51 protein-coding genes (2 of these 51 running past the window's edge) are annotated in these 56,478 nt (G+C 72.1%); 33 read left to right on the top strand and 18 right to left on the bottom strand.

Annotated elements, in window-relative coordinates; genetic code table 11:
- Both AB0D29_RS27500 and AB0D29_RS27495 read left to right on the top strand, forming a co-directional pair.
- Positions 1-226, top strand: partial view of an LLM class flavin-dependent oxidoreductase gene (locus AB0D29_RS27500; protein WP_362857893.1) — the 3' portion only. 821 nt of this gene lie to the left of the window's left edge; only the last 226 of its 1,047 coding nucleotides appear in the window; the start codon falls outside the window, past its left edge; its stop codon occupies positions 224-226.
- An 11-nt stretch (positions 227-237) separates the two neighbouring features.
- Complete coding sequence (locus AB0D29_RS27495) at positions 238-1,350, top strand: LLM class flavin-dependent oxidoreductase (protein ID WP_362857891.1); 1,113 nt, start codon at positions 238-240, stop codon at positions 1,348-1,350.
- A gap of 19 nt (positions 1,351-1,369) precedes the next feature.
- Here the strand turns inward: AB0D29_RS27495 and AB0D29_RS27490 are convergent, their stop codons facing one another.
- The 3 genes from AB0D29_RS27490 to AB0D29_RS27480 all read right to left on the bottom strand — a co-directional run bounded on the left by AB0D29_RS27490 (position 1,370) and on the right by AB0D29_RS27480 (position 5,525).
- Positions 1,370-2,803, bottom strand: a complete 1,434-nt coding sequence (locus AB0D29_RS27490) for a glycoside hydrolase family 16 protein (RefSeq protein WP_362857890.1) — start codon at positions 2,801-2,803, stop codon at positions 1,370-1,372.
- A gap of 258 nt (positions 2,804-3,061) precedes the next feature.
- On the bottom strand, positions 3,062-3,280 hold the full coding sequence (locus tag AB0D29_RS27485; RefSeq protein WP_362857889.1) for a hypothetical protein: 219 nt from the start codon (positions 3,278-3,280) through the stop codon (positions 3,062-3,064).
- 607 nt (positions 3,281-3,887) lie between these two features.
- Positions 3,888-5,525 carry an FAD-dependent monooxygenase gene (locus AB0D29_RS27480; RefSeq protein ID WP_362857887.1) on the bottom strand — a complete coding sequence of 546 codons (1,638 nt, stop codon included), beginning with the start codon at positions 5,523-5,525 and terminating at the stop codon, positions 3,888-3,890.
- Positions 5,526-5,801: 276 nt separating this feature from the next.
- On the opposite strand from AB0D29_RS27480, the gene AB0D29_RS27475 reads away from it, so the two are divergent.
- The 10 genes from AB0D29_RS27475 (at position 5,802) to AB0D29_RS27430 (ending at position 13,609) form a co-directional block, all read left to right on the top strand.
- Complete coding sequence (locus tag AB0D29_RS27475; RefSeq protein ID WP_362857885.1) at positions 5,802-6,899, top strand: SchA/CurD-like domain-containing protein; 1,098 nt, start codon at positions 5,802-5,804, stop codon at positions 6,897-6,899.
- A 118-nt stretch (positions 6,900-7,017) separates the two neighbouring features.
- Positions 7,018-7,461 (top strand): cupin domain-containing protein, encoded by a 444-nt coding sequence (locus AB0D29_RS27470; protein ID WP_362857884.1) that lies wholly within the window; start codon positions 7,018-7,020, stop codon positions 7,459-7,461.
- Complete coding sequence (locus AB0D29_RS27465; RefSeq protein WP_362857883.1) at positions 7,458-8,729, top strand: beta-ketoacyl-[acyl-carrier-protein] synthase family protein; 1,272 nt, start codon at positions 7,458-7,460, stop codon at positions 8,727-8,729. The genes AB0D29_RS27470 and AB0D29_RS27465 overlap by 4 nt, the downstream gene beginning before the upstream one ends.
- Complete coding sequence (locus AB0D29_RS27460; RefSeq protein ID WP_362857882.1) at positions 8,726-9,964, top strand: beta-ketoacyl synthase N-terminal-like domain-containing protein; 1,239 nt, start codon at positions 8,726-8,728, stop codon at positions 9,962-9,964. The genes AB0D29_RS27465 and AB0D29_RS27460 overlap by 4 nt, the downstream gene beginning before the upstream one ends.
- A gap of 26 nt (positions 9,965-9,990) precedes the next feature.
- Positions 9,991-10,245 (top strand): acyl carrier protein, encoded by a 255-nt coding sequence (locus tag AB0D29_RS27455; protein ID WP_362857881.1) that lies wholly within the window; start codon positions 9,991-9,993, stop codon positions 10,243-10,245.
- A gap of 1 nt (position 10,246) precedes the next feature.
- Entirely contained in the window at positions 10,247-10,726 is a 480-nt protein-coding gene (locus AB0D29_RS27450) for an SRPBCC family protein (protein WP_351598855.1), read from the top strand.
- Between the two features lie 20 nt (positions 10,727-10,746).
- On the top strand, positions 10,747-11,088 hold the full coding sequence (locus tag AB0D29_RS27445) for a TcmI family type II polyketide cyclase (protein ID WP_319732405.1): 342 nt from the start codon (positions 10,747-10,749) through the stop codon (positions 11,086-11,088).
- Between the two features lie 109 nt (positions 11,089-11,197).
- Entirely contained in the window at positions 11,198-11,905 is a 708-nt protein-coding gene (locus AB0D29_RS27440; protein ID WP_362857880.1) for an NAD(P)H-dependent oxidoreductase, read from the top strand.
- A 64-nt stretch (positions 11,906-11,969) separates the two neighbouring features.
- Positions 11,970-12,887, top strand: a complete 918-nt coding sequence (locus tag AB0D29_RS27435; RefSeq protein ID WP_327412167.1) for a MurR/RpiR family transcriptional regulator — start codon at positions 11,970-11,972, stop codon at positions 12,885-12,887.
- Positions 12,888-13,222: 335 nt separating this feature from the next.
- Entirely contained in the window at positions 13,223-13,609 is a 387-nt protein-coding gene (locus tag AB0D29_RS27430) for a hypothetical protein (RefSeq protein ID WP_362857914.1), read from the top strand.
- Positions 13,610-13,624: 15 nt separating this feature from the next.
- Here AB0D29_RS27430 and AB0D29_RS27425 read toward each other — a convergent pair whose 3' ends face one another.
- Complete coding sequence (locus AB0D29_RS27425) at positions 13,625-13,999, bottom strand: toxin Doc (RefSeq protein WP_319732409.1); 375 nt, start codon at positions 13,997-13,999, stop codon at positions 13,625-13,627.
- 72 nt (positions 14,000-14,071) lie between these two features.
- Positions 14,072-14,914, bottom strand: a complete 843-nt coding sequence (locus tag AB0D29_RS27420; protein ID WP_362857878.1) for a serine protease — start codon at positions 14,912-14,914, stop codon at positions 14,072-14,074.
- 231 nt (positions 14,915-15,145) lie between these two features.
- Here AB0D29_RS27420 and AB0D29_RS27415 point away from each other — a divergent pair, with 231 nt between their 5' ends.
- Both AB0D29_RS27415 and AB0D29_RS27410 read left to right on the top strand, forming a co-directional pair.
- The gene (locus tag AB0D29_RS27415) at positions 15,146-15,652 is read left to right on the top strand and encodes a hypothetical protein (protein ID WP_362857877.1); all 507 of its coding nucleotides are present in this window, start codon (positions 15,146-15,148) and stop codon (positions 15,650-15,652) included.
- Between the two features lie 98 nt (positions 15,653-15,750).
- Entirely contained in the window at positions 15,751-15,945 is a 195-nt protein-coding gene (locus AB0D29_RS27410) for a hypothetical protein (RefSeq protein ID WP_362857876.1), read from the top strand.
- Between the two features lie 511 nt (positions 15,946-16,456).
- Here the strand turns inward: AB0D29_RS27410 and AB0D29_RS27405 are convergent.
- The gene (locus AB0D29_RS27405) at positions 16,457-17,371 is read right to left on the bottom strand and encodes an aldo/keto reductase (RefSeq protein ID WP_362857875.1); all 915 of its coding nucleotides are present in this window, start codon (positions 17,369-17,371) and stop codon (positions 16,457-16,459) included.
- Positions 17,372-17,447: 76 nt separating this feature from the next.
- Here AB0D29_RS27405 and AB0D29_RS27400 point away from each other — a divergent pair, with 76 nt between their 5' ends.
- Both AB0D29_RS27400 and AB0D29_RS27395 read left to right on the top strand, forming a co-directional pair.
- Complete coding sequence (locus AB0D29_RS27400) at positions 17,448-18,476, top strand: ArsR family transcriptional regulator (RefSeq protein WP_362857874.1); 1,029 nt, start codon at positions 17,448-17,450, stop codon at positions 18,474-18,476.
- A gap of 82 nt (positions 18,477-18,558) precedes the next feature.
- Positions 18,559-19,284, top strand: coding sequence for a hypothetical protein (locus tag AB0D29_RS27395; protein ID WP_362857872.1), 726 nt, complete (start codon positions 18,559-18,561; stop codon positions 19,282-19,284).
- 78 nt (positions 19,285-19,362) lie between these two features.
- On the opposite strand, the gene AB0D29_RS27390 is transcribed toward AB0D29_RS27395, so the two are convergent.
- From AB0D29_RS27390 to AB0D29_RS27380, 3 genes are all read right to left on the bottom strand, one after another.
- Positions 19,363-19,653, bottom strand: a complete 291-nt coding sequence (locus tag AB0D29_RS27390; RefSeq protein WP_362857870.1) for an SHOCT domain-containing protein — start codon at positions 19,651-19,653, stop codon at positions 19,363-19,365.
- A gap of 132 nt (positions 19,654-19,785) precedes the next feature.
- Positions 19,786-20,448 (bottom strand): response regulator transcription factor, encoded by a 663-nt coding sequence (locus AB0D29_RS27385; protein WP_362857868.1) that lies wholly within the window; start codon positions 20,446-20,448, stop codon positions 19,786-19,788.
- A complete protein-coding gene (locus tag AB0D29_RS27380; RefSeq protein ID WP_362857866.1) occupies positions 20,448-21,653 on the bottom strand; it encodes a sensor histidine kinase in 1,206 nt (401 codons plus the stop codon). The genes AB0D29_RS27385 and AB0D29_RS27380 overlap by 1 nt, the downstream gene beginning before the upstream one ends.
- Positions 21,654-21,806: 153 nt before the next feature.
- Between AB0D29_RS27380 and AB0D29_RS27375 the strand changes: the two genes are divergently transcribed.
- A complete protein-coding gene (locus AB0D29_RS27375) occupies positions 21,807-22,334 on the top strand; it encodes a hypothetical protein (RefSeq protein ID WP_362857864.1) in 528 nt (175 codons plus the stop codon).
- A gap of 6 nt (positions 22,335-22,340) precedes the next feature.
- Here the strand turns inward: AB0D29_RS27375 and ligA are convergent, their stop codons facing one another.
- Positions 22,341-24,446, bottom strand: a complete 2,106-nt coding sequence (gene ligA, locus AB0D29_RS27370) for an NAD-dependent DNA ligase LigA (RefSeq protein ID WP_362857862.1) — start codon at positions 24,444-24,446, stop codon at positions 22,341-22,343.
- Positions 24,447-24,721: 275 nt separating this feature from the next.
- Between ligA and AB0D29_RS27365 the strand changes: the two genes are divergently transcribed.
- The 3 genes from AB0D29_RS27365 to AB0D29_RS27355 all read left to right on the top strand — a co-directional run bounded on the left by AB0D29_RS27365 (position 24,722) and on the right by AB0D29_RS27355 (position 31,544).
- Complete coding sequence (locus AB0D29_RS27365) at positions 24,722-25,882, top strand: hypothetical protein (protein ID WP_362857860.1); 1,161 nt, start codon at positions 24,722-24,724, stop codon at positions 25,880-25,882.
- A 357-nt stretch (positions 25,883-26,239) separates the two neighbouring features.
- On the top strand, positions 26,240-30,043 hold the full coding sequence (locus AB0D29_RS27360) for a bifunctional glycosyltransferase family 2 protein/CDP-glycerol:glycerophosphate glycerophosphotransferase (protein WP_362857912.1): 3,804 nt from the start codon (positions 26,240-26,242) through the stop codon (positions 30,041-30,043).
- A complete protein-coding gene (locus AB0D29_RS27355; RefSeq protein ID WP_362857859.1) occupies positions 30,036-31,544 on the top strand; it encodes a hypothetical protein in 1,509 nt (502 codons plus the stop codon). Before AB0D29_RS27360 ends, AB0D29_RS27355 begins: the two co-directional genes overlap by 8 nt.
- Here the strand turns inward: AB0D29_RS27355 and AB0D29_RS27350 are convergent.
- The 3 genes from AB0D29_RS27350 to AB0D29_RS27340 form a co-directional block, all read right to left on the bottom strand.
- Positions 31,528-32,508: an endonuclease/exonuclease/phosphatase family protein gene (locus tag AB0D29_RS27350; RefSeq protein ID WP_362857857.1), complete on the bottom strand. Its 981-nt coding sequence runs from the start codon at positions 32,506-32,508 to the stop codon at positions 31,528-31,530. The two genes, AB0D29_RS27355 and AB0D29_RS27350, sit on opposite strands and share 17 nt — an antisense overlap.
- A 25-nt stretch (positions 32,509-32,533) precedes the next feature.
- Positions 32,534-34,048, bottom strand: coding sequence for a UDP-N-acetylmuramoyl-L-alanyl-D-glutamate--2,6-diaminopimelate ligase (locus tag AB0D29_RS27345; RefSeq protein WP_362857855.1), 1,515 nt, complete (start codon positions 34,046-34,048; stop codon positions 32,534-32,536).
- A 218-nt stretch (positions 34,049-34,266) separates the two neighbouring features.
- Positions 34,267-34,404 (bottom strand): hypothetical protein, encoded by a 138-nt coding sequence (locus AB0D29_RS27340; RefSeq protein ID WP_362857854.1) that lies wholly within the window; start codon positions 34,402-34,404, stop codon positions 34,267-34,269.
- 99 nt (positions 34,405-34,503) lie between these two features.
- Between AB0D29_RS27340 and AB0D29_RS27335 the strand changes: the two genes are divergently transcribed.
- The 4 genes from AB0D29_RS27335 (at position 34,504) to AB0D29_RS27320 (ending at position 38,833) form a co-directional block, all read left to right on the top strand.
- Positions 34,504-35,442 (top strand): aldo/keto reductase, encoded by a 939-nt coding sequence (locus AB0D29_RS27335; RefSeq protein WP_362857852.1) that lies wholly within the window; start codon positions 34,504-34,506, stop codon positions 35,440-35,442.
- A 90-nt stretch (positions 35,443-35,532) separates the two neighbouring features.
- A complete protein-coding gene (locus AB0D29_RS27330; protein WP_362857850.1) occupies positions 35,533-37,053 on the top strand; it encodes an alpha/beta hydrolase in 1,521 nt (506 codons plus the stop codon).
- 102 nt (positions 37,054-37,155) lie between these two features.
- Positions 37,156-37,965, top strand: a complete 810-nt coding sequence (locus AB0D29_RS27325) for an MBL fold metallo-hydrolase (RefSeq protein ID WP_362857848.1) — start codon at positions 37,156-37,158, stop codon at positions 37,963-37,965.
- A 145-nt stretch (positions 37,966-38,110) separates the two neighbouring features.
- A complete protein-coding gene (locus AB0D29_RS27320; protein WP_362857846.1) occupies positions 38,111-38,833 on the top strand; it encodes a helix-turn-helix transcriptional regulator in 723 nt (240 codons plus the stop codon).
- Positions 38,834-38,945: 112 nt separating this feature from the next.
- On the opposite strand, the gene AB0D29_RS27315 is transcribed toward AB0D29_RS27320, so the two are convergent.
- Both AB0D29_RS27315 and AB0D29_RS27310 read right to left on the bottom strand, forming a co-directional pair.
- A complete protein-coding gene (locus AB0D29_RS27315; protein ID WP_362857844.1) occupies positions 38,946-40,388 on the bottom strand; it encodes a nucleobase:cation symporter-2 family protein in 1,443 nt (480 codons plus the stop codon).
- A gap of 279 nt (positions 40,389-40,667) precedes the next feature.
- Positions 40,668-41,453 carry an endonuclease/exonuclease/phosphatase family protein gene (locus tag AB0D29_RS27310; RefSeq protein WP_362857911.1) on the bottom strand — a complete coding sequence of 262 codons (786 nt, stop codon included), beginning with the start codon at positions 41,451-41,453 and terminating at the stop codon, positions 40,668-40,670.
- Between the two features lie 216 nt (positions 41,454-41,669).
- On the opposite strand from AB0D29_RS27310, the gene AB0D29_RS27305 reads away from it, so the two are divergent.
- On the top strand, positions 41,670-43,439 hold the full coding sequence (locus tag AB0D29_RS27305; protein ID WP_362857910.1) for a glycoside hydrolase family 3 N-terminal domain-containing protein: 1,770 nt from the start codon (positions 41,670-41,672) through the stop codon (positions 43,437-43,439).
- A gap of 47 nt (positions 43,440-43,486) precedes the next feature.
- Positions 43,487-43,660: a hypothetical protein gene (locus AB0D29_RS27300; RefSeq protein WP_351291855.1), complete on the top strand. Its 174-nt coding sequence runs from the start codon at positions 43,487-43,489 to the stop codon at positions 43,658-43,660.
- Between the two features lie 13 nt (positions 43,661-43,673).
- On the opposite strand, the gene AB0D29_RS27295 is transcribed toward AB0D29_RS27300, so the two are convergent.
- Complete coding sequence (locus AB0D29_RS27295; RefSeq protein WP_362857842.1) at positions 43,674-44,972, bottom strand: MFS transporter; 1,299 nt, start codon at positions 44,970-44,972, stop codon at positions 43,674-43,676.
- 157 nt (positions 44,973-45,129) lie between these two features.
- Here AB0D29_RS27295 and AB0D29_RS27290 point away from each other — a divergent pair, with 157 nt between their 5' ends.
- On the top strand, positions 45,130-46,191 hold the full coding sequence (locus tag AB0D29_RS27290; RefSeq protein ID WP_362857841.1) for an AI-2E family transporter: 1,062 nt from the start codon (positions 45,130-45,132) through the stop codon (positions 46,189-46,191).
- The gene (locus AB0D29_RS27285; RefSeq protein WP_362857840.1) at positions 46,181-48,202 is read left to right on the top strand and encodes a prolyl oligopeptidase family serine peptidase; all 2,022 of its coding nucleotides are present in this window, start codon (positions 46,181-46,183) and stop codon (positions 48,200-48,202) included. The genes AB0D29_RS27290 and AB0D29_RS27285 overlap by 11 nt, the downstream gene beginning before the upstream one ends.
- 149 nt (positions 48,203-48,351) lie before the next feature.
- Here AB0D29_RS27285 and AB0D29_RS27280 read toward each other — a convergent pair whose 3' ends face one another.
- Together AB0D29_RS27280 and AB0D29_RS27275 are read right to left on the bottom strand one after the other, a co-directional pair.
- On the bottom strand, positions 48,352-49,986 hold the full coding sequence (locus AB0D29_RS27280) for a PKD domain-containing protein (protein WP_362857838.1): 1,635 nt from the start codon (positions 49,984-49,986) through the stop codon (positions 48,352-48,354).
- Between the two features lie 141 nt (positions 49,987-50,127).
- Positions 50,128-50,832, bottom strand: a complete 705-nt coding sequence (locus AB0D29_RS27275) for a helix-turn-helix domain-containing protein (protein ID WP_362857837.1) — start codon at positions 50,830-50,832, stop codon at positions 50,128-50,130.
- A gap of 128 nt (positions 50,833-50,960) precedes the next feature.
- Here AB0D29_RS27275 and AB0D29_RS27270 point away from each other — a divergent pair, with 128 nt between their 5' ends.
- The 5 genes from AB0D29_RS27270 to AB0D29_RS27250 form a co-directional block, all read left to right on the top strand.
- On the top strand, positions 50,961-52,643 hold the full coding sequence (locus AB0D29_RS27270) for an amidohydrolase (RefSeq protein ID WP_362857835.1): 1,683 nt from the start codon (positions 50,961-50,963) through the stop codon (positions 52,641-52,643).
- Positions 52,644-52,753: 110 nt separating this feature from the next.
- Positions 52,754-54,424: an ABC transporter substrate-binding protein gene (locus AB0D29_RS27265; protein ID WP_362857834.1), complete on the top strand. Its 1,671-nt coding sequence runs from the start codon at positions 52,754-52,756 to the stop codon at positions 54,422-54,424.
- Entirely contained in the window at positions 54,421-55,389 is a 969-nt protein-coding gene (locus tag AB0D29_RS27260; protein ID WP_362857832.1) for an ABC transporter permease, read from the top strand. The genes AB0D29_RS27265 and AB0D29_RS27260 overlap by 4 nt, the downstream gene beginning before the upstream one ends.
- Positions 55,386-56,300, top strand: a complete 915-nt coding sequence (locus AB0D29_RS27255) for an ABC transporter permease (RefSeq protein WP_362857830.1) — start codon at positions 55,386-55,388, stop codon at positions 56,298-56,300. Before AB0D29_RS27260 ends, AB0D29_RS27255 begins: the two co-directional genes overlap by 4 nt.
- Positions 56,300-56,478, top strand: partial view of an ABC transporter ATP-binding protein gene (locus AB0D29_RS27250; protein ID WP_362857828.1) — the 5' portion only. Its footprint extends 826 nt past the window's final position; 179 of the gene's 1,005 nt are visible here — the first part of the coding sequence; the start codon lies at positions 56,300-56,302; its stop codon lies off the right edge, out of view. The genes AB0D29_RS27255 and AB0D29_RS27250 overlap by 1 nt, the downstream gene beginning before the upstream one ends.

The following is a 56,478-nucleotide window of genomic DNA, read 5'->3' as shown; positions in this document are numbered from 1 at the left end:
GGAGGACTTCGTCGAACGGAGCTCGGCGCTGATCGGCAGCCCCCAGCAGGTGATCGAGAAGGTCCACCGCTACCACGAGGCCTTCGGCCACACGGCCCTGCACCTCCAGGCGGAGCCGGGCGGGCTCACCCCCGCGCAGCACCGGGCCTCCCTCGAACTCTTCCAGTCGCAGATCGCCCCGGTGCTGCGCCGCGAGATCCCCGACCCTTCCTTTCCCGACCTGTAAGGAGCCCGGCCATGTCCGGCATCCCCCTCGGGGTCCTCGACCTCGTCCCGGTCCCGTCCGGTTCCACGGCGGCCGAGGCCCTGCACCACAGCATCGACCTCGCCCGGCAGACGGAGGCCTTCGGCTACGCCCGCTACTGGTTCGCCGAGCACCACCTCAACCCGGGGGTCGCCGGGACCTCCCCGGCGGTCGTGCTCGCGCTGACCGCCTCCGCGACCTCGACCATCCGGCTCGGCTCCGGCGCCGTCCAGCTCGGTCACCGCACCGCCCTGTCGACGGTCGAGGAGTTCGGCCTGATCGACGCGCTGCATCCCGGGCGCCTCGACCTGGGGCTGGGGCGCTCGGCGGGCCGGCCGCAGTCGGCGGCCTCCCAGGACCCTCCGTTCGAGGGGCACACCCCGAACGGACTGCGCATCCCCGCCCGGTTCTCCTTCGCGCACCTGCTGGGCCACCCCCGCGTCGCACTCCAGCAGAAGCTGTTGAACCTGCCCGGGGCCCAGCCGCAGGACTACGCCGAGCAGATCGACGACGTCCTCGCGCTGCTCCGGGGCGACTACCGCTCCCCGGAGGGGGTGGAGGCACATGCCGTCCCCGGTGAGGGGGCCGACGTACAGGTGTGGATCCTGGGCAGCAGCGGCGGGGTCAGCGCGGAGACCGCGGGCCGGAGCGGGCTGCGGTTCGCGGCCAATTACCACGTGAGCCCCGCTTCGGTGCTGGAGGCGGCCGAGGGCTACCGGGCCGCGTTCAAGCCCTCGGCCGAGCTGGACCGGCCGTACCTGACGGTGTCCGCGGACGTCGTCGTCGCCGAGGACGACGCGACCGCCCGCGAACTGGCCACCGGATACGCGCCCTGGGTGCGCAGCATCCGTACCGCCGAGGGCGCCATCCCCTTCCCCACGCCCGCCGAGGCGCGCGCGCTGCCCTGGACGGAGGCGGACCGGGAACTCGTCGCCGACCGGGTGGAGACCCAGTTCGTCGGCTCGGCGCGGACCGTCGCCGATCACCTGGAGCGGCTCCAGGAGGCCACCGGGGCCGACGAGTTGCTGATCACCACGATCACGCACGACCACGAGGACCGGGTCCGCTCCTACCGCCTGCTGGCCGAGGAGTGGCGGCGTCGCTGACGGGGCCTTCGGGATCGGGTCAGTGCCCGAAGTCGAACCAGTTGACGTTCACGAAGTCGGCGGGCTGGCCGCTGGTGAAGGTCAGGTAGACGTCGTGCGTGCCGGTGACGGCGGTGATGTTCGCCGGGACCGTGCGCCAGCTCTGCCACCCGCCGGTGCCCGCGATCGAGAAGCTGCCGACCGGAGCCGAGGTACGGCTGTCGAGGCGCACCTCGACGAGCCCGCTGACCCCGCCGGCCGCGCCGCTCGCCACGCGCCCGTAGAACTGCCGCGCCGGTGTGGAGCCGAAGTCGACGCCCCGGAACAGGGCCCAGTCGCCGTTGCCGATCGACGCGAGGTCCTCGCCGCCGCCGGAGTCCGTGGTGGTCTCCTTCACCACGCCCGCCTGGCCGTCGTACGACTCGGCCTGGATCGCGGAGTACGCGTCACGGTTGCCGGCCGGCGGGGTGGTCGGGGGCGTCGTGGGCGGGGTGGTCGGGGGAGTGGTGGGCGGGGTCGTGCCGCCGGTCGAGCGGAGGACGGACACGTAGTCGACGACCATGGAGTGGCCGGGCTGGGTGCCCGCGTCGGGACCGCCCCCGAAGGCGTCGGGGAAACCGCCGCCCATGGCGACGTTCAGGATGATGAAGTAGCCGTGGTTCGTGGCGTTGGTCCAGGTGGTCGCGTCCACCTGGTTCGCCCGTACGGTGTGGAAGTTCACGCCGTCGACGTAGAAGCGCATCTCCTCGACCGCGGTGGCGCGGTCCCACTCCACGGCGTAGGTGTGGAAGCCGCCCTGGCAGCTCGTACCCGGGCACACGTGCTGGCCGCCGATGCCGGACGTCTCGTTGCAGGGTCCGCCGGGGCTCGTGCCGCAGTGCACGGTGGCCCAGACGTTGTTGATGCCCTGGACGTTCTCCAGGATGTCGATCTCACCGATGCCGGGCCAGTTCCACCAGTTGCCGCGGTACGGGGCTCCGAGCATCCAGAACGCCGGCCAGTAGCCCTTGGCCGCCGGACCCGTGACGTTCGGCATCTGGATGCGCGCCTCGGTGCGGAGCGTGCCGCCGGCCGGGGGCTGGAAGTCGGACCGCCTGGTCTCGATCCGGCCGGACGTCCAGTTGCCGGCCGCGTCCCGCCTCGGCGTGATGCGCAGGTTGCCCGCGCCGTCGAGGGAGACGTTGGAGGGGTCGGCGGTCATCGTCTCGATCTCGCCGGTACCGAAGTTGGCGGGTCCGCCGGGGTAGCCGGTGCCGGTGGTGTACTGCCAGTCGGCGGTGTTCACCCCGGACCCCGCGGCTCCGTCGAAGTCGTCCAGGAACACCCGGGACCAGCCGGCCGGGGTGGGGGGAGCGGCGGCGCTCGCGGGCAGTGCCACGCCCGCGGCGGCCGCCGCGACCAAGGCGATCGTGCCGAGTGCGGCCAGGACGGCCCGCCGGACCGTCGGTCGGGTCCTGCCGGATATCTCACGCATGGGTGCCCTCTCTGAAGCGCGGTGAGGCGCGGTGCGGGGGGAAGAGCCGGGATCACCGTTTTGAGAGCGCTCTCAGAACGGCGCCGCTGGACACTGTGGCTCCCCGCCCTCGCGGCCGTCAAGAGATTGAACCGGGAAAGCCCTTACGCGCAGGGGGAGTTCAAAGAGTGAACGCACGCATCGTCGACGGCCGCCGCGAGGCCGCCGGCGGCGCCGGCGGCGGAGGGGGGATCACCCGTGCGGCCCAACCCGCCCCGCTCAGAAGGCCGGACCGAGCACCTCCTCCGCTCCCGGCAGGTCGTGGACGTCGACCGCCGTCCCGGTCAGGGGCAACAGCCCGGCCAGCGGGCACTCCCCGGGCATCTCGTGGTCGACCTCCCACTGGCCGGCCGTGTTCCCGCCGGAGTGGTCCGTGATGCAGACGGCGTACAGCCGGCCGGCGCAGCCCCGGCACAACAGGGGCCCGTGGCCGGTCACGACAGGCCCCGGGGCGGCGCCGCCGCGGCCGCACGGGCACCGCGCCCCGGACCGCACGGTCCCCAACGGCACGCCCCCGGCGCGCACGTCCCCGGAGTGCCGGGTCCGCCGCGCGCTTGTAGCGTCGGTCGCGACAGGAGTCCTGGTGACCCGACAGGAATCCGCCGGCCGGTTCGCACACGCGGAACACGTCCCGTCAGCGCACCGAGCCACCCGTGTGCCGCCCGTGTCGGCGCCGATCCGGTCCGCCCCTCGTGCCGCGGCCGGGCGCACGCGCAGCCCCCGTGAGAGAGGCCGTGCCGATGTCGAACGATGTCCCGATAGCGAGCCTGCTGCGTGTGGAGAGGGGCGTTGCCGCCCCGGAGGAACTGGCCGCGCTCGCGGTCGTCGTCGCGTGTTACGCGCACCGGAACTCCCTTGACCGTGAGCGTGACCGGGACGGGCACCGGGCCCGAGCCCGCGGTGGGGCGGGCGGCGGCGTCGGCTACGAAGCGGGCCGCCGCCGTGCCGGCCGGCCCGACCCCGGCTGCTGGGCGGGCTGCTGGGCCTGTCGCTGAACCCCTTCCGCCGGCCGCGTGCACGGCCGGCGGAAGGGGGGACGGGGCGGTCACGCCCGGCGCAGCACCGTCGAGAGGACCTCGTGCAGCGTCGCCCGGGGGTCGGCGACCGCGCCCTCCGAGCGCCAGGCCACGAACCCGTCCGGCCGTACGAGCACGGCGCCCTCGGCGCTCATCGCGTGGACCTCGCTCCAGTCGGAGCCGCCGCCGTCCTGGACCAGGTCGGCGGCCGGCCCGGAGCCGATGGTGTAGGCGTCCAGCCGCACCGGGAGCTGCGCGGCCACCTGCTCCGCGGCCGCCCGCCACGGCGAGCCGACGCCGCTGAGCAGCACGAAGGAGCGCTCGTAGAGGTCCAGGGTGGAGATCCGCTCACCCGCCCGGGTCAGCCACATGTGCGGGGCCCGGGTCCCGGTCTCGCCGACCATGTGCAACCGCTCGGGGATGACGGGCCGGCCGGGCTCGCCGCCGACGAGCGCGCCGCTCGGGTAGCAGTAGCCCATCGCCGTCGTGAGCACCCCGCTGCCCGGTCCGCCGCCCATGGTGGGCGGGGGCGCGTACCCCGGGTGGCTGTGCTCCGCCGAACGGGCCGAGGCCCGCTCGCTGGTGGCCCTGGCCACCGGCAGCCGCTCGGCCTCGTAGGTCTCGAGCAGCCCCATGCCGGCCGAGCCGTCCAGCACCGCGGCGATCTTCCACGCCAGGTTGTGCGCGTCCTGGATGCCCGTGTTGGAGCCGAAGGCTCCGGTGGGGGACATCTCGTGGGCAGCGTCCCCCGCGAGGAACACCCGACCGGAGGAGTACCGCTCGGCCACCCGTTCGGCCGCATGCCACGGCGCCTTGCCGCCGATCTCCACGTCCAGGTCGGGTACGCCGATCGCGTCGCGGATCTGGTCCACGCACCGCTCGTCGGTGAAGTCCTCCAGGGTCTCGCCCTGCTCCGGGTGCCACGGGGCGTGGAAGACCCACTGCGTCTGGTTGTCCACCGGCAGCAGGGCCCCGTCGGCCCCCGGGCGCATCAGGTAGCAGACGATGAACCGCAGGTCGCCCAGCACCTGGACGAGCCGCTCCGAGCGGAAGGTGACGCTGACGTTGTGGAACAGCTCGCCATTACCCGTCTGGGGGATCCGCAGCTGCTCTCTCACGGGACTGCGCGGCCCGTCCGCCGCGATCAGGAAGTCCGCGCGCACCGTGCTGTGCTCGCCCGTCAACCGGTCCTTCACCACGGCGTTCACTCCGGTGGCGTCCTGGTCGAAGCTCATCAGTTCGGTGGAGAACCGCACGTCCGCGCCCTGCGCACGACTCTGTGCGGCCAGTACCGGCTCGATGTTGTTCTGGCTGCACAGGCACCAGCCGGTCGGGCTGAAACGGGCGATCGCCCCCGACGGATCGATCGACTTGATCAGCCAGTTGTGGTCGCTGCGGTCGGTCAGTGACCGGGCCTGCAGAATGCCCTGAATGCCCTCCAGTACGGACGCCGCCTGGCGGATCGCGCGCTCCGCCCCTGCCGTGCGGAACAGCTCCATCGTCCGGGCGTTGATGCCGCGGCCTCGCGGGTGCGGGGACGTACCGGAGTGCTTCTCGACGAGCAGGTGCCTCACTCCGTGGCGGCTCAGGAAAAGCGAGGTGGACAGGCCCACGAGGGAGCCGCCCACGACGAGAACCGGTACGCGAACATCGGCGTTGTCTTCCATCAGCTGCGGGCTCCTGTTTTCTGTGTGGGGGAGTGGAGTCTTTATGCCCCCGATCCGGGATCAGGCCCAGTTGATTCGCCGGTTGTCACCCGCTTGATCCGGACATGTAGCGGTACGTCGCCACCCGGATGACGATGAGCGACAGCGGCTCCCCCTGAGACGCGCCGGCCTGCCCGTTCCCCACGGAGGCGGCCGCCGGCCCGGGCGGACGCCACCGGTGACGGACGAGGGGTCCGTACGCGATGGATCTCCACCCCCTCATGAAGGAGTGAGTAGATGACAACCACCCTGTCCGAACGGGTGTCGCAGTCAGCCTTCGACGGCTCCATGCTCCGGGTCGTCCTGCTGATGGATCTCCACGAGGGGACCCAGCAGCAGTTCTTCGAGGCGTACGAACAGCTCCGCCACGACATCGCGTCGGTCCCGGGCCACATCAGCGACCAGCTGTGCCAATCCTTCGAGGACCCTTCGCAGTGGCTCATCACCAGTGAGTGGGAGAGCGCCCCGCAGTACCTCGCATGGGTCAACAGCGAGCACCACGCCGAACAGGTGAAGCCGCTGGGCGCGTGCGCGCGCAACATGCGCCCGCTCAAGTTCACCGTCCTGCGGGAGACCGGCCGCGGCTACGACCAGGCGGCCCGCCCCACCACGGCGCGCCTGCAGACCACACCCCGGCTGGGCGCCGGAATCGTGCGCCACGCCCTCACCTTCACCGTCAAGCCGGGCAGCGAGAAGGAGGTCGCGGCCATCCTCTCCAGCTACGCCTCCCCGGCCGCCCGCGTCGACGCCCACACCCGCCTGTGCCGCACATCGCTCTTCATGCACGGCAACCGGGTGGTCCGCACGGTGGAGGTCCAGGGCGACCTGGTGACGGCCCTGCGCCACGTATCGGAGCAGCCCGAGGTACGCGCCGTGGAGGAGGCGATCAACCCGTACCTCGAACAGGACCGGAACCTGAACGACCCGGAATCCGCGCGCATGTTCTTCATGCGGGCCGCGCTCCCGGCGGTCCACCACATCGCCGCCACCGAGTCCGACCCCGCCGACGTGCAGCGGCACGCGCTGTTCTACCCGGCCAAGCCCGGCTGCGGCGCGGCGCTCGCCAAGTTCCTCGCCCGGCAGGACGAGGCGGCCGCGCACCGCCCCAAGAGCCCCGTACGGAGCAGCAGCATCTTCCAGCGTGACGACATCGTCGTCCGCCTCATCGACGTGCGCGGCCCGCTGGAGGCCCAGCCCGACATCACCTTCGGCGTCTCGGGCCCGCGCAAGGCGGCCGTGCTCGCCCGGCTGACGGCCGCGCCCGGCGGGCGCGTTCGCCCCGCGCACCACACCATGAACCTGATCACCGACCGCCGGGCGCCCGCGCAGTCCTGATCCCCGCCGGGGAATCCATCCGGAGCCCCCCCTCTCCACCTCCCCACCCCTCGCTCCACCCCCTGTCTCGACCCCCATCCCCGTCCAGGCTCTCCCCACACGCCAGGAGGAACCCGCCATGACCAAACAGCGCCCACGCATCGTGGACCTCAGCGAGACGCCGCCCAACCGCCGGCGCGGCGGCGATCTGAGGGCCGTGCTCACCCCGACGTCGGTGGGCTCCACCAGCGGCTTCATGGGCATGGCGATCATGGCCCCCGGGGAATCCATCGCCGAGCACTACCACCCGTACTCCGAGGAGTTCGTGTACGTGGTCGCCGGCCGGCTGGAGGTCGACCTCGACGGCGAGGCCCACCCGCTGCGCACCGACCAGGGCCTGCTCGTCCCCCTCAACGTGCGCCACCGCTTCCGCAACGTCGGGGACGTCGAGGCCCGCATGGTCTTCCACCTCGGCCCGCTCGCCCCGCGCCCCGAACTGGGCCACGTGGACACCGAGGAGGCCCCGCACCCGGAGAGCACCGCCTGGGAGCAGCCTCCGGACCGAACGGGAGTGGTCTCGTGACCCGCCGGCGGGTGGCCGTCACCGGAGTCGGCGTCGTCGCGCCCGGCGGGATCGGCGTCCGTGACTTCTGGGACCTGCTGTCCAACGGCCGGACGGCGACGCGGGGCATCAGCCTTTTCGACCCGACGGGGTTCCGCTCCCGGATAGCCGCCGAGGTCGACTTCGACCCCGCCGCGCACGGCCTCGGCGAGGGCGAAGCGGCCCGGGCGGACCGGTACATCCAGTTCGCCCTGGTCGCCGCCCGTGAGGCCGTCCGCGACGCGGCACTCGACCTCGACACGGACGAGGCCTGGCGGACCGGCGTCTCCCTCGGCACGGCCGTCGGAGGCACCACCCGTCTGGAGCACGACTACGTCGCCGTGAGCCAGTCCGGCTCCTGGTGGGACGTGGACCACAAACTGGCCGGCCCGTACCTGCACCGCGCGTTCACTCCCGCCACCCTCGCCTCCGCCGTCGCGGAGGAGGTCGGGGCGCGGGGCCCGGTGCAGACGGTCTCCACCGGCTGCACCTCGGGACTCGACGCCATCGGGTACGCCGTCCACTCCATCGCGGAGGGCCGGATGGACGTCTGCATCGCAGGCGCCTCCGACTCACCCATATCGCCCATCACCGTGGCCTGCTTCGACGCCATCAAGGCCACCTCGCCGAACAACGACGACCCGGCCCACGCCTCCCGGCCGTTCGACGCCGACCGGGACGGGTTCGTCCTCGGCGAGGGCGGCGCCGTGCTCGTACTCGAAGAGCTGGAACACGCCCGCGCCCGCGGTGCGACCGTCTACTGCGAGATCGGCGGCTACGCCACCTTCGGCAACGCCCACCACATGACCGGGCTGACCACCGAGGGCCTGGAGATGGCCCGGGCCATCGAAACCGCCCTCGCCCAGGCCGGGGTCGCCGCCGACGAGATCGACTACGTCAACGCGCACGGCTCCGGGACCAAGCAGAACGACCGCCACGAGACCGCGGCGGTCAAGAAGGTCCTGGGCGACCACGCCTACAAGACGCCGATGACCTCCATCAAGTCCATGGTGGGTCACTCCCTCGGCGCCATCGGCGCCATCGAACTCGCGGCCTGCGTCCTCGCCATGGTCCACCAGGTGGTGCCGCCGACCGCCAACTACGAGACGCCCGACCCCGAATGCGACCTGGACTACGTGCCCAAGGTCGCCCGGGACCGGAAACTGCGCAGCGTGCTCTCCGTGGGCAGCGGCTTCGGCGGCTTCCAGTCCGCCGTCGTCATGACCCGGCCGAAGGAGGAGGTCTCGTGACCAGCCGTACGGTCATCACGGGCATCGGGGTCATCGCCCCCAACGGCGTGGGCGCGGGCGCCTTCTGGAAGGCGACCCAGTCCGGACTCAGCGTGCTGGACCGCGTCACCCGCGCCGGGTGCGAGCACCTGCCGCTGCGCGTCGCGGGCGAGGTCCGGGGCTTCGACCCGGGCGCCATGGTCGAGGAACGCTTCCTCGTCCAGACCGACCGCTTCACCCACCACGCCCTGGCCGCCGCCGACCTCGCCCTGGAGGACGCCCGGCTCGGCCGGGCCGACTACGAGGGCGATCCCTTCTCCGTCGGCGTCGTCACCGCCGCCGGCTCCGGCGGCGGCGAGTTCGGCCAGCGCGAGCTCCAGCACCTCTGGGAACAGGGGCCGCGCTTCGTGGGCCCGTACCAGTCGATCGCCTGGTTCTACGCCGCCAGCACCGGCCAGATCTCCATCCGCCGCGGGCTGAAGGGCCCCTGCGGAGTCGTGTGCAGCGACGAGGCGGGCGGGCTGGACGCCTTCGCGCACGCCGTCCGCGCGATCCGCCAGGGCAGCCGGGCCATGCTGGTCGGGGCGACGGAGGCGCCCCTCGCGCCGTACTCCATCGTCTGCCAGCTGGAGTACGAGGGACTGAGCACCTCGGACGACCCCGAGCGTGCCTACCGGCCGTTCACCGACAAGGCCTGCGGATACGTCCCCGCCGAGGGCGGCGCGATGTTCGTCGTCGAGGACGAGGAGGAGGCCGGCCGCCGCGGCGCCACGGTCCGGGCCGTCCTGGCCGGCCACGCCGCGACCTTCACCGGCACCCAGCGGCGCGACGCCTCCGGCGAGGGACTCGCCCACGCCATCCGGGGCGCGCTCCGGGAGGCCGACTGCGCGCCGGAGGAGATCGACGTGGTCTTCGCCGACGCCCTCGGAACCCCGGAGGCGGACGCGGCCGAGGCCGCCGCCCTCACCGCGGCCCTCGGCGCGTACGGGCGGAAGGTGCCGGTCACGGCGCCCAAGTCCGGTACGGGCAGGGCGTACTGCGCCGCCCCCGCCCTCGACACCGCAGCCGCGGTCCTGGCCCTGGAGCACGGTGTCGTGCCGCCGACCCCCAACGTCTACGACGTGTGCCACGACCTCGACGTGGTCACCGGCAGCGCCCGCCCCGCGGAGCTGCGCACCGCGCTCGTGCTGAGCCGCGGCCGGATGGGGTCCAACTCCGCGCTGGTCCTGCGCAGGGGCGCGTCGGCGAACGAGTAGCTCCCTCGTAGGAAGAGAGAACCCAGATGTCCGACCGACTGACCCTGGAGGAGCTGGCGGTGCTGATGAAGACCGCCGGAATCACCGTCGATCCCACCGAGATGGCACGCCGTCCGGACTCCGCCTTCGACGAGTACGGCCTCGATTCGCTGGGCCTGCTCGGCATCGTCGGCGAACTGGAGAACCGGCGCGGGCGGGCCCTGCCCACCGACGCCGACCGCTGCAAGACCCCCGGGGAATTCCTCGACCTCGTCAACAACAGCCTGATGACCGGAGCCTGACATGCCAGGACACACCGAGAACGAGATCACCGTCAACGCGCCCGTGGACGTCGTGTGGGAGATGACCAACGACCTCCCGAACTGGCCGCAGCTGTTCAGCGAGTACGCCTCGCTGGAGATCCTCGACCAGGAGGGCGACACCACCCGGTTCCGCCTGACCATGCACCCCGACGAGAACGGCAAGGTCTGGAGCTGGGTCTCGGAACGGACCGTCGACCGCAAGGGCCTCACGGTCCGGGCCCGGCGCGTGGAAACGGGCCCCTTCGCGCACATGGACATCCACTGGCAGTACTTCAAGGTGCCCGGCGGCACCCGGATGAAGTGGACCCAGGACTTCGCGATGAAGCCGGACGCGCCGGTGGACGACGCGTGGATGACCGACAACATCAACCGCAACTCCCCGATCCAGATGGCTCTCATCCGGGACAAGATCGAGCAGCGCGAGCGCGAGAACCGCACTCCCGCCGTCAGCCGTCTCTGAAGCGAAAGGCAGGCACCCGGATGAACCAGCCGCACCGCGCTCTCATCGTCGCCCGCATGGCACCGGGGTCGGCGCCCGACATCGCCGAGCTCTTCGCGGGCTCCGACGCGGGCGAACTGCCGCACCTCGTAGGGGTCACGCGCCGCAGCCTCTTCCAGTTCGGCGACGTCTACCTGCACCTGATCGAGTCGGACCGGCCGCCCGGCCCGGCCATCGCGAAGGTCACCGACCACCCCGAGTTCCGGGATCTCAGCGACCGGCTCACGGCCTACATCAGCCCGCACAACCCGGAGACCTGGCGCAGTCCGAAGGACGCGATGGCCCACGAGTTCTACCGCTGGGAGAACCCCGGCGCGAAGTGACCCGGCGGCCCGGACGGGACCCGCACACCGGTGTGTGCGGGTCCCGCCGCGCGTGGCCCGTCCACGAGTCCGTTCCGGCGTCCGGAGCGGCCGACAGCAGGGAGACGGCATGAACCCGACCGACACCGACCACTTCCCGGCGGACCCGGCCCGCCCGCACGAGGACGCGTTCTCCCGGTCCTCCCTGCGCGTGCTCGTCCTGTCCGGGTCCTCGCGCACCGGCTCGGTCAACGCCCGGCTCGCGTCCCTGGCCGCCGCCCTGGTGGTCAGGGCCGGCGCCGTCGCGGACGCCGCCACGCTCGCCGACTTCCCCATGCCGCTGTACGACGGCGACGCGGAGGCCGACGAGGGCGTGCCGCGGGGCGCCCTGGCCCTGTGCGAGCGGCTCGATGCCGCGCAGGCGCTGGTGATCGCCTCGCCCGAGTACAACGCCTCCCTCCCGGGCGCACTGAAGAACGCCGTCGACTGGGCCTCGCGCCGCCGCCCGCAGCCCTTCAAGGACAAGCAGACCCTGCTCGTCTCGGCCTCGCCGTCGATGGTCGGCGGCAACCGCGGGCTGTGGGCCCTGCGGGTCCCGCTGGAGCACCTCGGAGCCCGCGTCTACCCCGACATGTTCAGCCTGCCCAATGCCCACCACGCGTTCTCCGAGAACGGCGCCCTCGCCGACCGGGGCCTCGCCGAGCGGCTGACCTCGACGATCGACTCCTTCCTCGCCCTCACCGAGGCGGACACCCGCTACGTGCACCTGCGGCACTGCTGGTACGAATTCCTCGGCGACCGCACCGACGCCCCCGTCACCGCCCGGGCCGAGGACTGATCATCAACGACCACGGGGCGTGAGCTATGTTGGAACGCGAGTGACGTGAGAAGGAGGCCCTCCGGTGTCATCGGGGCAGCAGGCACGCGCGCAGGCGGCCGCGATCAAGCCGAGCGGCCAGTCGTCGGAAGAGGTCCGCCCCCCGGCCGACCGGCTGCTCGCCCTGTTCGACGGCCGGCGCCTCTCGCCGGGCCAGCGCCGCATCGCCCAGTACCTGATCGACCACCTCACCGAGGCCGCCTTCCTGTCGATCACCGAGCTCGCCGAGCGGGTGGGCGTGAGCCAGCCCTCCGTGACCCGCTTCGCCTCCTCCCTCGGGTTCAGCGGCTACCCCGCCCTGCGCGACGTGCTCCAGCCGATCGCGCTGAGCGCGGTCGCCGGCGCCCCGGACACCCGCGAGCAGATCCGCCGCAACGAACTCCAGGCGGCCGTGGACGCCGAGATCGAGAACCTGGAGAACGTGCGCCGGCTGCTCGCCGACACCAACCAGGTGCTGGACATCGGCCGCGAGCTGGCCGGCTCGGTGCCGCTGACCGTCCTCGGGCTGCGCATCTCGGTCTCCCTGGCGGAGTACTTCGCGTACGCGGCCCGGCGCATCCACCCCGACGTCCGGCTGGTCACCCGCGGCGGCAGCGTCGCCTTCGACGCGCTGCTCCAGTCCAGGGCGGCCGGCGGCACCTGGGTCCTCGCGTTCGCCATGCCGCGGCACGCCAAGGAGACCCTGGCCGCCATCCGGGCCGCCCGCAGTACGGGGCTGCGCGTGGTCCTGATCACCGACCCCACCCTGGGGCCGCTCGTGGACGAGGCGGACGTGGCCCTGACGGCGGGGACCGGCTCCCGCCTGGTCTTCGACTCGTACGCGGCGCCCGGCATGCTCTCCGCGGCCCTGCTCCAGTCGATGGCCGACGCGGACCCCGAGCGGACGCAGGCGCGCCTGGAGGACTACGAACAGGTCGCCCACCACCACGGCTTCTTCCTGTAGGGCGGTTCGTGCCGGTTGGGGCGCCCGCTCGCCCGCTCCACCAGGGGATATTCAGCCCTCGTCGTGCATGAAATTTTTCATACTCTTGCTTACTCGACGGTATATATGTTTACTGACGACGGCGCTCCGGATCCACCAGATGCCAAGGAGGACGACCCCACGTCCTCCCGAACGCACGCACGGCACGACGAACCTCCTCACGTCGCGGCCGCGCGGTCGAGTCCAGGCTTTCGGATCCCGCAGAGCGCCCATGGCGGCCTCGGTCAACCCCTGGGCCGAGGCCGCCCACCAGAACGTCTCGATCAGAGCTTCGACACCATTCGGAAGTGACGAGAATGCCCCAGACGGCCACGTTTACGCTCAGCCCGGACTGGCCCTTGCAGGTCAAGGCGCCCGGAACGCACGACTGGGAGCGCACGGCCACGCGCTGGCTGCGGGACCTGCTTCCGGCCCGCTACGGCGGCTACCTCACGCTCACCCGTCACCACGCGCTCCTCGCCCGCCACGTCCAGCTCCAGCTGCAGCACGAGATTCGTGCCGTGCGGGCGGCCCTGCAGACCAGCCGGGCCGAGCTGCCCACGATGGGCATAGCCGAGACGGTCATCGAGAACTCGATCAGGATGTACGCCCTGGAGCTCGAGCAGCTGAGCCGGCTCGCCCGCGGCGCGCGCCTGGTCTCCGACGCGCTCCTCGTGGGCACGCCCGCCCAGCGCCGGCGCTGACGGCCCGGCCCGGGGTTACGCGGGCTGCCAGGACCGCAGCCGCGCCGCCACGTCGTAGACGCTCACGCGGAGCGTGCGGATGTCGGTGATGAGGTCGCGCCACTGCTCGTAGGAGGCCTCCACGGCTTCGCCGGAGGCCTCGATGTACGCGACGGCGACCCCGTAGGCGAAGTACTCGTTGGAGTCGGGGAGCGGCCGGAGCAGGACGATCGCGTCGAGCAGGGCGGCCGCGCGCCAGTAGGCGTCGGGGTCGTCCACTTCCAGGCTGGGCGTGTTCACCCGGTGCCGGGCGACGGCGGCGACCAGGGCGGAGTGGTCGGCCACCTCCACGTCCTTGAACAGCGCCTCCTGCCGCTCCAGCAGCCAGCGGTGATCGATGTGCAGTTCCACGCGTCCGAGTATCCCCGCCCGGAGCCCGGCCGTGGGGCTTTTCGGGACGGGCGGGGACGTTACTGCGGCTGCTTACGGCTTCGGCAGCAGGCAGCCGGGGCGGTTCAGGTCGATCGTGTTGCCGGGGGCTATGCAGGGGACGATGATGTACGTCTCCTGGGCGTAGTTGATGCCCTGGCGGACCGTCACGTTGCCGTTCTGGTCGACCTCGCACGGGTTGTTCACGGTGCAGCGCCCGCCGTCCTCATTGCCCGTGTTGTTGACTGCGACGACCTTGCCGGTCGTCGTGTCGATCACCGGCGAGCCGGAGGTGCCGCCGATGGTGTTGCAGGACGAGGTGTAGCGGACCGAGTCCTTCCAGGTCCAGTCGCCCTCCTTCAGGCGGTAGGCGAAGCCGTCCACGTTGCAGCTGTAGATCCGCTTCCAGTAGCCGGAGACCACCTTGATCGCCGAACCCTGCGCCGGGCGCACGTCGTTCAGGGTCAGCGCGGAGATGCCGTACTGGCTCTGGATCTGGGCGTAGGTCTTGGTGAGCTGGTAGATCGAGACGTCCGTGTCGGTCATCGTCCCGTACGCGATCTTGCTGGCCCGCAGGGTCGCGACCTTCGAGCCCGAGGCGTTGAGCAGCGAGAAGGAACGCGAGGACGGCCGGTCCTTGACGACCTCGCCGGCGGCCGGGAAACCGGTCTCCAGGCAGTGCCCGTTGGACAGCACGAGCGCGGGGTCGTTCGGCTGGGAGGCGGGCGCGCGGACGACGGAGCCGGAACAGTTGCTGAGTGCCACGGTGCCGGCGTAGTTGACGGCGACGGCGCTCGCCGCGGGCGCGGCCTGGGTGTTCGGCGCGGCGACGGCCGGGGCGGCCGCTGCTCCCATCAGGAGCAGCGAGAGTAAGGCACCGGCGAGAGGCTTCTTCATGTGGGGGTTCCCCTCTGATGACAATGCGACCGAAGATCCTTCGGTTGTCATGTGCATTGTTGAGAGACTTGCCTCAAGTCACAAGAGGGCATGGCGAGTTGGAGTCGCGGCCGGGGGAGGGGTCCAGAGCGGCCTCGGGGGCTCCCGGATCTGACCGCCGCACGGGTGTTCCGCAGCGGACGCTTTGCCTCCTACGGTCTGTGCACCATGGGTTCCGGATCGGGAGGCAGCGTGAAGCGCGAGATCGACATCGACCAGCTGGTGACGGCGATGAAGGCGGTCGACGAGGCGGGGCGGCTCTTCGAGGAGGCGCACGCCGTGTACGAGGCGCGCGGCCTCAAGCGCAACAGCGACGACTTCAAGGTCGCGGGCGGCTCCGTCCAGACACTCCAGGGCGCCGAGGAGATGGCCCTCGGGACCCGTAGGTTCCTCACCGAGCTGGCGCTGGTCGTCGGCTACGCGACCGCCGGCTTCGAGGACCGCGTGGGCGGGAGATCGGCGACGGCCCGGACCGGTTTCTCCGGCATCTCCGGCGGCGGCGCCCGGATGGCCCGCCCGCTGCTCGACCCGACCCTGCGGGGGCTGCGGCTGCTGCTGTCCGTCGACTTCTTCGAGCCCGTCTTCAAGGCCGAGATCGAAGAGGTCCTGTTGGCCGAAAAGGCCACCTACCCCGATCCCTCGATGTTCCGCATCCCGGCGGCCGACGGCGCCGCCGCCCCGGTCGGCCGCACGTCCTGACCCCCCGGGGTGCCGGGCCGCGTCGCGGGGGCGAGGCTGGGGGTATGCGTCATGCGCCCGTCGTCGTACACCGGATTTTCCCGTCGGGGGGCCGGCAGGTGACCCTGCGGACCGCGAGCGGAGAGCAGTCCCTCGGTCTGGCCCACTCCGACGAGGACGTCATCGAGTTCCTCCGGCGGGCCGGCATGCCGGACCCCGACGACGTGGTCCTCGGCGGCACCGAGCTGGTGGAGTGGGCCGCGGACACCCCTCATGTATACGAGGCCGACCCACCCACCGATGACCTCCCGTGAGGCCGCGTGGCCGCCGTCACCCGCACCCCCGTGCCGGGTGACGGCGTCCACACCGCAACGCCGGGGCTCGGCCCCAGCCCCCGCGCCTCAATCGCCGCCGAGGCCCAAACACCGAGGCTCGGTGTTCGCACCCCGCGCCTCAAAGGCCGGCGAGGCTGAAAGTGGTGCGGCGGAGCCGGAGACGGTGCGGCTCAAAGACCGGGGCTCCGCCCCGGACCCCGCTCCTCAATCGCCGGAGGGGCTGAATTTGTCGGGGCCGAAGCGGGCCGGTTGGGGCGGGGGCGGGTGTGTGTCGGGGTGATCCCCGCAGGGCGTCGAACGCACTGCCGCCGAGCTCTCCGACCTCCCGACACGTTCGGCGTCCGAGGAGACACCCCGGCGCGCGCCCGACCCCGTCACAACCGGCCCCCACGCGTACGGCCCGAGCGGCGCAGCCAACCGGCACAACCGGCCCCCGCCGCCCCCGCCAGAGCGGCGCAGCCAACCCGCAGCCAACCCGCAGCCGACCCGCTCACGCCCCCCTCCCATGGACCGCGTCCAGCGCGGCCAAGTCCGCCGCGGCCAAGCGCAGCGCCCCCGCCGCCACGTTCGCCTCCAGGTGATCGGGGTCGCCGGTGCCCGGAATGGCCAGCACGTGCGCTCCCCGCTGCAGGGTCCACGCCAGCCGCACCTGCGCCGGGCTCGCGCCGTGCGCCCGTGCAACGGCACGCACCTCCTCGGCCTCGGCCTCGGCGCCGCTCGCGCCCGCCTGCCGCCTGTCGCCCGCGATGGAGTAGAAGGGGACGAAGGCGACCCCCAGTTCGCCGCAGGTGCGCAGGAACGCGTCGTGTTCGGGCCGCACTCCGATGCCGTACATGTTCTGCACGCAGACGACGGGCGCGATGGCCCGCGCCTCTTCGAGGTGTTCGGGCGTGACGTTGGAGATGCCCAGGTGGCGGATGAGCCCCGCCTCGCGCAGCTCGGCGAGCGCTCCGAAGCGCTCGGCGATGGATTCGCTCCCGACGACGCGCAGGTTCACCACGTCGAGGTGGTCGCGGCCCAGCTGGCGCAGGTTCTCCTCGACCTGGCCGCGCAGCTCCCGGGCGGTGGCATGGGCGATCCACGCACCGGACGGGTCCCGGCCGGGCCCGACCTTGGTGGTGATGACGAGGTCCTCCGGGTAGGGGGCCAGCGCCCGGCTGATCAGTTCGTTGGCTGAGCGCAGCGGCGAGAAGTAGAACGCGGCGGTGTCGATGTGGTTCACCCCGAGCTCGACGGCCCGGCGCAGCACTCCGATCGCCCGGCCCCGGTCGCTCGGCACGGCATCGTCCGCGAAGGCCTCGCCGTTCTGCGTCAGACGCATCGCGCCGAAACCGATCCGGTTGATCTCCAGGTCGCCGAGTGTCCAGGTACCCGCGGCCGCCGCGTTCATCGTCTGTGAGGTCATGCCCCGGATACTCTCCGCTGTGTATGCTGCCGGGCCATTGATTAAGGCATGCGTGAATCCTTGGGGGAGGCCTGCCGTGCGCGCGGAGCTGACGTTCTCGGTGAGCGATCTGGCGCAGATGCGGTTCGCCGTCTCGCCGATGTGGGAGGTCGGCCCGAGCTTCCGGCTGCTGTGCTCCGGCGCCGCGTCCCCCGTGCACGGGCCGTGGGCCGCGCAGGTGAGGCCACGGCTGGCGGCCGCCGGCCTCGACCGCGGCTGGCTGGCCGAACTGATCCCGCCCTCGGGGTACGTGCCCGACTTCCTCAATCCGGCACCGAGCGGGCCGGCCCCCACCCTGACGGAGGAACTGGCCGGGATCCGGGCCTCTCCCGCCGCCCGGGTCCGCCGGGACCTCGACCGCCTGCGGCACGAACAGGGAGGCCTCGGCCCCCGGACGCGGAGCCTGTACGCCGAACCGCAGGCCCGTCTGGAGCGGGTCGTGGAGGAGATCGAGACCTACTGGGAGCTGGCACTGGCGCCCTACTGGGCGCGGATCCGCGCCGTACTCGACGCGGACGTGTTCCACCGGGCCCGGCAGGTCGCCGAGCACGGCGCGGGCCGGCTCTTCAACGAGCTGCACCCGTCGGTGAGCTGGGACGACAACGCGCTCCGGCTGGCGCGCCGGCACCGGCCCCTGTCCCGCGGGACGGCGGGCGCGGGGCTGCTGCTGATCCCCTCGGTCTTCACCGGGCCGGTCCCGTTCACCCGTGTCACGCCTCCGGAACCGCCGCAGCTCGCCTATCCGGCGCGCGGCACGGGTGCGCTGTGGGAATCCCGGCCCGTCCCCCGGAGCGAGGCCCTGGCCGCCGTGCTCGGCCGCTCCCGGACCCTGCTGCTGACCGAACTGGACTCCCCGGCCTCCACCACCGAACTGGCCCGGCGCACCGGCCTCTCGGCCGCCGGGGTGTCCCAGAGCCTCACCGCCCTGCGCGCCGCGGGACTGGTCAGCGCCCACCGGGCCGGCCGCTCGGTGCTGTACGCCCGCACCGCCGTCGCCGAGTCCGTGCTCGCCGCATCCTCCGAGGCGCGGTCTTCGCAGGTGTACCCGCCCCACTCGTCCGGGTGATCACCTTTCGCCACCCTCGATCCGTGCGGGGACATGTCGCTATAAAGGGGCCGTCATGTTGATCAACTGATGGGCACTCATCATGCTGAAGGCCGCCCTGCGGGTCCTCGCCGCCGCCTCGCTCGCCTCCGCCGCCGCCATCTCCCCGGCCGCCGCCGAACCTTCCGCCGCCGCACCTTCCGTCCCCGTACGATCCCTCCCGGCGCCGGCCCCGGACACCGGTCCCTGCGGGCCCGTTTCCGAGTTCGACTCGTGGGACTGGTTCAGCACCACCACCAACCCGTTCATCGCCTACGCCGTCGAGGCCGCGGCGAAGGCCGAGAACTGGCACTGGCGCGTCGACGACAACACCCTGTGGCGCGGTGACACCCGCGAGAACGTCGAGGAGCTCTTCCAGGCGGGCTTCACCCCGCGCGGCGACCAACTGACCCCGCTGGCCGAGTACATCGTCAAGGGCGGCGGCCAGACCAGTGCCCACCTCAGCACCAGCTGCGAGAAGTGGGTGGCCGAGAAGTTCGCCACCTACGGCACGGCCAAGACGGGATGGGTCTACGAGATCGAGGCCCCGGGCGGCATCGACGTGAACTCCACCGCCTGGGCCAACAACTACGAGTCGCCCTACCTGTGGAACAAGGAGATCGACTTCCCCGGCGGGGTCGAGGGGCGGTTCATCAAGCAGGCCTGCAAGATCCGCCTGGTCGGCACCGACCCGGTGACCAAGGTCAACACCTACGAGAACCTCGGCTGCAAGGACAACCGGGGCTTCGCACCCTTCCGCGCGGCCGACGAGCCGGCGACCAGCCGCTGAGGCCGAGGGCCGGCCGGGCACTTCCGGGCGGTGGCGGGATGACCGGGAGGTGATCCCGCCACCGCCCGCCTCGTGCGTTCAGGCGGGGCCGTCCTTCAGGGAGCGGCCGAACTGCTCGTCCAGGACGGACAGCCGCCGCCAGTACTCGTCCTCGTCGATCTCGCCCGAGGCGAACCGCCGCCCCAGGATCGCGATCGGCGAGTGCTCGCCGTACGCCGCGGCCCGGTTCTGCCACGGCGCCCGGCGGCCGCGCCACACGGTGCGGCGCAGGACGGTGACGACGCCGATGACGACCGCCGCCCAGACCAGCGGGAAGAACAGGACCCACGGGCCGGGCCCGTCGTACGCGAGGGTGGTGAAGGTGTTCATCTCGGTTCAGCTCCTCGGAATCGTGGACTTTTCGTCTCACTCCGAGACTGGCTCCGGGAGGGGTGCCGGGTCGTCGTACGGCCGGCTGCACCGTGGGTACTTCTGCGGGAGTACGGGCTGGTCCGGCCCGGGTCAGCCGAGCCACCCGGGCCGGACCAGCCCCGACTCGTAGGCCAGGACGACCAGCTGCGCGCGGTCCCGGGCGCCGAGCTTGACCATGGTCCGGCTGACGTGGGTCTTCGCGGTGAGCGGGCTGACGACCAGCCGGCGGGCGATCTCCTCATTGGACAGGCCCATGCCCACCAGCGCCATCACCTCCCGCTCCCGCTCGGTGAGCCGGCCCAGGTCCGCCGCCGCGGCGGGCTGTTTCGAACGCGCCGCGAACTCCGCGATCAGGCGGCGCGTGACGCCGGGAGACAGCAGGGCGTCGCCCCCGACCACCGCCCGCACCGCGCGCAGCAGTTCCTCCGGCTCGGTGTCCTTCACCAGGAAGCCGGAGGCACCGGACCGGATCGCCTCGAAGACGTACTCGTCGAGCTCGAAGGTGGTGAGCATGACCACCCGCACGGCGGCCAGCCCCGCGTCCTCGGTGATCCTTCGGGTGGCCCCGAGCCCGTCCAGCACCGGCATCCGGATGTCCATGAGCACGACGTCGGGCCGCAACTCCCGCACCAGCCGCACGGCCTCCTCACCGTTCGCGGCCTCGCCCGCCACCTCGATGTCGGGCTGGGCGTCGAGCAGGGCCCGGAACCCGGCCCGGACGAGGAGCTGGTCGTCGGCCAGCAGCACCCGCATCACGGATCCCCCTCGGCGGTCGCGGCCGTCAGCGGGAGCCTCGCGACCACCCGGAAACCGCCGTCCGGACGCGGTCCGGCCTCGATGCCGCCGCCCAGGGCCGAGGCCCGCTCACGCATCCCGACGAGGCCGTTGCCGCTGCCGTCCGAGGCGCCGCCCGTGGCCGGGCCGTCGTCGTCCACCCACAGCTCCAGGGCGCGCGGGAGCCAGGCGAGGCGGATGCGGGCCGCGCGCGCACCGGAGTGCCGTACGACATTGGTCAGCGCCTCCTGCAGGATCCGGAAGGCGGCCAGGTCCACCCCCGGCGCCAGCGCCCGGGCCTCTCCCTCCACCGTGACCGCCACGGTGAGCCCGGCGGCCGCCGCCTGCTCGACCAGTTCGTCGAGCCGGTCGAGGCCCGGAGCCGGGGTGCGCGGTGCCTCGCCCGGGGCGCGCAGGGTGTCGAGGACCTGCCGGACCTCGCCCAGCGCCTCCTTGCTCGCCGCCTTGATGGTGGTCAGCGCCGTACGGGCCTGCTCGGGATCGGAGTCGAGCAGGGCCAGCCCGACGCCCGCCTGGACATTGATCACCGAGATGCTGTGGGCGAGTACGTCGTGCAGTTCACGGGCGATCCTCAGCCGCTCCTCGTCCACCCGGCGTCTCTCCGCCGCGCGGCGCTCGGCCCGCTCACGGGCCCACTGCTCCCGGCGCAGGCGGACCAGCTCGGAGACGGCGAGGATCGCGAGGACCCACGCGGTGACGGCCACTTCCTGCGACCACGGCGCCGGCCCGTTCCCGGCGGGCGGGAGCCACCGGTACAGCCAGTGACCGATCAGCAGGTGGCCGGCCCAGAGCAGGCCGACGGCCCCCCAGGCGGCCCGCCGGCGGCCCGCGACGACGGCGGCGAAGCAGGCCACCGCCAGGCTGAGGAAGACGGGGCCGTAGGGGTACCCGGCGCCGATGTAGACCAGGGTCACCGCGCTGACCGCATACACCACGGCCACCGGATGGCGGTGCCGCGCCACGAGGAGGGCCGGCCCGAGCAGCAGCAGGAGTCGCGCGAAGCCGTCGAGGGCCACCCGCCCGCTCTGCGCGTGCGCGGCCCATCCGGCGCCGACCTGTGCGAAAACGGCGACGAGCAGCGCGGAGCGCCAGGCCGGGCCCCGCCCGGTCCGCTCCACCCACCTGCGCCACGGGGGACCCGGGCGCTCGCGCAGCTCGTCCATACGGCCACGCTAGACCGCGCCCGCTCTCACCCGCGTCACCCCGGCGTAGCGTTTCCGGCGTACTCCCCAGGTAGTACGCCCACCAGGACCTCGCGCCCTTCCGCCTCCCGGGTCCTGCGGATGCGAGGCTCGCCCGGATGGGGGAAGCTGGGCATGATCTCAGCGCCGACGCTGGGACCGACGGGCGAGGAGGACGTCGTGGACGCATCAGGAGACGGCCGGCGCGTCCGGGGCCCCTGGGCCAGGATGCGGACCGCCACTCTGCTCTGTGCGGCCGCGGCGCTCGCGGCGGGCACCGTACCGGCCTCCGCGCAGCCCCGGGCCCTGCCGGCTCCCGCGCCGGATCCGGTCGTGGTCGTCGACTGCTTCTCGAAGGCCCAGGTACGCCCCGAGGAGTACCTGCTGGCCTGCGGCGACGGCAACAACCGCCTCGTAAGGCTCCGCTGGGACACCTGGGGCCCGCGGACCGCGACGGCCACGGGCACCGACATGGTGAACGACTGCAAGCCCTACTGCGCGGCGGGCCGTTTCCGGTCCTACCCGGTGACGGTGACCCTGAGCGGCCCGGAGCCCTGGCCGGACCGTCCCGGCGTCCAGCGCTTCACGACGATCCGGCTCCTCTACACGGACACCGCCCCCGCCCCGGTCCCCAAGGACGTGAGCTACAAGCTCGTGTACTGACCCCGGTCAGCCCAGGCAGTCCGAGACGAGCTCGGCAAAGGCCTCCGGGGTGAGGACCGTTACCCCCAGCTCCGCCGCCTTCACCGCCTTGGAGCTCGGCTTCCCGTTCGCGGACGGCGCGCAGACCAGATAGGTGGTCTTGGAGTTCACGCTGCTGCCCGCCCGGCCACCGGCCTTCTCGACCAGCGCGTTCATCTCCGAACGCCCCATGTTCTCCAGCGGGCCGCTCATCTTGCCGGTGACGACGACGGTCCGTCCCGCCAGCGGGCCTTCCGCGGCAGCCTGGGGCTGCCGCGGCTCCGTCATGTTGACCCCGGCCGCGGCCAGTTTGTCGATGACCTGGGCCAGCGAGGCGACCTGCTCCACGACCACCGGGGCCTTCTCCGGCCCGATGCCCTCGACCTCCTGCATCTCGGCGGCGTCGGCACGCCGGATGGCGTCCATCGTGCCGAAGTGCGCGGCGATGCGGCGGGACATGCTGCGCCCGGTACCGAGCACGCCCAGGGCGCAGAAGACGCGGCTGAGCGGGCGGGTCCTGGCGACAGCGATCTGCTCGGCCAGCTTCGCTCCCCGCTTGGCACTGCCGGAGGCGGCGGTGAGCTGCTCCTCGGTGAGGGCGAACAGGTCGGCGACGTCGGTGACGTCACCGGACTCGATCAGGGCGTTGACGTACGTCCGGCCCAGGCCGTCGATGTCGAGCATGTCGCGGCCGGCGGCGTACTCGATCAGCGCGGGCAGCGCGCACCCGGTGCCCTTCGCACAGCGCCACCGCTCCTGCTCCTTGTTGATCTCCCCACCGCAGTTCGGACACGCCGTGGGCAGCGGCACCTCCTGCGCCCCGGCCGGCCGGCGGCCGATGACCGCGGCCTGCACGCGGGGGATGATGTCGCCCGCCTTGTAGACCGTCACCGTGTCGCCGATGTGGAGGTCACGGCGGCGGATGTCCGCGGGGTTGTGCAGGGTGGCCCGGGTGACCGTGGATCCGTCGATGTCCACCGGTTCGAGTACGGCCGTCGGGGCCAGCACGCCGGTCCGGCCCACGTCCCAGACCACTTCCCGCAGTACCGTCTGCCGCTCGACCGCCGGGAGCTTGAAGGCGATCGCCCAGTACGGGAACCTGCTGCCGAACCCGGCCGCGGCCTGCTCGCCCGCGTCGTTCGCCTTGATCACCACCCCGTCGATCCCGAACGGCAGGGCGGGCCGCAGCGCGGCGATCCCGTCCACCTTCTGCTGCGCCTCGGCGAGGGTGGCGACCACGTGCAGACCGGCGGGTGTGCCGGCCGTCGTCTGGACTCCGGCCTCGGCGACGGCGGCCAGGACCTCTGCGTGCGTGGCCCCGGAGGGCACGAAGGCGACCCCGTCGAGCTCGACCGCCCCGTACGCCCAGAACGTCATCGCGAGCCGGTACGGACGGTCCTTCGCGCGCAGTGTGCCGGCCGTGCCGTTGCGCGGGTTCGCGAAGACCTGCGCGCCGTGTGCGGTGCGGATCTCGTTCGCGGTCTCGAACTGCGCCTGCGTGAACAGGACCTCGCCGCGCACCTCGAACGTGGCCGGCACGGGCAGCCGCTCGGGCAGGCCCTCGATGGTGCCGATGACGTGGCTGACGTCCTCGCCGTGCGTGCCGTTGCCGCGGGTGATGATCTGCTCCAGCCGCCCGGCGCGGTAGCGGGCGGCGACGGCCGCTCCGTCCATCTTCGGCTCGACCGTGAACCCGCCGGCGGGCGGGTGGCCCAGGCGGCGCTGCAGCGAGGCCTCCCACGTCACCAGGCCGGCCGGGTCGAAGACGTTGTCGAGGCTGAGCAGTCGGGTGGTGTGCGCTATGTCGCCGACCGGGGCGGCGCCGTCACCGACCAAGCCGGTCGGGGAGTCCTGGGCGACCTCGTCCGGGTGCTCCGCTTCCCAGGCGAGCACGGACAGGCGCAGCCCGTCGTAAGCGGCGTCGTCCAGCGAGGTGTTCTCGCCGCCGTAGTAGGCGTGGGACGCCTCGCGCAACTGCCCGAGCGCGGCACGGTAGTCGGCATGGCTGGACACGCTGGGCACGGCGGGCACGGCGGGCACGCTGGACATGCCGGGCACGCTGGACAACGCCTCATCGGCGGGAAGGATCGTCATGAGAAAGATCCTCTCGCAGGGGTCTGACAACGCCCCTCGGCCGGGACTGCGGGCAGTGCAGGGGCGGGCGAGCCGGCCCGGGTCGAGCGGTCGGCTACGGAATCAACGGGTCCGCCTCGGGGTCGACGGCGCGGACAGGCTAGATTGCACCGGGCCGGGAGCCGTCCCGGACGTCCGCCACTGGCGGCGACAGGTCGGCGCCCTGCCGTAAATGCCCCACGGTCGCAGGGCCGGGCCGGGCAAATGGGACGAGAACGGGCAGGAGTGGGCAGGACATGGCGCGACGCGAACGCGCGGAAGCGGGCCGGGGCGTCACCTCCGCCACGCCCGCGGTTCCGGGCTCCGAGATAGCCGAGGCGGCCGACGGCGGGCTCGCGGCCCGGGGTTGGCTCCGCCTGGGCCGGGACGGCCGGCTGACCGCCTACGCGAGCTGCGTCGAGGGCCTGGTGCGCTGGACCGAGTCGGCCCCCGGCTCGGACGTCTGGCACGGGCCCGAGCTGTTTCCCGTTGAGGGATGGGCGGGCCGGTTCACGCTGGCCCAGGACGCGGGCGGCTTCGTCTGGTTCGCCGGCACCCGCTACCGCGACGGTGCGCCGGGTGGTCGCGAACTGGTCATCGCCGCCCAGTACCAGACCGGGCGCCCGCTCAGCGACTGGCGTGCCCTGGGCAACCCGTTCCCGGAGCCCGAACGGGAGGGTGAGCCGCCGGCCCCGCCGGGAGACCCGATGGTGCTGCCCGACGGCGCCGGATCGCTCCACGTCGTCGCCACCCGGTTCGGAGTCGGCGTACGCGGCCGAACGCGGGGCGCCGACGGCAAATGGGGCAATTGGGCCGACTATCAGGGCAAATGGGCACGAGGTGCCGTCGCCCCCCTGGTCACGGCCCACGGCCGGGCCGAGTTCCTCGCACCCTTCCGGGGCGGGGCCGCGTACTGGGGCCAGGACGGCCCCGGCAGCGACTTCAGGTGGCTCGGGCGCCTGGAGGCCGATGCCGTCGAGGGGACGTACAGCGCCTACGAGACGGGCCCCGGCACCGGCACCTACTTCTGGCGCCACCCGGCGGACGGCGGCGTGATCGCCTACCGCCCGATGGCCCCCGCCGGAGCGCCCCGTGTGCCCATGCCGCTGGGCGGGGCGGGCGGCGCCGGCCCGGTGGGCATCGCCCGTACGCGCATCAACGGCTACGACTGCACCGTGCTGCTGCAGCGGGGTGCCGAGGGGTGCCCCGAGATCGCCGCCTATCCCACGGAGGGTGAGCAGTACGGCGCTTGGTGGGCCCCCGTGGGAGACCGGTGCGCCGGACTTCCGGCCATCGCCCTCGACGCCCGTGGTGCGGTCACGATCGCGATGATCGACACGAACGGCGGGCTGCGGATCGCCCGTCAGGACCTCATGGACGCGGGCCTCGCCTTCGAGCCCTGGTGTCACGTGGGGTGACCTACCTCACCGGGCGTAGGGGTGTTCCGACGGGTGACGGTCCGTCCTTTCGCGCCTCACCCCGAACCGGAGGGGAGTTGGTGCGCCCTCGGCGCCGTGACGGATATCGCTCATTCGCAGACGTGAAGCTTCGGAAGCCTTGCGCGCTTGTGAATAGTTGCTCGCCGTTGCGCAGTTGCCCTACGCTGCGCACACCCTGTGAGGCTCGCATAAGTGTGCGGGTCGAGGGTGGGGGAGGGTCGAGTGCGCGGGGAGCGGTGGGTGACCAGATTCAGGGGCGGGTCTGGCGGCGCGCCGCGGCGATTCCCGGCGCGCTGTGAGAAGTGTGTCTACCAAGGAGTTTTCTGAGTGGCAGGTATGCCCCGCCTGAGCGTCGTCGTGCCCTTTCAGGACGTCGAGATCTACCTCGAGGAGTGCCTCGAGTCGATAGCCAGGCAGACGTTCCGCGACCTTGAAGTGATCATGGTCGACGACGGCTCGACCGACTCCTCGACCGCGATCGCCGCGGACTTCGCCCGCCGGGACCCGCGGTTCCGGCTGCTGCGCCAGGACTCGATGGGACCGGGCCACGCCAGGAACGTCGGCATCCGCGCCGCCCACCCCCAGGCGGAGTTCCTCGCGTTCGTCGACGGCGACGACGTGATACCCGAGTACGCCTACGAGTTGCTCGTGCGGACCCTCGAAGCCTCCGGCTCCGACTTCGTCTCCGGCAACGTGCAGATGATGAACTCCACCAAGAGGTGGCAGTCCCCGCTGCACAAGGCGCCCATGCGGAGCAGCAAGCGCGGTACGCACATCACCAAGCTGCCGGACCTCATCTACGACCGCACGGTGTGGAACAAGGTGTTCCGGCGGTCCTTCTGGGACTACCACTACATCGCGTTCCCCGAGGGCGTCATGTACGAGGACTCCTGGGTCAACATGTTCGCCCACTTCCGGGCCGCCAAGGTCGACATCCTCACGGACATCGTCTACTTCTGGCGTCGGCGCGAGGGCGGCGCCGCCCCCTCCATCACCCAGCGGCACACCGAGTTCAGCAACCTCCGGGACCGCGTCGCCGCGGTGCAGTCGGTCAGCCGCTTCCTCGCCGGACACCGTGCGCGCTCCTACTCCAACCACAAGCGCAAGTACGATCTCGCCTGCCTCAAGTCGGACTTGATGCTGCACCTGAAGGTGCTGCCCGACGCCGACGAGGAGTACCGGAACGCCTTCATGCGGTGGGGCAACGAGTTCCTGGACGAGGCCGACGCGGACATCATCCACGAACTGCCCGCCGACGCCCGGGTCAAGTGGCTCCTGGTCCGCGAGGGGCGGCTCAAAGAGCTGCTCGACGTCGTCGAGTTCGAGCGCAAGGGCGGCCCCCTGCCCGTGCAGCGGCGCTTCCACCGCTACCTCAACTACCCCTACCTCGGCGACCGTTCGATCGGGATAGACAAGAGCGCCTACCGGCTCGACAAGGAACTCTCGCTGCACGGCTCGCTGGCCGGCGCACGCTGGGACGACTCCGAGCACCTGACCCTCGAGGGGTCCGCATACGTCCGCTTCATCAACGTGCACAAGCGGCACATGTCGATGAAGGCGATCGCCCTGCGGAACAAGAAGCAGGGCCGGGTGGTCGTCGCCAAGGCGAAGACCACGTACTACCCGCAGGCCACCGAGTACTCCCAGCAGAGCCGCTACTGCTACGACTGGTCCGGATTCCAGGTCCGCTTCGACGTCTCCCGCCTCAAGCGCAAGGGCGAGTGGGTGGAGGGGACGTGGGACGTGGCGGCCGGCGTCCTCAGCCGCGGGCTCTTCCGCTACAAGGGCATAGCCCGGGGCGGCGCGGGCAGTGCGGCCAATCCGCCCTACCAGTACGTGGAGAAGAACACCCGCGTGGTGCCGCTCTTCCTGCAGGGCAAGCTCAAACTCCGCGTGGAGCGGGTGCGTTGCCGCATCACGCGACACCGGGTCGTCGGCGACCACCTCGAACTCCGGGGCGTCTACCTCGGCCCCAAGCTGCCCGAGTGGGGCAAGTTCCGGGTCACCAGCATGGGCGGCGCCGGCCGGCACGACGCGTGGGTCCACTTCCAGCCGGGCGGCGAGGGGTGGTTCACCTTCGTGACCCGCATCCCGACCAAGGCCCTCGTCCCCGGTCACCGCACCAACTTCTCCGACGGGGTCCCGGAGTCCTGGAACACCGGCGCCAACGGCTGGAAGACCACCCTGCACGTCGAGGGACGCAAGGCGGCCATCTACCCCGTCATGGCGGAGGACGCCACCGACGGCCACTACCGGATGCCGGCCGGACTGCAGACCGAGCGCGGGGACCGCGAGGTCTTCGTGCACCGCAACGGCTCCGGCTACGTGGTGCTGTTCGAGCGCGACACCCTGCCGCTGGCCAAGTCCGCGACCTGGCGCCCCGACGGCTCCCTGGAGGTCACCGTCGGCTACGCCGCGCAGGACAAGCTCGACGCGTCCGAGTTCGCCGCGGCGCACATCGTCGTACGCTCCCGGGCCCACGGCGCGGAGCGAGTGGTCCCCATCACCTGGTACGGCGAGGAGTTCCGCTTCGTCGTCACTCCCGCGGCGATGCGCAACCTGGCCGGAGAGGTGCCGCTGGCCTCCGGCCGCTGGGACTTCTTCCTGCGCCGCCAGGACCCGTCCGCCGTCACCGCGGAGAACCGCTCCAACGACCTCATGGTCAAGATGACGCAGGAGCTGATCCCCGCCTTCCCCAGCGAGATGACCAGCAACGAGCGGCGCTACGAGCTCCAGGCCGAGGCCTACGACAGGCTCTCGCTCCTGGTCCACTCGGCCATGCCGGACGAGGCCCGCGGCCCCTACCGGCAGAAGCTGATGCGCACCAAGACGTACCCCGAGGCCCGCCGCAAGCCGCTGACGCAGGCAGTGCTCTTCGATGCCTTCAAGGGCACCCAGTACTCCGACAGCCCCCGCGCCCTCCACGAGGAGATGGTCCGCCGCGGCGTGGACCTCGAGCACCTGTGGGTGGTCCGCGACGACCAGGTCGCCGTACCGCCCACCGCACGCCCCGTCCGCATGTGGTCGCCCGACTGGTACGAGGCCATGGGCCGGGCGAAGTACGTCGTCGCCAACAACCACCTGCCCGACTGGTTCGAGAAGCGGGACGGCCAGACCGTCGTCCAGACCTGGCACGGCACCCCGCTCAAGCGCATCGGGCACGACATCGAGGCCGTGCACTTCGCGGACAAGCGGTACCTGGAACGCGTGGAGAAGGAGGTGCGGAACTGGGACATGCTGGTGTCCCCGAACAGTTTCAGCACCCCGATCCTCAAGCGGGCCTTCCAGTTCCCGGGCGAGATGGTCGAGAGCGGCTATCCGCGCAACGACGTCCTGCGCCGGGCGGACTCCGGCCGGCGGGCGGCGGAAGTGCGCCGCCGCATCGGGCTCCCGCCGGGCAAGAAGGTCATCATGTACGCGCCGACCTGGCGCGACGACCAGTTCTACGCACCCGGAAAGTACAAGCTCGACTTCCGCATCGACCTCGACGAGGCCAAGGCGCAGCTGAGCCACGACCACGTCCTGCTCGTGCGGCGCCACCCCAACGTGGTGGACCCGGTGCCCGGCGCCGGCGACGGCTTCGTCCACGACGTGTCCGACTACCCGGACATGGCGGACCTCTCGCTCATCACCGACGTGATGATCACGGACTACTCCTCCCTGATGTTCGACTTCGTCAACACGGGGAGGCCGATCCTCTTCTTCACGTACGACCTGGACCACTACCGGGACACCCTGCGCGGCTTCTACTTCGACTTCGAGCAGTCCGCCCCCGGCCCGCTCGTGTACACCTCCCCCGAGCTGATCGGGGCGATCCGCAACATCGACCGCATCCAGCACGGCTACGCCGCCCGCTACCGCTGGTTCCAGCAGGAGTTCTGCGATCTGGACGACGGCTACGCCTCGGCCAGGCTGACCGACCGCATCCTGATCGCCGGAGGGGACCTCGACCCCGCGCGGGCCCAGGCGCCGGCCGTCGGCGCGGCGGGCGGCCGCGCCGCGGGCCAGGCGGGCCAGGCGGGCCAGGCGGGCCAGGCGGGCCCGGCCGGCCGGCCGGGTCAGCCAGGTCCCTGGAACGGAGGCACCCTCGGTCAGGTGCCGCGCCAGCCGGTGAGAAGAATGGATTCCGAGCATGTCTAAGGCAGCCCAGAACGCGCGCCGCGTCTTCACCGGCGTGGACACCGCCGGGGCGGTGCCCATCGAGTACCGGTTCTCGCACGCGAGGAACGGCAACCGCCACCTGGTCGTGGTCTTCGCGAACTTCACCGCGCCCGGTGAGTACGGCTGGTCCAACGGAGTGCTCGACAAGGTCCGGTCGAACATCCTCTGGGTCCGCGACCTCTTCGACGGCGCGAACACCTACTACCTGTGCAAGGGGATGGACTTCTCCCTGGAGCAGTCCGTCGCCGGGCTGATCTCGCGCGTCATGAACGCGCTGTCCCTCTCGCCGGACGAAGTGACCATGTTCGGCAGCTCCAAGGGCGGCAGCGCGGCCCTCTTCTTCGGATTGAAGTACGGCTTCAGGAACATCGTGGCCAGCGTGCCCCAGTTCCTGATCGGGACGTACGTCAAGGAGGGCATCCCCGGCGCGGCCAAGGTGATGATGGGCGAGGTGACCGAGCAGAACATCCGCGTCCTCGACTCGGTCCTCCCGGACCTTGTGCGCAGCGGCGCCAACCCCGCGGCCAACATCTACATGATCACGTCGCCGCAGGACGAGCAGTACCAGCGGCAGGTGGAACCGTTCCTCGGGCTGTTCCAGGGGCGGGAGAACTTCAACTTCGTCTACAACGACTCTTCCCTCATCACCGACCACGGGAAGGTCACGCTGCGCAACCTCCCGACCATCATGGGGCTGCTGAACCTCCTCGTCGACGGAATCACCCCACGGTTCGGCATGATCCGCAACGGCTTCGAACAGCCGGAGCGCGACACCTCGGCCATCGACGCGTACCTGACGCAGACCTCGCAGGTGAAGGGCGACTCCTTCCCCAAGCCCGTGGTGCTGTCGCCGGCGCCGGAGGAGCGGGTGCCCGCCAACACCGTCCGCTTCACGGGGACCGCCCAGGGAGCCGTACGGGTCAGCTTCTGGCAGGACGGCAAGTACCAGGGCGCCTCGCCCGTCGCCGCCGACGGCACCTGGATATGGGAGCGCACCAGCCCCTGGCCCAAGGGACGACACGTCGTCAGGCTCTTCGGCGCGGACGCCAACAACTACCAGACCGAGCGCACCGAAGTGGTCTTCACCGCCGTCGAGCACGCTTCCGAGCCCCTGCCCGAGTACGTACCGGCGCCTGCGCCGCCGCCGAGGCCGGCCCAGCCCCTCGCGCTCACGGTGACGGCCCCGGCCGCCCACCAGCAGGTGCAGGGCCCCGCCGTCGGCTTCGCCGGCTACGCCCCCGGCGCCGTGCGCGTGGACTTCCAGGAGGGCGGCGTGACCCTGGGCACCTGCGAGGTGAGGGCCGACGGCAGCTGGGTCTGGGAGTCGGGCTGGGCCTGGAACGAGGGCGACCACTTCGTCGAGGCCATCGCCGTGGACGCGGTCGGCAACGCCTCCCCGTGGACGGCCGTCCCCTTCACCTCGGTGAACGGCTACACCGTGCCCGCCCAGCAGGGCAACTACTTCAACTCGCGCTACTGACGCCGGGATCGGCGGAGGGAGCGGAGGGGCCGGAAGGAGTCGACGACGGATCGGCGGCGGGGCGGCTCACCCGCATCACCAGGGGCCGGTGGTCGGAGGCCTTGGTGTCCACCACCTCGCAGCCGGTGCGGGGCAGCTGCGTGAAGAGGTAGTCGATCTTCGTGCCGTCCTTGTGCGTGGCGCGCCCCTTGCGGGAGTCGCCCTTCTGATCGCACTCGCGGTACGTGTCGTAGGCCTCCGACGGCCAGATCCAGGCGGAGGTGTTGCGGCTGCCCACCGGCGGCGGAGCGTTGAAGTCCCCGCCGAAGACCGTACGGGCGTCGGTCGCCGCGGTGGCGACGAGCGAGCTCAGCTGGTCGTCGCGGAAGTCCCAGTCGGGGTGCTCGCCGTCGCTCTCCCGCAGCGACAGGTGGGCGTTGCACACCCGCAGCCCCTGGGCCGGGACCCGCGCGCACAGGATCCCGCGGTGCAGGCCCACCGTCGGCTGCTCGGTCGGGACCAGCTCCACGTCGGTGAGCCGGGAGGCGGCCAGCAGCCCGTAGCCGGCCTGGCCGCGCCCCTGCCCTGTGCACTCGACGGAGTTGCGCCGGCCCGCCGCGTCCACCTCGGCGTACGGCTCGAAGACGGAGTGCCACTCCGGACCCAGGCGCACGGCCGAGGACAGCAGGTCCTCCGAGCACACCTCCTGCAGGAGCAGGACGCGTACGCCGGAATCGCCGACCAGGTCGCGCAGCTGCTGGAACTTGTCCTTCGGGCTGCCGGTCTCCTCACAGCTCCACTGCCGCACCCCGCACATGTTCCAGGTCGCGACGGAGACCTCGTCCCCGCTCCCGGCGCCCGAGAGCGGAGCCGGAGCCTGCGCGGACGTACACGCCACCACCGAGGTCAGCAGGCTCAGGGTCGCCACCGCGCGGCCGAACCGGCGGCCGGACGGCCCCCGCCCGGTCTCCATATGTCTTTCCATGCGGACATCATTGGGTATCCGCCGGTCAGAGCGTGCATCGGCCCGGGTCTGAAGGGCTGCGGGACGCGGAGAGCTCGCGCACCGTGGACATGTCGCTGAAGGGCAGGAGCGCCTCGCCCACGATCTGGTAGGGCTCGCTGCCCTTGCCTGCGATCAGGACCACGTCCTCGGGACCCGCGGCCGACAGGGCGAATTCGATCGCCCGCCGGCGGTCGGCGAAGCGCTCGAAGGGGGTGCCGGTCGCCACGAGGCCGGGGGCGACCTGGTCCAGGATGGCCTCGGGGTCTTCGTTGCGGGGGTTGTCCGAGGTGAGGACACAGAGGTCGGAGTGGGTTCCGGCGATCCTCCCCATGTCGGCCCGCTTGGTGGTGTCGCGGTCCCCGCCGCAGCCGAAGACGGTGACGACCCGGCCGCGTGCGAAGCCGCGGATGGTGGTCAGGACCTTGTCGAGGGAGTCCGGCGAGTGGGCGTAGTCCACGATCACGGAGGTGCCGAGGGGGGTCCGGAAGCGTTCGAACCGGCCCGGTACGGGAGGCATCCGGTCGAGTGCGTCGACCAGGGCCCCCAGGTCGTGGCCCAGGACGTGACAGGCGGCCACGGTGGCCAGCGCGTTGGACACCGAGAACTTCCCCGGAACGGGGATCGACGCCGGATACGCGCGCCCGCCGTGGTGGAGGGTGAACCGCGTGCCGGAGGCACTCACGTCGAGCCCGGTGGCCCGGTAGTCCGCCGGGGCGTCGATCGCGTACGTGGTCACCGCCCCGGGCATCATCGACCGGATCCCGGCGCCCACGGGATCGTCGGCATTGACCACGGCGTGCCGGCACAGTCCCTGGAACAGCCGGAGTTTGGCGTCCCGGTAGTTCTCCATCGTGCCGTGGTCGTCCAGATGGTCCTGCGTCAGATTGGTGAAGACGCCGACGTCGATGAAGGTGCGGTCGACCCGGTGCGTCAGCAGGGCCATGGAGGTGGCCTCCAGCACCACGCTGCCGGCGCCGCGGTCGCGCATGCACCCCAGCAGGTACTGCAGGTCCGGCGATTCCGGAGTGGTCAGCACCGAACGCGGCATCGGGATCGGCTCGTCGCCGATGCGGCTGCCGGCGGTCCCGATGACCCCCACCTTCGCGCCCTCGGAGAGCCGCAGGGCGGACTCGACCATGTACGACACGGACGTCTTGCCGTTGGTACCGGTGATCGCCACCATGTCCATCTGCCGCCCGGGCTCGCCGAAGTACCGCGAGGTCACGACAGCGGCCGCCGTGCGGGTGTCGGGCACCCGCACCGCGCAGGCACCCGGGGGCCACACCGACGCCGCGAGAGCCGGCTCCCGGCCGTCGACGAGTACCGCGGCCGCTCCGCGGGCGAGTGCGGGCGACACGGAGTCCGGTCCGCCCTCCCGGTGCCCGGGCACGGCGATGAACAGCGAGCCCGGCATCACCCGATCCGCGTCGAACGTGGTTCCGGCGGTGATCGACGTCGTCTCCGGGTCACCCCGGAGTACGTGGTGCTCCTGCCCGGCCAGCAACTCGCTCAGCTTCACAATGATCCCTTCGAGGGGGCTCGGCCCGGGCGTGCGGCCGTAGCCAGGCGGCAGCGCCGGCGGGATGCCGGGAAGCTGCGGTGGTGACGTGGAGCGGGGCGGGCGGTCGTCCGACGAGAACAGGACGACGAGGTGGCTCGGCCCGGCGAGGAGAGCCCCGACCACTGCGTGGAGCAGCGGCGCGCCGGACGGAGGAAGAAGGGGGAGGGAGGAGAGCGCTAGCCGTGGCCGTGCAGGGCGACCCGACGGGCCTCGGGCGCCCCGATGCCGGCCGCGGAGGCGGGGTCGACGACGGCCGGGCGCGGCCCGGAGGCGGCCTGCCGTGCGCACCGCCTCGTCGAACCCATGCGACTCATGGCCCGAGTGTACGGCCGATCGGACGACGTGAAGCCCACGTCGGACAGGGGCCGGACAGGGCCTAGGGTGGGGGCGTGGTGACGGACGGGAGTGCGGGCGTGAGTGGTGACCGGGTGCTGTACGGGTGCATGGGCCTCGGCGGGAGCTGGGAGCCCGGTGCGTACGGGCCCGGCGACATCGATGCCGCCGAGGCGGCGATCTCCGCCGCACTCGACAGCGGGATCACCGCCTTCGACCACGCCGACATCTACCGGCACGGGAAGGCCGAGGCCGTCTTCGGCGAGGTGCTCGCCCGCACGCCGGGGCTGCGCGAACGCATCACGCTCCAGACCAAGTGCGGGATCCGGCTCGGCGACGCGGACCGCCCGGGGATCTACGACCTCCGCGGGGAGAGCATCGCGCGACGGGTGGAGGAGAGCCTGACCCGGCTGCGCACCGACGTGATCGACGTCCTGCTGCTGCACCGCCCCGATCCGCTGGCGGACGTGGACTCGATCGCGTCGGCGCTGACGTCCCTGCACCGGCAGGGTCTCGTACGGCGCTTCGGCGTCTCCAACATGGGCGCCGCGCAGATCGCCCACCTCCAGGCGCGTCTCGACGTCCCGCTGGTGGCCAACCAGCTGGAGATGAGCCTGCACAGCCGCGACTGGGTCGAGGCCGGGGTGCTGCTCAACACGGCCGGGTCCGCGGCCAACGGCTTCCCGTTCGGCACGCTGGAGCACTGCCGCGACCACGGCATCCGCCTCCAGGCCTGGGGCGCGCTGGCGCAGGGCCGGTTCACCGGCCGCGAGCAGACGCCGGCCGAGCGGGCCACGGCGGAGCTGCTGGCCGAGCTGGCCCGGCGCAAGGGCACGACGCCCGAGACGGTGCTGCTGTGGTGGCTGATCCGGCACCCCGCCAGGATCGCGCCCGTCATCGGCACCGCCCGCCCCGACCGGATCCGCGCCTGCCGCGACGCGGCCGTACGGGAGCCCGACCTCACGCACGAGGAGTGGTACGAGCTCTGGATCGCGGCCCGCGGGGTCCCGCTGCCCTGATCTCCGTACGCCGGCGCGGGGGTTATCCCCACCGGGGGCCGACATGCCTGCGGGATGGGAACCCGACGCGAGATCAACAAGGCTTGCGCCATGACGACTTACCCGAAGAAGGCCCTGCTCCTCACCCTCGCCGCGGCCTCCGTGGCCGCCGGCCTGACCACCACGGGCGCCGCGAGCGCCGCACCGGCGGCCGCGCGGCCCACGCCGGCCGCCCCGCAGCTGCGTTGGCACGCCTGCGCCGATCCGGAGGTGCCCGCCGGCCAGGAGTGCGCCGAGCTGCCCGTCCCGCTCGACTACGAGGACCCCGACGGCCGGCAGCTCACCGTCGCCGTCTCCCGCATCCGCAGCGACCGCCCCGAGGCCCGGCGCGGCACGCTCGTCGTGCTCCCGGGCGGACCGGGCGGATCCGGCGTGCAGCGCCTGAAGCAGAAGGGCGACGCGCTGCGCCGGGAGCTCGGCGGCGCCTACGACCTCGTCGCCTTCGATCCGCGCGGTGTGGGCGCCAGCACCACCGCGTCCTGCGGCCTCGCCCCCGAGGACCGGTACCTCACCAGCCTGCGGTCCTGGCCGGGTCCGAACGGCGAGATCACCGAGAACGTCGCCCGCTCCCGGCGCATCGCCGAGGCCTGCGCCCGCACCGGCGGCACCGAGCTGCGCAGCTTCACCACCGCCAACCAGGTCCGCGACATGGACCGCTTCCGGGAGGCCCTCGGCGAGCGCAGGCTCTCCGCGTGGGGCACCTCGTACGGGAGCTACGTGGGGGCCGTGTACGCGCAGAAGTACCCGCGGCGCACCGACCGCTGGGTCCTCGACAGCAGCGGCGACCCCGACCCGAAGCGGGTCGCCCGCGGCTGGCTGGCGAACATGTCGCAGGGCGCCGAGGACCGCTTCCCCGACTTCGCGGCCTGGGCGGCCCACCCCGACCGGGACCGGGACGGCCTGCGACTGGCCGGACGGCCGGAGGAGGTCGAGCCGCTCGTCGTCTCCCTCGCGGCCGCGCTGGACCGGGCGCCGAAGGAATCGACGACCCCGGGCGCACCCCTGACCGGTAACGGTCTGCGCCAGGCCCTGCAGAACGCCCTGTACAGCGACTCCGCCTTCGCCCCCGTCGCCCGGCTCGTCAAGGAGGCCGGGGACCCGGCGCAGAAGCCCGTCCTCCCGCGCGAGCTCGCCCAGCCCATCCCGGACCCGGACGCCGCGCTCATGGTCGCCGTCATCTGCAACGACGTGGCGTGGCCGGACGCGTCCACGGCCTCGTACCAGCGCGCGGTCGACGCGGACCGCGCCCGCCACCCGCTGACGGCCGGCATGCCGGTGAACGTGCTGCCCTGCTCCTTCTGGAAGGACGCCCCGGCACAGAAGCCGACGCGGATCACCGACGACGGGCCGTCCAACATCCTCATGCTCCAGAGCCGCCGCGATCCGGCGACCCCGCTCTTCGGAGGCCTCAGGATGCGCGAGGCCCTGGGGGACCGGGCCCGCCTGGTGACCGTCGAACAGGGCGGACACGGGCTGTACCTCGGCAACGGCAACGCGTGCGGCAACCGTGCCGTGACGGAGTTCCTGACCACCGGCAGGCGTCCGGCCCGGGACACGGACTGCGCGAACTGAGGACGGCGCCCCGGTGCGGTCACCGCCTCCCGCGCGCGGTCGCAAGCCGACGGCGCCAAGATGGAGGGAGAGTCCGAACCGCGCAGGGGGGTGGAGACCGTCATGAGCACGCACAAGCTGGGACCCGACATCACCGTTCTCGCGGATTGCCTGGAGGTTCCGGGCATCGGCTTCCTCCCCGTCAACGCCTTCGTCCTGCACTCCGAGCAGCCGGTGGTCGTCGACACCGGCCTCGGACTGCCCGACCGGCACTTCGTCGACACCCTCGGCTCGGTGCTCGACCCCGCCGACGTGCGGTGGATCTGGCTGACCCATCCCGACCGCGACCACACGGGCGGCCTCTTCGCACTGCTCGAAGCCGCTCCCCGGGCGCGGGTGGTCACCACGTTCCTGGCCACCGGGATCATGTCCACCGAGCGGCCGCTGCCCCTGGACCGGCTGTACTTCCTCAATCCGGGCCAGACCCTGGACGTGGGCGACCGGAACCTGCACGCGTTCCGGCCGCCGCTCTTCGACAACCCGGCCACCGTCGGCTTCTACGACGACCGTTCGCGGACCTGCTTCAGTTCCGACTGCTTCGGCGGTCCGATGCCGTCCGCGGAGGTCGCGTTGAGCACCGACGTCGGGGCGGTGCCGGCCGAGGACCTGCGGGCGTCCCAGCGGCTCTGGGCGAGCGTGGACAGCCCTTGGGTCCAAGTGGTGGATCCGGACCGGTTCCTCGCCACCGTGGAGCCGCTGCGGGCCATGGATCCGCAGACCATCCTGTGCACGCACCTGCCGCCGGCGGTGGGACAGACCACGCAGTTCATCGACACGCTCGCGGCGCTGCCCGGAATCGATGCCTTCACGGGGCCGGACCAAACCGCGCTGGAACAGATGCTCGCGAACTTCGAACCCGGAGGTGCTGGCTAGCCTTTGAATCACAGGGAGATGGACGGTTACACCCCGCTGAACATCAGCTGAACATCTGTTACTGTGCCCGCGCTTGGTGTTCATCCATCGATCCGTCCTCCCCTCGCACGCCTCGCGTCCGAGGATGCTGCGAGGTGTCGCGTCCGTGCACAGCACTCCGTTCTCCCCCACCGAGGCCAGGTCTGCACGAGCCCGCATGGGCCTGTCCCCGACCCAGGTGGCCCACTTCATGGCCACCTGCGGCGCCCCCGTCCACCCGCAGCTGGTCCTGGCCTGGGAGCAGGGCTCCGAGATCCCCACCGACCGCCAACTCTTCGCCCTGGCCGACGTCTTGTGGTGCGAAGCGACGGCGCTGATGGGCATCGAGCCGCGCACCCTCGCCGAGCACCGGCTGGCCCGCCGGCTCACCGTGGAGCGGCTGGCGTACCGGATAGGCATGGACCCGACCGAGTACCGTGCGGCCGAAGAGGCGCAGCACTGGCACGGCGACGCCTGGCAGACCAGGGCGCTCGTGGAGGCCCTCGGCCTGTCCTTGCGCAAGCTCATCGGGATCATGGGCCGGGTGGACGAGCTGACGGAGCACCTGAGATCGGCCGTCGCCGGGCGGTGGAAGACGTACGTGGACCCGGTGGCGGAGATCGTCGTGGTGGACGCGACCAGCGTCGGGGACGCGCTGCGCACGATGCACGGGGAGTTCTCCCGGTTCTCGGAGCGGTACATGGGACACCTCGTCGCACGCAACGACGACGCCCGGCTGAAGGAGATCGCGGCGGAGCGCGCCGCCTACCTGCGCCGACTCGTCGACCACTTCTGGGAGTTGATCGGCGAGGAGGGCGAGGCCTCGCCGTTCCCGCTGGGCGGGCGCTGACGGGCCACCGGCTGACGGGCCACCGGCAACCGGCCGTTGGCAGGACGGAGCGGACCGGGAAGGACGCCTCGCCCCTCCCGGCCCCGCCGTGCCCCCGGGGCGCTGGCCCGCTTCAGCGGGCGGGGTGCGCCCCGAACTCCGCTTCCGGCGCCTCGTCTTCCCCCATGCCGTCCCAGTCGATCTCCCTGGTGGTGCGGCGCGTGAAGACGTTGAAGAGCAGGTTCAGCGTGATGGCGGTGAGGGCACCCAGCGTGATCCCGCTGTCGAGGACCGCCCGGAGGTCGTCCGGCATCCGGTCGAAGAACGGCGCGACCGTGGTCGGCAGCAGGGCGGCGCCGAGACTGACCGCCAGGATCAGGGTGTTGCGCTCCTCGCGCAGATCGGCCTTCCCCAGGATCTGCACGCCGACCGCGGCCACGATGCCGAACATGGAGACCGCCGCCCCGCCCAGCACCGGGTGCGGGACCGAGGCGACGAGGCTGCCCGCCTTCGGCAGCAGCCCCAGCACGACCATGAACACACCGGCCGCGACGACCACGTACCGGCTCATCACCTTGGACATGCGCACCAGCCCGATGTTCTCGGCGAACGCCACGTACGGGAACGAGTTGAGGACGCCGCCGAGGACCGTCGCCGCGCCGTCGGCGCGCAGCGCCCGGGCCACCGTGTCGGCATCGACCTTCTTGCGGGTGATCTCGCCGATCGCGTAGACGTCCCCGGTGGTCTCCACCATGGTGATCAGGGCGACGACGAGCATGGCGATGATCGGGAGCAGCTCGAACCGCGGCATGCCGTAGTGGAAGGGCGTGGTGACCCCGAACCAGTCGGTCTCCCGCACCGCCGCGAAATCGGCGTCGCCGAAGAGCCAGGCGACCGCCGTGCCGACGACGAGCCCGAGCAGGACCGCCAGGCTGCTCAGGAACGGCTTGCCGATCCGGACCACGGCCAGGATGAACAGCAGGGTGCCCAGCGCGTAGGCGAGGTTCTTCGGATCCCCGTACGCGGGGGTGCCGATGAGGTGCGCACCGCCGGCGGCGTCCTGCAGCGCCACCGGGATCAACGTGATGCCGATGATGGTGAGGATCGTGCCGATGACGACCGGCGGGAAGTACTTCACGAGCTTGCTGAAGAGCGGTGCGAAGAGGAAGGTCGCCATGCCCGCAGTGATCACCGCCCCGTAGACGACGAGGAGGCCGGCGGTACCGCCGCCGGCGCCCGTGCCTATGGCGATCATGGGCGAGACCGCGGTGAAGGTGACGCCTTGGACCAGGGGCAGCCGGGCGCCGACCTTCCAGACACCGAGCGCCTGGATGATCGAGGCCACGCCGCAGGTCAGCAGGTCCGCGTTGATGAGGTGGACGAGCTCCTGGCGGGAGAGGCCCAGCGCGTTCCCGAGCAGGACCGGGACGATGACCGCCGCCGCGTAGAACGCGAGGACGTGCTGGAAGCCGTACAGGGCGAGCCGGGGGATCGGGAGCGGCTCGTCGACGGGGTGCGCATGTGTCTGCGTGTGCGCGTGCGGTCGACGGGGGGACTGACGGGGCATTCGTGCCATCTCTGCCTTGCCTTCGCGAGGTAGGTGAATGAGAAGACAGCCGCCCTCCAGTCCTGGGTGACAGGACGAGGGCAGGCCGGCTCGTACCGAGCCGACGCCGGGCGGTGTTGCCGACGCCGCGTCGCTCTGCACTGCGTATTCATGTCCCGGGTGGGGGAGTGTCCTTCGATCGACGCATCGGATCCGTCTTTGATCTTGAGATCCGAAGGGGGGATCGACCGAGGGCGCTCACCATAGCCAAAGGCGGTGTTTCCTCGCGAGTAACCTTTCCGCCGGGCGTCAGCGGCGCAGCCGCAGGTCGGCGACGACGGGGCGATGGTCGGAGGCGAGGGTCTCGCTGACGTGTGCCCCGCGGACGCGCACGCCCGCCGAAACGGCGATGTAGTCGATCCGCTTCACCGGGTTCCGGGCGGGATAGGTGGATGCGCGGGGATCCGCATCCGTCATGTCGCGCCACAGCGGAGCGAGTTCGGGCGCCGAGGGCGGCGCGTTGAAGTCGCCGAGGAGGACCTTCGGACCGGAGCCCCGTCCCATGATCTGCCGCATCTCGGCGACCTGCGTCGCCCGCACCGAGGAGTCGGCTCGGTGGTCGAGGTGGGTCACGTACACGCGCAGCGGCGCGCCCCGCACCCACAGCGCGACCTCACCGAATCCGGGAGCCGGAGCCGGAGCCGGAGCGGGGTCCGTGGTCTGGGTCGAGAGCCGGGTGATCCGGTGGTTCTCCGCGGCCAGGACGGGGTGCCCGGACAGGACGGCCACACCGAACTCGCGCCCGCCGACGCGGTAGATCGGCGCGAACGACACGCGCATCCCCAGGCGCCCGCCCAGCTCCTGCGCCGTGTCGAGCCAGCGACTGCGGTCGCCCCAGCGGACGTCCACCTCCTGCAGCCCGATCACGTCGGCGCGCAGGGCGCGCAGGACCGCCGCCTGCCGGTCCAGGTCGAAGACGCCGTCGGAGCCGGTGCCCGCGTGGATGTTGTACGAGACCACGCGCACGGGGACCTCGCCCGCGACGGCCCGGGCCCGGGCCTGGACCGGGGAGGCGGCCGGCGCCGCCAGCAGCATCACGGCCAGCAGCGCGGCGGGCACCGCGGCCGGCAGCGCCCGGGCGACACCACGCGTCGGCTTCACCAGGCGACGGTAACCGGCATGACCCGTACCGTTCATGACCGCTCCTGCGCGTCGCGGCCGGATCGGGGAAAGCGGATGGCTACCGTCCGCTCCATGAGGACTTCGCGCCGGGCGTTCCTGTCCACGGCCGTGACGGGTGCGGCGCTGACGATGGCGGACGCCACCGGAGCCGTCGCCGGCACCACGGACGGGCCGCACGCCCTGCTCGGCGCCATGGACCTGGCCCAGAAGGTCGGCCAGCTCTTCGTCGTACGCGTCCACGGGCACCGCGCCACCGCCCCCGACGCGGCGGACGAGCGGGCCAACCGGAGGCTGCACGGCGTCGCCGACGCGGCCGAGCTGATCGCCCGGTACCACGTCGGCGGGATCGCCTACTACGCCAGGACCCGCAACATCCGCGACCCGCTCCAGGTCGCCGCCCTCTCCGCCGGCATCCAGCGGGCGGCGCTGGCACAGCCCGTTCCGGTACCGCTGCTGATCTCCACCGACCAGGAGCACGGCGCCGTCACCCGCATCGGCCCCCCGGCCGCCCTGCTGCCCGGCGCGATGGCACTCGGAGCCGGGGGAGCGCCCGCCGACGCCCGGTCGGCCGCCCGGATCGCGGGCACGGAACTGGCCGCGATGGGCATCCGGCAGAACTACGCGCCCGTCGCCGACGTCAACACCAACCCCGCCAACCCCGTCATCGGCGTGCGCTCCTTCGGGCCCGACCCGAAGGCCGTCGCCGCGCTCGTCGCCGCCCAGGTACGCGGCTACCACGACGCCGGAGTCGCGGCGACCGCCAAGCACTTCCCCGGCCACGGCGACACCGCCGAGGACAGCCATACCGGCCTGCCCGTCCTGGACCGCACCCGTGCCCAGTGGGAAGCCCTCGACGAACCCCCGTTCGCGGCGGCCGTCGCCGCCGGCGTCGGCTCGGTCATGACGGCCCACATCGTCCTCCCCGCCCTCGACCCGTCCGGCGACCCGGCCACCCTGTCCCACCGCGTCGTCACCGGCCTGCTCCGCGAACGCCTGGGCCACCGCGGTATGATCGTCACCGACTCGCTCGGCATGGCCGGCGTACGCAAGAAGTACCGGGACGACGAGATCCCCGTCCGCGCGCTGCTCGCCGGCTGCGACCAGCTCCTCAACCCGCCCAGCCTGCCCCGCGCCCATCAGGCGGTGATCCGGGCCGTCCGCGCGGGCGAACTCACCGAGGAGCGCGTCGACCGGTCCGTCCTGCGCATCCTGCGGCTCAAGCAGGCGCTCGGCCTCCTCGACACCGTCCGGGGCATCGGCGCGGGCGGCGGCGGCGCCGTCCGCGCGGTCGTCGGAAACCCCGCGCACCTGACGGCCGCGGACCGGATCGCCGAGCGCGCCACCACCGTCCTCACCAACCGGGGCGGCCTGCTCCCGCTCTCATCCGCCGGCCACCCCCGCCTGCTGGTCACCGGCGCCGACCCGGCCGCCCCGACGGGCACCACCGCCGCGCCGACCACCGTGCTCACCGAGGCCCTCGTACGGCTCGGCTTCACCGCGGCCGCCGCCCCCACCGGGATCGCCCCCACCCCCGAGGCCATCGCACGCGCCGAGGCCGCCGCCCGGGGCCACGACGCCGTGCTGGTGTGCACGTACGACCTCGGCGCGCCCAGCGCACAGCGCGCTCTGGTCGACCGACTCACCGCGACCGGCGTCCCCGTCATCGCCGTGGCGCTGCGCAACCCTTATGACATCGTCCAACTTCCCGACGTGACGGCGAGCCTGGCCCTCTACTCGTGGAGCGACACCGAACTCCGGGCCGCAGCCCGGGTTCTGGTCGGCGCGGCAGCCGCCCGAGGACGCCTCCCCGTCGCCGTTCCACCGCTGTTCCCGCTCGGCCACGGCCTCCAATACCCATCCGTACTTGTGGGTACTGGGGCCGAATGGCGCCGGATTTGATAGTTCTGGACTGGTCCGGTGTGAGAATGCTGCGGGAAGGACACGGCATGTTCGATCTACTGCGCCCGGAGACCGTCGTGTGCCCGTTTTGTAAGGCCACCGCCGCCGACGGCGCGGTGCGGACCCTGCGGACCGGAGCCTGTTCGCTCTCGGTGACCTGGCACGCCGGCAACTGCCCGCACTACGCGGCCGACCGGATCCTCGCCGAGAAGGAGGGCTGAGCCCGGGCGGCCGTCAGGCCACCGCACCGCTCGACTCCGCCCCCGCCTCCCGGGCCGCCCGGCGGCGCAGGGCGTCCTCGTCGGTGTCGGCGTCGTAGGAGATCAGCTTCGGCAGCAGGGCGGCCAGCACCGCCACCGACGCCACGCAGGCCAGACCGCCGCTCCAGAAGGCCGGCCGGGTACCGGTCCATCCGGCCATCGTGCCCGCCCGGACCTGGCCCAGCTGCGGGCCCACGCTGTACGAGAGCACCTCGATCCCCGCGAGCCGGCCCCGCAGCTCCTCGGGGATCGTCTGGTTCCAGATCGTGGCGCGCGCCAGCCCGCTCAGCATGTCGCCGGCGCCCGCCACCGCGAGGCACAGCAGCACGACCCAGATGCCGCCGGACGCGCCCGCGGCCGCGATCGCCAGCCCCCAGACCGTCGCCCCGGCCACCACCAGCAGCCCGTGCCGCCGGATCCGGGACACCCAGCCGCTGGTCAGCCCCAACACCAGGGAACCCACCGCCCCCGCCGCGTACATCAGCCCCAGCGCCCACACCGCGTCCAGCTCGTCCGCGAGGAAGGGGAAGATCGCGTTCGGGAAGGCGAAGAGCATCGCCGCCAGGTCGACGGCGTACGTCCCCAGCAGCACGGGCCGGCTCCACGCGTACCGCGCGCCCTCGGCGATCCCGCGCAGCGACGGCCGCTCGGCGCCCCGTACCGGCGGCGCAGGACTGAGCCGCAGACACAGCAGCACGGAGACGAGGAAGCCCACGACGGTGATCGAGTAGGCCGAGGCGTACCCGGCGTACGCGACGACCAGACCGGCCAGCGCCGGACCCGCGATCGCCCCGAACTGGTAGCGCAGCCCGTTGAGCGCTGCGGCCGCGGTCAGCTGGTCGTGCGGCACGATCCGCGCCATCAGCGAGTCCATGGCCGGCCGCTGGAGCCCGGCCAGTGCGGACACGCCGGCCGCGACCACGTACAGCGGCCACAGCAGCGGATCCGGCAGGGCCGCGTTCACCAGCAGCACCAGCGCGAGCACCCCGAGCCCGGCCTCGGTCAGCAGGATCATCCGCCGCCGGTCGACCGCGTCGGCGAGGGCGCCCCCGTACAGCCCGAAGACCACCAGCGGGACCAGCTCCACCGCGCCCATCGCGCCGACGGCCAGCGGGGAGTCCGTCAGGTGCTTGATCTGCAGCGGCAGCGCGATCATGGCCATGAAGGAGCCGAAGTACGTCACCGTCCCCTGGTAGAACAGGAGCCGGAAGTCACGGCCGGTCCGGAACGGGGCGAGGTCGGGCAAAAGGGTGGCCAGGCGGGAAGTACTCACGAGAGGCCATCGTCGACGGGTGCCCGCGCCCGCGCAAAGGGTTTTCCCCGCTCAGGCGCCGGACGCCGGGCGCCGGAACGCCCGCGGGCCCGCCCCGGACGGGCGAATCAAGGGCCCCGCCCGTGGCAACGGGGGCCCGCGGTGGCATCCATGGACCATGCCGCCGGTGTCGCCGTTCCTGCGTACGGCCGCGTCGTACGCCTGGCGCCTGCTGGTCGTCGGCGCCGCCGTCTACGCGGTCTTCGCCGTGCTGGGCCGCTTCCACGAGATCGCCGTGGCCCTCTTCCTCGGCCTCGTCGTCGCGGCGCTGCTGTGGTCGCCCACCGGGCGCCTCGCCCGCAGGGTCCCCCGCACGCTCGCCGTCGCCGTGACCCTCGTCGGCAGCGCGCTGCTGGTGCTGGGCGTGCTGACGCTGGTCGGCGAGGCCGTGGCGGGGGAGAGCACGACCTTGGTCCGGGAGTTCCGCCAGGGACTCGCCAGCATCGAGGCATGGCTGGAGCGGCCGCCCTTCCGGCTGAACCCGCGCGCGCTCTCCGACGTCCAGTCCCGGATCGGGGAGTACCTCTCCAGCCACCGCTCCACGCTGCTCAGCCAGGCGGTCAGCGGAGCCGGCCGGCTGGTGCACGTCCTGACCGTCCTCGCCCTCGCCGTCTTCTGCTCGGTCTTCTTCCTGCACGGCGGCGACCGGCAGTGGTCGTGGTTCTGCGCGCAGCTGCCCGAGTCGGCGCGCGAGCGGGTGGCGATCGGCGGGCGGGCGGCCTGGCGCACCTTCACCGGCTACACCCACGGCATCCTGCTGGTCGCGGCGACGAACGCCGTCCTCGTCGGAGTGGCGCTGTACTTCCTCGGGGTCCCGCTGGCCGTTCCGCTGGCGGTACTGGAGTTCTTCGCGGCCTTCATCCCCCTGATCGGGTCGCCGGTCGCGCTGGCGGTCGCCGCGGTGGTCGCGCTGGCCGCGCAGGGGCCGCTCGTCGCGGCGATCGTGGTGGCGCTGATCGTGGTCATCGGCCAGATCGAGGGCCATCTGCTGCATCCGCTGGTGATGAGCCGGGCGGTACGGCTGCACCCCCTGGTGGTGGCGATCTCGGTGGTCGCGGGGGCCATCGCCGCCGGAGTGGTCGGCGCGGTGGTCGCGGTCCCGCTGGTCTCGGTGGTCTGGTCGGTGCACTCGGCCCTGCGCGCGGCCCGTCTTCCTGCACAATCGCCTGATGAGCGATGAAGACCCCTACCTCTGGTTGGAAGACGTATCCGGAGAGGCCGCCCTCGACTGGGTCCGGGAGCGCAACGCCGAGACCGTGGAGGCGCTGACCGGTGCCCCCGGGTTCAAGGTGCTCGAGCAGGAGATGCGCGAGGTGCTGGACGACGACGGCCGGATCCCGTACGTCGTCCGCCGCGGCCGCCACCTCTACAACTTCTGGCAGGACGCCGACCACGTGCGCGGGCTGTGGCGGCGGACCACGCTCGAGGAGTACCGCACGGAGCGGCCGGCCTGGGAGGTGCTCCTGGACCTGGACGCACTGGCCGAGGCAGAGGACGAGAAGTGGGCCTGGGCCGGCAGCAGCGTCCTGGCCCCCGAACACCGGCACGCCCTGGTCATGCTGTCGCGGGACGGCGCCGACGCCTGCGTCGTGCGCGAGTTCGACCTGGAGACCCTGGCGTTCGTCGAGGACGGGTTCACGGTCGAGGAGGCCAAGACCCGGATCGGGTGGATCGACCACGACCGGATCTGGATCGGGACCGACTTCGGCCCCGGCTCGATGTCCGCGTCCGGCTACCCGCTCCAGGTGCGCCGCTGGCGGCGCGGCACCCCCCTCGCAGACGCGGAGCCGGTCTACGAGGGCCGGCCCTCGGACCTGTCCGCCACCGGATGGCACGACGACACCCCCGGCTTCGAGCGGGACTTCGTCCACCGCCAGATCGACTTCTGGAACAAGGAGCTCTTCCTCCTCCCGGAGGACCCGGCCGGCCCGCCGGTGAAGATCGACGTACCGGACGACGCGGGTGCCTCCGTCCACCGGCAGTGGCTGACCGTCACCACCAAGGCACCCTGGCTCGGCCACCCCGCGGGCAGCCTGCTCGCCTTCGACTTCGACGCCTTCCTGGCGGGGGAGCGGGAGGCCGAGGTGCTGTTCACCCCGGACGAGCGCACCGCGCTCGCCGGATACAGCTGGACGCGCAACCACCTCATCCTCAGCACCCGCGCCGACGTCTCCTCGCGGATGGAGCTCCTCACCCCGGGGCCCGGCGGCTGGCAGCGGGCCCCGCTGCCGGGCGTACCGCCGCTGTCCACCGCCTCGGTCACCACCACCGACCCGGACGTGAGCGACGAGTACTTCCACCACGTCTCCGGCTTCCTCCAGCCGTCCACCCTCTACCGGGGCACCGCCGGCGGCGACGGCGAGAGCGTCAAGCAGAGCCCGGCGCTCTTCGACACCGCCGGCCTCGCCGTGCGCCAGTACTTCGCGACCTCCGCGGACGGCACGCGGGTCCCGTACTTCGTCGTCGGACCCGAGGACCGCCCCGGCCCCGGCCCCACCCTGCTCTACGGGTACGGCGGCTTCGAGATCTCCATGGTCCCGCAGTACAGCGCGCTCACCGGGCGGGCCTGGCTCGCGCGGGGCGGCACCTACGTCGTCGCGGGCATCCGGGGCGGGCACGAGTACGGGCCGGACTGGCACCGGGCGGCCCTCGGCGCGAACCGGGTCCGGGCGTACGAGGACTTCGCCGCCGTCGCCCGGGACCTCACCGCCCGGGACATCACCACCCCCGCCCAGCTGGGCATCGAGGGCGGCAGCAACGGCGGACTGCTGATGGGCGCGATGCTCACCCGGGAACCGGAGCTGTTCGGGGCGGTCGTCGCCCACGTGCCGCTGCTGGACATGCTCCGCTTCCACAAACTGCTCGCCGGCGCCAGCTGGATCGCCGAGTACGGGGACCCCGACAGCCCCGCCGACCGGCCCCACCTGGAGCGGATCTCCCCGTACCACCAGGTCCGGGCGGACGGGCCGGCGTACCCGCCGCTGCTCCTGCTCACCTCCACCCGCGACGACCGCGTCCACCCGGGCCACGCCCGCAAGATGGCCGCCCGGCTGCGCGAGTTCGGGCATCCGGTCCTCTTCCACGAGCACCTCGGCGGGGGCCACGCGGGCGCCACCGACCACCGGCAGACCGCCTTCAACGAGGCCCTCGTCCACACCTTCCTGTGGGAGCGGCTGACCCCGTCGAACTGATGCGGGGCCGGGGCGGGGCCGGGGCGGGGCCGGGGCCGGAGCCGTGCCGGAAAACGCGGCACGGCGCCCCGGGAGCGGGACCACTGGGGTCCGCTCCCGGAGCGCCGTGCGGGCGGTTCAGCCGGCAGGTCCTGCCGGTGGGCCGGGCGTCAGTTCTTGGCGTAGAAGCCGAAGGTGTCGACCAGCAGGTCCGTGGACTGGTAGCCCATGTTCCAGAAGTCGATCACGTTGTTGACGCCGGAGCTCGCCTGGACCAGGTTCGGGACGGTCTTGCGGTAGGTCCAGTTGAGGTTGGAGGAGTTCGGCGGCGTCGGCCACGTCTCCCAGCCACCCTCGTAGGCGGCCCACGAGTTGGGGTCCGGGGAGACCGTCAGGAAGCCGGTGCCCTCGGGGTTGGTGACGGTGGCGTTGGTGACGAGCGCGGTGACGTTCGTGTCCCCGCCCGCGACCCGGCCGTAGATGTAGGAGCGGCCGTCGAGCGGGTTGCCCCACTCACGGGTGTCGAACCAGCGGCTCGGGGCGGTGCGGATCAGCGCGCTCTCGCTCTCGGGGCTGTAGTAGCCCACGACGTCGACGATCACGTGGGTCCCGGCGCCGGCACCGTTGCGGATGCTGATCTTGCCGTCGGGGCCGATCGGGACGATGACCGAGTTGGCGATGGTCTGGCCCTGGCCGAAGTTCAGGTTCGACGAGGTCGGGGCCGCGCCGCCGGGGTAGACGGTCAGGTGACCTTCCATGTTCGGCTCGTGGACGGTCACGTTGAGCGCGACGGCCTTGGCGCTCGACGGGACGCCCCCGCGGCCGTGCACCTGGGTGCTGAAGCTGCCGTAGCCCGGGACCTTGCCCGTGCCCGTGCCGAGGCCCTCGCGGGTGTCGACGATACGGCTCGGGTTCAGCGAGGTGTAGCCGCTGGCGGCGGACTTGGAGAAGTAGCCGGTGACGTCGGCGATGAGGTCGAGCTCGCCCGCGCCGTGGTTGTAGATGTCCACGTAGCCGTTCTGGCCGACCGACGCGATCACCATGTTCGGGACGGTCTGCCCCGGGGTGTAGTTGACGTTCGACGTGGTCGGCACCTCGCCGCCCTCGGCGTACACGCGGACGTGTCCGTCCTTCGAGGGGTTGGTGACGGTGACGTTCAGGGCCACGGCGGTCACACCGGCCGGGATCTGCGCGGCGCCGCCGACCTTGATGCGGGCGGTCCCGAAGGCGGGCACCTTCTTCGCGGGCGCACCGATGCCCGCGCGGGTGTCCAGCAGACGGGTCGGGGTGTGCGGGGTGAACTCGTTGCCCGCGGTCGCCAGGACGATCTGGTTGGTGCCGCGGACTCCGCTGCCGTCGATCAGGGAGACCTTGACGGTGTAGACGCCGGCCTTGGCGTACACGTGGTTCTCGGTCAGGTTGGTGGGGCCGTTGGCGCCCACCTGTATCTGGCTGCCGTCGCCCCACTCGACGAGCACGCCGAGCGCGGTGCCCGGGTCGCTGGTGACGGCGAGCCGCAGCTCCACGCCGTGGGCGCTGACGGTGTCGGCCTCCAGGGAGACCGTCGGCTCGGCGGCGGCGTCCGCGGCCTGCTTGCCGCCCTTGCCGGCCGGGTGGACCGTCTTGGAAGCAGGGCTGGAGGTGGTTCCCTCCTTGTACGCCTTGGCCGCGATCTTGTTCAGATCGAGGTCGGGAACGGACACCCCCCGGTGGTCCGTCCCCTTGGCTCCGTCCTGGCCCGTCGCGTTGGCGACACCCGGGACGAGTCCGACACCGGCCGCGACGATTGCGGCGGTGGAAAGCATGAGTCGGCGATTACGCACCGGCCCCCCCATTTTAGTTTTTGAACGCGATCAGGTTTGAAGCTCGCTCAGATTACATAGGCGGGCTGCTTCCCGCGAGCACTTTTTGATCTCGCTGTCGCGTTGTGTCAATGCCATGACATTTCAGTGCGAGGAGTCCGCGCGGAGGTCCTCCACCCGCTTCTCGATCGCGGTGATCAGCGCCTCCACCCTGGCCAGGAAGATCTGCTCGTCCGTCACCTCGGCGAGCTGCGTGCTCAGTCGGGTGATGTTCGGGAACCCCGCCGCGTCGACCAAGCGGTACTCCCGGCTCCAGGAGGACTCGTCGGCCGCCCTGATGTCCGGGTCGAACAGCAGGTACGCGGCGCGCTGGCCGACGTACGCGAGGAGCGAGTCGCCGACCATCCGGTAGTGGACGGCCGCCTCGGCGCCGTCGAGCCCGGCCTCCCTGACGGCGCCGAGGATCAGCTCGACCACCCGGAACTCGTTGGGCCGCCGGGTCGTCCGGCTGGCCATGGTCGATCCGACCACCGGGTACTTCAGCGCCACCTCCAGTGAGCCGTCGGCGAGCGCCCGCAGCCGGCCCTTCCAGTCGAGCCCGTCGGGGATGCTGTCGAGCACCTCGCCGAGGGTGCGGTCGGCGACGGACAGCAGCAGCTCGTCCTTGTCGCGGAAGTGCCGGTAGATCGCGGTCGGGTCGGCGCCGAGCTCCTCGCCGAGGCGCCGGACGGTGAACGCGTCCGCACTGCCGCGGGCCGCGATGCGCAGGCTCGCTTCGATGATCGCGTCGGGTGTGAGCTGGCTGCCCGCGCGCTTGGACCGGGCGGGTGCGTCGGATGGCTTCGGCATGGTGGGGCCAGTGTAACGATGTGGAACGGAGGCGGCGCAACACCGTTGACAACAATGTTGCGCTCCCGTTCACTCCTCCTCAACAAACAAGCCGTGCGGGTCTGCCCGCCGAGCCGGAGGATGCGTCGATGTCCAACAACAGGCAGCGGGCCGACACCGTATTCGTGGGCGGGAAGGTCTTCACCGCGACCGGGCCGGCGCCCGTCGACGCCGCGGTCGCGATCGGGGGCGGACGGATCCTCGCCGTCGCCGACGAGGCCACCGTCCGCTCCCTCGCGGACGCGGACACCGAGGTGGTCGACCTCGCGGGCGGCCTGCTCGTCCCGGGGTTCCAGGACGCCCACGTCCACCCCGTGGTGGCCGGCGTCCAGATGCTCGGCTGCGACCTGAGCGAGGAGCGCTCCATCGACGGCTACCTGGCCGTGGTCGCCGCGTACGCCAAGGAGCACCCCGAGGCGGCCTGGATCCGCGGCGGCGGCTGGTCCATGGACGTCTTCCCCGGGGGCACGCCGACGCGCGCCATGCTCGACGCGGTGGTGGCGGACCGGCCCGTCATGCTCACCAACCGCGACGGCCACGGAGCCTGGGTCAACACCCGCGCGCTCGCACTTTCGGGCGTGGACCGCACCACCCCCGATCCGGCGGACGGCCGGATCGAGCGGGAGGCCGACGGGACCCCGGCCGGCACCCTCCAGGAGGGCGCCGTGGACCTGGTGGCCCGCCACGTGCCCATCGCGACGCCCGACGAGGCGCACGCCGGCCTGCTCGCCGCACAGGAGCACCTCTTCTCCCTCGGCGTGACCAGCTGGCAGGACGCCATGATCGGCGCCTTCCCCGGCAACCCCGACAACTACGGGGTCTACCTGCGGGCGGCGCGGGAGGGCTCCCTGCGCGCCCGCGTCGTCGGCGCCCTGTGGTGGGACCGCGAACGCGGCCTGGAACAGATACCCGAACTGGAGGAGCGCCGCCGCACCGGACAGGTGGGCCGCTTCAACGCCACCAGCATCAAGATCATGCAGGACGGCATCGCCGAGAACTTCACGGCCGGCCTGCTGGAGCCCTACCTCGACGGCTGCGGCTGTGCCACCGCGAACTCCGGGCTCAGCTTCATCGACCCGGAACTGCTCACCGAGGCGGTGTCCCGGCTCGACCGCTCGGGCTTCCAGCTCCACTTCCACGCGCTCGGGGACCGCGCCGTGCGCGAGGTGCTCGACGCCCTCGCCGCGGCCCGGGCGGCCAACGGAGCCAACGACAACCGCCACCACCTCGCCCACCTGCAGATCGTCCACCCCGACGACATCGCCCGCTTCGCGAGCCTGGGAGCCGCCGCGAACATCCAGGCACTGTGGGCCGCGCACGAGCCCCAGATGGACGAGCTGACGATCCCCTTCCTGGGACCCGAACGGGCCGCCCTCCAGTACCCCTTCGGCGACCTGCAGCGCGCCGGCACCCGCCTCGTCGCAGGCAGCGACTGGTCGGTGAGCAGCCCCAACCCGCTGTGGGGCATCCACGTCGCCGTCAACCGCGCCGTACCCGACGAGGCCCCCCACCCGTCCGGGACCTTCGAACCCCTGCCGCCCTTCTTCCCCGAGCAGGCGCTGACCCTCTCCCAGGCACTGACCGCCTACACCGCGGGCAGCGCCTGGGTGAACCACCTCGACGAGGTCACCGGAACCGTCGAGGCGGGCAAGTACGCGGACCTCGTCGTCCTCGACCGCGATCCCTTCGCCCACCCCGGCGAGGAGATCGCCGACACCCGGGTGCTCCGGACCTACCTCGACGGCGAACTCGTCTTCGCCGCGACGGACTGAGCACCGGCACACCGATCACGGACTGCCGGCGGACCGGGCAGTCACCGGCCGGGCCGCCACCGGCCGAGCAGCACGAACCCCACCACGCTCACCCCTCAGGGAGCCAGACGATGTCATCAGCCACATCGGGATCGCCGCACCACCGACGCAGCCGCATCCGCCACGCCCTGGCGACCGCCCTCGCGGCGGGCGCGTTGCTCGTCACCACCGCGTGCAGCGGCACCACGGGCGGACAGAAGGACGGAGCCACCGCCTTCGAGCTCACCGACGCGACGCCGGCCGCCGCCGGCGCCGTGGACTCCTTCACCTGGTCGATCTTCGCGGAGCCGACCACCATCGACTACGCCTACTCCTTCGACTACCCGCCCAACCAGATCCTCGCCAACGTCTGCGAGAGCCTGCTCCGCTGGAACCCCGATCTGACGACCTCGCCGAACCTGGCCTCCTCGTACACCAACCCCACGCCCACCACCTGGGTCTACCAGATACGGCCCGGCGTGCGCTTCCACGACGGGACCACGCTCACCGCCGACGACGTCGTGGCCTCGCTGCGCCGCAACATCGACCCGGAGACGGCCAGCGTCTGGGCCTACCCCTTCCGCAACGTGAAGTCGGTCGACCGCACCGGGCCGATGGAGGTCACCGTCACCCTGGCGCAGCCCGACTCCACCTTCAACAAGTACCTCGCCGCCAGCCCGGGCACGGTGGAGTCCGCCGCCACCCTCGCCAAGGCCGGCAAGAACTACGGCAATCCGCAGACCGGCGTGAACTGCACCGGCCCGTTCTCCTTCGGCTCCTGGACCTCCGGCCAGTCCCTCACGCTCAAGCGGTTCGACGACTACTGGAACCCGGCCCTCAAGGCCAAGTCCGGCGAGGCGAAGTTCGTCTTCCTGGCCGACCCGACGACCCGCGTCAACGCCTTCCAGAGCGGTGAGGTCGACGGCGGCTGGATGGTCCCGCCGAACGCCTACTCCCAACTGCGCGACACCCAGGCCGGAACCCTCTACTTCGGCCGCAACACCACCGTCGCCGACGAGGTGGTCGGAAACCTCAAGGGCCCGCTCGGCGACGCCCGGGTGCGCAGGGCCCTGCTGATGGCCATCGACCGCGAGGGCATCGTCAAGGCCGGCGCAGGCGGGGTCGGCGAGGTCGCCGACTCGCTCATCACCGAGAACCTCTGGAACGAGGGGCCCGTCACGAGCCGCGACGCCATCCTCAAGGAACTCCCCACGTACCCCTACGACCCGGCCAAGGCCAAGGCGCTCGCCGCCGAGGCCGGAGTGAACGGCCAGAAGGTCGTGATCGCGACCAGCCCGCTGGACTCCCAGACGACCATCATCACGCAGGCCGTCGCCCAGGCCGCCACGGCCATCGGACTGAAGCCGCAGATCGACTCCGTCTCCGCGGAGAAGTACACGACGCTGTTCACCGACCCGGCCGCGCGCGAGGGCATCGACCTCTTCCTCACCTTCTGGTACACCTCCATCACCGACCCGCTGGACATGTACGGCTCCCTGCAGACGGGCGCCTTCAGCAACTACGGCAACTGGTCCGACCCCGCCTTCGACCAGGCCGTCGACAAGGCGATCGCGAGCCACGACCCCGTCGAGCACATGGCCGCCAACGCCGAGGCCCAGCGGATCGCGATGCGCGAACTGCCCTGGCTGCCCCTCTACACCCAGCCCGTGAGCGTGTTCCTCGGCAAGCGGATCACCGGCGTCAAGCCGTCCATCGCCTACCTCTACTACCCGTGGGCGGCCGAGATCGGGGCGAAGGGATGACGGTCGCGGTGGCACGGGCCGGACGCGTGCTGCGCAAACTCGCCGGCATGGCGGCGACCCTGCTCGTCACCTCCTTCCTCGTCTTCTCCTCGCTGTTCCTGGCGCCGGGCGACCCCGCCTCCTTCCTCGTGAAGGGGCGCAGCCCCAGCCCGCAGGAACTCGCCGAGATCCGCCGCCAGTACGGCTTCGACGAGCCCTTCCTGGTCCGGTACTGGAACTGGCTGGAGGGCGTCCTGAACGGCGACTTCGGCCGCTCCTACCTCTTCCACCAGGACGTCTCTTCGGTCATCTGGTCGCGGCTGCCCGCTTCCATGCTGCTGATCGGCGTGGCGGCCCTGATGATCGCGGTGGTGGGCCTCGGATCCGGCATCGTCGGCGCGCTGCGCCGGGGCACGCGGACCGACCGCACCCTGATGCTCCTGGTGACCGTGGGCGCCGCGGCGCCCGCCTTCGTCGCCGCGCTCGTGCTCAGGTCGGTGCTGGGCGTGCAGCTGGGCTGGTTCCCGACGATCGGGAACGGCACCGGAGTCCTGGACCGACTGCACCACGTGGTGCTCCCCGCCGCGGCCCTGTCCGTGACCTTCGTGGCACTGGTGACCCGCGTGACCCGCTCGGCGATGCTCGACGAACTGCGCCGCGAGCACGTCGAAGTGGCCCTCAGCCGGGGGACACCCCGCCGGACCGTCATCCGGCGGCACGTCCTGCGCAACGCCCTGGGACCGATCGTGACCGTCTCCGGGCTCCTGGTCTCGGGGATGCTGGTCAGCACCGCCATCGTGGAGACCGCCTTCGGGATGTCCGGAGTGGGCTCCCTGCTGGTGCAGTCGGTGGACCAGCTGGACTTCCAGGTCGTCCAGGCGATCGTCCTGCTGGTGGTGGCCGCGTTCGTCGTGGTCAACGCCCTCGTCGACCTGGTGCACCCGCTGATCGATCCGCGCATGGCCGCGGCGGGGAGCGCACGATGACCGCACACACCGCGAACACCGAGCCGGCCGCACAGGCCGCGCAGACCGCCCCGGCCGCCCCGGCGGCCAAGCGCCGCCGCGCGCTGACCCGGCTCCGGACCCTCGGCGGCAGCCGGCTCCAGCGGACCTGCCTGCTGCTCCTCCTCCTGTTCGTCCTGGTGGCGCTGCTCGCGCCGTGGCTCGCACCCCAGGACCCGACCTTCGGGCGCCTCGGCGACACCCTCCTGGGGCCGAGCGCCGACCACTGGCTGGGCACCGACCAGGGCGGCCACGACACCTTCTCGGCGCTGATCGCCGGTACCCGCACCAGCCTCGCCGGACCCCTCGCCGTGGTGCTCTTCTCCACCCTCCTCGGCACGGCGGTCGGCCTGTTCACCGCCTGGCGCGGCGGCTGGATCGACGCCGTCACCGGCCGGGTGCTCGACGTCGTCTTCGCCTTCCCCGCGCTGCTCCTGGCGATCCTCGCGGTGGCCCTCTTCGGCAAGGGGATGACGGCGCCGGTCCTCGCCATGGCGATCGCCTACATGCCGTACACCGCCCGCCTCGTCCGCGGACTCGCCGTCCAGGAGAAGGCCCGCCCCTACATCGCCGCCTACCAGGTGCAGGGCCACTCCGCCCTGTTCGTGACGGTCCGCAGGATGCTGCCCAACCTCGCCCCGACCCTGCTCGCCCAGTCGACGGTGAACTTCGGCTACGCCCTGCTCGACCTCGCCGCCCTCTCGTTCCTGGGGCTCGGCGTACAGCCGCCGACCCCCGACTGGGGCGCCATGATCAACCAGGGTCAGGCGGCCGTGCTCCAGGGGCAGCCGCTGTCCGCGATCGCGCCGGCCGTGGCGGTCGTCCTGGTGGTCGTCGCCTTCAACGTCGTCGGGGAGAACCTCGGCGACCGGCTCGCGGGGAGGGACTCCTGATGACACTGCTCGCATACGAAGGCCTCAGCGTCACGCTGCCCGCCATGGCCCGCCCCCTCCTGGACGGCGTCGACCTGCGGGTCCGCGCCGGGGAGGTCGTCGCCCTGGTCGGCGAATCCGGCTCCGGGAAATCCGTCACCGCCCGCGCCGCCCTCGGCCTGTTCCCGCAGGGCGCCGA

The sequence above is a fragment of the Streptomyces sp. NPDC048424 genome, from assembly GCF_040651555.1.
GTDB lineage: Bacteria > Actinomycetota > Actinomycetes > Streptomycetales > Streptomycetaceae > Streptomyces.
The sequence above is the reverse complement of the archived record's forward strand: the minus strand, read 5'-3'. Positions and strand labels throughout refer to the sequence as shown.

Bases quoted from the DNA above. Each gene is read 5' to 3' on its own strand.
- AB0D29_RS27330 (WP_362857850.1), top strand. From the start codon at position 35,533: ATGACGACTTACCCGAAGAAGGCCCTGCTCCTCACCCTCGCCGCGGCC.
- AB0D29_RS27450 (WP_351598855.1), top strand. From the start codon at position 10,247: ATGCCAGGACACACCGAGAACGAGATCACCGTCAACGCGCCCGTGGAC.
- AB0D29_RS27355 (WP_362857859.1), top strand. From the start codon at position 30,036: ATGTCTAAGGCAGCCCAGAACGCGCGCCGCGTCTTCACCGGCGTGGAC.
- AB0D29_RS27445 (WP_319732405.1), top strand. From the start codon at position 10,747: ATGAACCAGCCGCACCGCGCTCTCATCGTCGCCCGCATGGCACCGGGG.
- AB0D29_RS27470 (WP_362857884.1), top strand. From the start codon at position 7,018: ATGACCAAACAGCGCCCACGCATCGTGGACCTCAGCGAGACGCCGCCC.
- AB0D29_RS27360 (WP_362857912.1), top strand. From the start codon at position 26,240: ATGCCCCGCCTGAGCGTCGTCGTGCCCTTTCAGGACGTCGAGATCTAC.
- AB0D29_RS27405 (WP_362857875.1), bottom strand. From the start codon at position 17,371: ATGACCTCACAGACGATGAACGCGGCGGCCGCGGGTACCTGGACACTC.
- AB0D29_RS27265 (WP_362857834.1), top strand. From the start codon at position 52,754: ATGTCATCAGCCACATCGGGATCGCCGCACCACCGACGCAGCCGCATC.
- AB0D29_RS27285 (WP_362857840.1), top strand. From the start codon at position 46,181: ATGAGCGATGAAGACCCCTACCTCTGGTTGGAAGACGTATCCGGAGAG.
- AB0D29_RS27380 (WP_362857866.1), bottom strand. From the start codon at position 21,653: ATGGACGAGCTGCGCGAGCGCCCGGGTCCCCCGTGGCGCAGGTGGGTG.
- AB0D29_RS27365 (WP_362857860.1), top strand. From the start codon at position 24,722: ATGGCGCGACGCGAACGCGCGGAAGCGGGCCGGGGCGTCACCTCCGCC.
- ligA (WP_362857862.1), bottom strand. From the start codon at position 24,446: ATGACGATCCTTCCCGCCGATGAGGCGTTGTCCAGCGTGCCCGGCATG.
- AB0D29_RS27290 (WP_362857841.1), top strand. From the start codon at position 45,130: ATGCCGCCGGTGTCGCCGTTCCTGCGTACGGCCGCGTCGTACGCCTGG.
- AB0D29_RS27280 (WP_362857838.1), bottom strand. From the start codon at position 49,986: ATGCTTTCCACCGCCGCAATCGTCGCGGCCGGTGTCGGACTCGTCCCG.
- AB0D29_RS27395 (WP_362857872.1), top strand. From the start codon at position 18,559: ATGCTGAAGGCCGCCCTGCGGGTCCTCGCCGCCGCCTCGCTCGCCTCC.
- AB0D29_RS27350 (WP_362857857.1), bottom strand. From the start codon at position 32,508: ATGGAAAGACATATGGAGACCGGGCGGGGGCCGTCCGGCCGCCGGTTC.
- AB0D29_RS27385 (WP_362857868.1), bottom strand. From the start codon at position 20,448: ATGCGGGTGCTGCTGGCCGACGACCAGCTCCTCGTCCGGGCCGGGTTC.
- AB0D29_RS27440 (WP_362857880.1), top strand. From the start codon at position 11,198: ATGAACCCGACCGACACCGACCACTTCCCGGCGGACCCGGCCCGCCCG.
- AB0D29_RS27430 (WP_362857914.1), top strand. From the start codon at position 13,223: ATGCCCCAGACGGCCACGTTTACGCTCAGCCCGGACTGGCCCTTGCAG.
- AB0D29_RS27255 (WP_362857830.1), top strand. From the start codon at position 55,386: ATGACCGCACACACCGCGAACACCGAGCCGGCCGCACAGGCCGCGCAG.
- AB0D29_RS27270 (WP_362857835.1), top strand. From the start codon at position 50,961: ATGTCCAACAACAGGCAGCGGGCCGACACCGTATTCGTGGGCGGGAAG.
- AB0D29_RS27420 (WP_362857878.1), bottom strand. From the start codon at position 14,914: ATGAAGAAGCCTCTCGCCGGTGCCTTACTCTCGCTGCTCCTGATGGGA.
- AB0D29_RS27490 (WP_362857890.1), bottom strand. From the start codon at position 2,803: ATGCGTGAGATATCCGGCAGGACCCGACCGACGGTCCGGCGGGCCGTC.
- AB0D29_RS27475 (WP_362857885.1), top strand. From the start codon at position 5,802: ATGACAACCACCCTGTCCGAACGGGTGTCGCAGTCAGCCTTCGACGGC.
- AB0D29_RS27455 (WP_362857881.1), top strand. From the start codon at position 9,991: ATGTCCGACCGACTGACCCTGGAGGAGCTGGCGGTGCTGATGAAGACC.
- AB0D29_RS27315 (WP_362857844.1), bottom strand. From the start codon at position 40,388: ATGGCACGAATGCCCCGTCAGTCCCCCCGTCGACCGCACGCGCACACG.
- AB0D29_RS27260 (WP_362857832.1), top strand. From the start codon at position 54,421: ATGACGGTCGCGGTGGCACGGGCCGGACGCGTGCTGCGCAAACTCGCC.
- AB0D29_RS27375 (WP_362857864.1), top strand. From the start codon at position 21,807: ATGATCTCAGCGCCGACGCTGGGACCGACGGGCGAGGAGGACGTCGTG.
- AB0D29_RS27305 (WP_362857910.1), top strand. From the start codon at position 41,670: ATGGCGGACGCCACCGGAGCCGTCGCCGGCACCACGGACGGGCCGCAC.
- AB0D29_RS27390 (WP_362857870.1), bottom strand. From the start codon at position 19,653: ATGAACACCTTCACCACCCTCGCGTACGACGGGCCCGGCCCGTGGGTC.
- AB0D29_RS27325 (WP_362857848.1), top strand. From the start codon at position 37,156: ATGAGCACGCACAAGCTGGGACCCGACATCACCGTTCTCGCGGATTGC.
- AB0D29_RS27495 (WP_362857891.1), top strand. From the start codon at position 238: ATGTCCGGCATCCCCCTCGGGGTCCTCGACCTCGTCCCGGTCCCGTCC.
- AB0D29_RS27300 (WP_351291855.1), top strand. From the start codon at position 43,487: ATGTTCGATCTACTGCGCCCGGAGACCGTCGTGTGCCCGTTTTGTAAG.
- AB0D29_RS27340 (WP_362857854.1), bottom strand. From the start codon at position 34,404: ATGAGTCGCATGGGTTCGACGAGGCGGTGCGCACGGCAGGCCGCCTCC.
- AB0D29_RS27275 (WP_362857837.1), bottom strand. From the start codon at position 50,832: ATGCCGAAGCCATCCGACGCACCCGCCCGGTCCAAGCGCGCGGGCAGC.
- AB0D29_RS27310 (WP_362857911.1), bottom strand. From the start codon at position 41,453: ATGCTGCTGGCGGCGCCGGCCGCCTCCCCGGTCCAGGCCCGGGCCCGG.
- AB0D29_RS27480 (WP_362857887.1), bottom strand. From the start codon at position 5,525: ATGGAAGACAACGCCGATGTTCGCGTACCGGTTCTCGTCGTGGGCGGC.